This is a genomic window from Paenibacillus sp. 8b26 (assembly GCF_050626875.1).
In the GTDB taxonomy this organism is placed as follows: Bacteria; Bacillota; Bacilli; order Paenibacillales; family Paenibacillaceae; genus Paenibacillus.
This window is the reverse complement of record NZ_CP192445.1, coordinates 2,280,001-2,337,671: the sequence shown is the minus strand read 5'-3', so window position 1 is coordinate 2,337,671 and position 57,671 is coordinate 2,280,001. Positions and strand designations below refer to the sequence as shown.

The window sequence follows — 57,671 nt, the reverse complement described above, 5'->3', positions numbered from 1 at the left end:
TAATAATACAAAACATGGTCATTTCACTAGCTGTTCCTGCCGTGGTGTTAATGGCAATCAGTGGGAAGGAAGGCTTCGCGGATTTATCCACGCCTTCGTAGTCGCCGATCTGTCCGCCGTTGGAGGCCAAAAGCGCGATTCCCTTGGCACAGTCATGCGGTGACCCGCCTCCGAGCGAAATAATAAAATCACACCCGGATTGTTTCAGCAGCGCCAAGCCCTCGTTGACATTGGAAACCGTGGGATTCGGCTGCGTGCCGCTGTATACGACGGATTTTACGTTATGACTGTCCAACATGGTTGTTACTTTTTTCACAATCCCAATATCAACTAAAGGCTTATCGGTTACGATCAATGCATTTTTAAAGCCCAATTTTCTGATTTCTGTACCTGCATCCGCCAGTGCGCCTGAGCCCATAAGACTCATACCCGGCATCATGAATTTGGAAGTTCCCGTCATAAATATGCATCCACCTTTGTTATTATTTTGAGGTAAATCAAGGTATAATGATGGAATTAAAGGATCTTGCAACCATCCCTATATCCTTATCATACTGCCCTATATTGGCGGGAACTAACGCATTTTATTATAAAATATCGTGATTTTTAAAAGGGTGAAACGGATGGAACATTCCAAGACTTTAGGCGACTTTAATCGTTATAGCGAACTGCAATATGGATATGAAACCGATCTGATCAGAATTTTGTATTATGATCTTCCAGAAAATTATTACGAGAAATATGCTTCATATGAATGCCCGAAGCTGTGTACGATTTTGGAGGGGAGGAAAGAAGTCAAAATTAATGAAACGGAGCATTTTGAATACGATTCTCAGGAGATTATCCTGCTTCCTCCACAGTCCAGCGTTGAAATGAAAATCAAAGAACACACCAAGGCACTGGTCTTTGAATTAAGCGATCAGTTGATGGAACGGTTAAGGAACGTGGTAGAGGAGGAATTTCAGATCCCGGAGAGTTGCTCGACCCATTTGGTGGTTCGCTGCGAGCTGGACGAAAAGGCGGATTCACTTACCGCATCGATGGAGCGGATCAAGCAATATATGGCACATCCCGCCGAAAGAAAAAATTTCCTGATTGATCTGAGCGCTCAGGAAATGGCCTATCATCTGCTACAGATGCAGGTGCTTGAGCAGAATCTGCTTACGAACCATCGGCATCCTGTGTTTCGAGCGATCCGGGATATTCAGGAGCAGTTGCCTGGCATTAGGCATGTGAAGGATTTGGCGGATAACTATAATATGTCACATGCGAATTTCACGAATCAGTTTAAAAAAATAACAGGATTAACCCCGCTTGACTATATAACGAATCAAAAAATGCAGCTCGCCAAGCAATGGCTCCAGCACCGAAACGTGACGGAAGTCGCTTTTGATTTGAATTATGAGAGTGTTTCCTATTTTATTGGACTTTTTAAAAAGAAGTATGGCGTTACGCCTAAGCAGTATCAGATGAGTGTGCAGCGGCAAGCAGTTCTTACGTAATACGAAACATATCCAGAAAGTAAAAGAGGCCGTCCTCAGCAGTTAAAAACTACTGAGGACGGCCCTGTGTTCACATGGATATACGTTTAAGCCGTTAAAGCTAATCGACACCAAGATCACTCTCAATCAGCCCTTTGCCGATTACATTGGCCGAAACCGGAGACTTGCCGAGCTCCCGGGACCATATGGACAACTGCTCAATATGGTGGATTTGGTGAGCAATGACATGGCGCATCACCTCGCCCCAGGCATAAATCACAATCCTGCCGTCCGGGAGGTGATCTTCAAACCTTTTTCAGCTTCACTCTGGCGGCTCCAGTAGGGCTCAAATGGACAGAATCTTTTGTGCACCAATTTAAATTGAAAAGGGCTGTCTCACTCGTAGAAAAAATCTACTTTTGAGACAGCCCTTTATTATAGGATAGAGATGTTGTTACTGGCTTATTTCTTCGCAGCCGCGTAACGTTTGTTCACTTCATCCCAGTTGATAACATTGTAGAATGCTGCAATGTAATCCGGGCGTTTGTTTTGATATTTCAAGTAGTAAGCATGCTCCCAAACGTCCAGTCCGAGTACCGGAGTCAGACCTTCGGACAGCGGGCTATCCTGGTTTGGCGTGCTAGTGATTGCCAGTTTGCCGTCTTTGCCGACAACCAGCCAAGCCCAGCCGCTACCAAAGCGTGTTGTAGCTGCTTTAGTGAAGTCTTCTTTGAATTTGTCATAGCCGCCCAGCTCGTTGCTGATTGCTTCAGCAATGGCACCAGTTGGTTGTCCGCCGCCGTTCGGGCCGATAACTTCCCAGAACAGGCTGTGGTTGTGGTGTCCGCCACCGTTATTGCGAACCGCAGTGCGGATGCTTTCAGGAACGCTGTCCAGATTGGAGATGAGATCCTCCAGACTTTTACTTTGCAGTTCAGGAGCGTTTTCCAGAGCTGCGTTCAGGTTTGTTACGTATGTGTTATGGTGACGATCATGGTGAATTTCTACTGTGAGCGCGTCAATGTGCGGCTCCAGTGCGTCTTTCGCGTAAGGAAGTTCTGGTAATTGAAATGCCATAGTAAATCCCTCCTGATTATATGGTTGGGTAAGTTGTTCCTATGTAATAATACCCTCGTCAGTTATATTAAACCGCATTCAGCCTATTTTATCAACATTTTTGTTTGTAAAATAGCAAACTGGGCAATACGGCCTGGTAGCTAGCATGTCCAAAAACCCGATTGGAATACACAATACATAGGTAATAAGAGGTAAATTGTGAACTTTAAAATGTAAACGCTCCATATACAGCGCTTACATGAGAAAAAGGGATGTATTCCATCAAAAAGTATGGTTTAATGGTCAAGGAAGCAGAAATTTCGGTTTTTTTGTCGTCTGCTATAATCTGTCATGTCTATGACATGACGAACTTGAGGGCATACACCCTTTTCCTGTTCTTCATTTCATATATAGCAGATCGTATGCATTTTTATCATAATGCCTTGTGATTAACACCATGATAAGAAATTTAAGGATTTATGTAAAAATGACGGTGCTGTCTCAATTTTTTTATTATGCTTACGAAAAGGGAGATATTACTTATGCACGTTCGTTCCTTTCAATTAAGTGATGTGAACTCAGTAACGGAACTCATGCAAATTGCCTTGTCAGAGGAGTGCTACAAAGAGACGGTGAGTGCGTTTGCCCGTCAGCTTTCGTGGGATTCCGGTTTGATCATCGTTGCAGAAGAAGAGGGAGAGATCGTTGGTGCTTTGATTGGCACGATCGATCAGAATGATGGGTGTTACTATCGTATCGCTATTCACCCGGATCGTCGTCGGATGGGAATCGGCAAATCGCTTGTGGAATCCATGGAGCAGCGTTTTCAGCAACGTAAGGTTAGCCGTATTTGGGTAGCAGGGGACAAGCATAACAGTGCGGCCATGCCTTTGTACGAAGCGATGGGCTATGGAGCAAGCCAGATTCTACAGGCTTTTCAGAAGCTGAGTATTTTGGCGCCTCATTAATCGAGAATCGAAATAAAGAGAATTGAATAACATAAAGTATAATATTTACATTTAGAGCATATCTGAGTAACCGTTGCAATCGGGTACGGGATATGCTTTTCTATTTATAACAGGGTTGAGGAGGTTTATTATGGACACACTGGCTCCTTCGTCAGGCCCGCTTCCTTCGCCGGAAACGTCCAAACCTGTAGGTCGTTGGAGTTACATACGCGATTGGTTGGTGACTCTTCTGATCGCGATGACCGTCTTGCTGCTGCTGAACCTGTTCGTGTTTAATTTGTCTACGGTCAGGGGACATTCAATGCAGCCGACGCTGATGGAAAGCCAGCATTTGTTCGTTAACAAGCTGGTTTACAATTTTCATGATCCGGGCAGGGGTGATATCGTGATATTACAAGATCCCGACTCCAAGCCGTCCAGTCCGAGATTTTTAGTGAAAAGAGTCATAGGCACTCCGGGGGATGTAATCCGGGTTGGGCATAATCATCTATATGTGAACGGCAAGCTGCAAAACGAGCCTTACACCGACTCCGGGATTGAGGACGGTGATTACGGTCCTTTTACAGTGGAGCCGGGGCACTTTTTTGTCATGGGCGATAACCGACACGCCGCGGGCAGCAAGGACAGCCGATATTTTGGCAGCATTAAATCTCAGGATTTGCTGGGGCGTGCGGAGCTTGTATTTTGGCCGTTATCCGAGTGGAAGTGGCTGTAGAGCAGCCATAGTCTGTATGCTGAAAATTAATGGGGAACGTGTGCAAATCGTCAGGACCATGACGGGGCAGGCGGTGACCGATCAGGAAGGGAAGAGAAATATGAAAGAAGTGATGGTATATACCGACGGCGCTTGTTCGGGAAATCCCGGTCCTGGGGGCTGGGGCGTCGTTTTACTATATGGAGAGCATCGCAAGGAGTTGTCCGGGGCCGAAAAAATGACGACAAACAATCGCATGGAGATCAAGGCCGTGATCGAAGCGCTCAAGCTGCTCAAGGAGCCTTGCCATGTAAAGGTACACAGTGACTCGGCCTATGTTGTAAACTGCTTCAAACAGGGCTGGATTAAGAACTGGCTTCGTAACGGCTGGCGTAACAGTAAAAATCAGCCAGTTGAAAACAAGGAGTTATGGGAAGAACTGTGGGAACTGATGAGCAAGCATGAGGTTGAGTATGTGAAGGTCAAAGGTCACAGTGACAACGAGTTGAACAATCATTGTGATTTCTTGGCGACCAGCGCTGTTAAAAATTTACGGTAGCATCTGCTGCTATATTCTGTTGAAATTTGAGATATGGGGATTTTACAGAAATCCTCATATAAGTGATATGAAAGAGAGGTGAGTATCGGATGCAACGCGGACAGACACCAACGGCTGCTGGAACCGCTTTGACTTGGGCATCGCTCAAGCAGGAGATTATCGAAGCGGCTCCGGGGCTGGGCATCGACTCCATCGGGTTCGCATCCGCCGATCCCTTTCTGTCTCTGAAAGCAATATTGGAAGAGCATCGCGCCAAAGGCTATGAATCCGGTTTTGAGGAGCCGGACATTGATAAACGGATCTACCCGGAATTGTACGGTTCGCAGCCTGCATCCCTGATTGCCATTGCGGTGGCTTATCCTTCCAAAATGAAGGACCCGCCGAAGTCGGACAAAGGCAAGTACCGTGGCATTTTGGCGCGTTCCGCTTGGGGTAAGGACTACCACTTGGTGCTGCGCGAGGCGATGGAAAAGCTGGAGGCTTTTATAGGTGAACGGGTAACGGACGCGATTATGAAAAACATGGTGGATACCGGAGAGCTGTCGGACCGGGCCGTAGCGGAACGGGCGGGTATTGGCTTTAGCGGCAAAAACACGATGATGATTTCACCAACACTGGGATCATGGATTTATCTTGGTGAGCTGCTGACGAATATCCCTTTTCAGCCGGATGAGCCAGTGACGGACGGTTGCGGGGAGTGTACGAAATGCCTGGATTCGTGCCCTACGGGGGCGCTTGTCGGACCGGGGCAGCTTAATGCCCAGCGGTGTGTGTCTTTTTTGACGCAAACGAAAGGTTTTCTGGATGAGGAATTTATGCTGAAAATCGGGAATCGGTTGTACGGATGTGATACCTGCCAAATCGTATGCCCCAAAAATCGGGGCCTCAACTGGGATCATCATCCTGAGCTTACACCTGATCCCGAGATTGTGAAGCCATTGCTGCTGCCGTTACTGGATTTGAGCAATCGTGAATTCAAAGAGAGATTTGGTCAAAGTGCGGCAGCCTGGCGAGGAAAGAAGCCGATTCAGCGCAATGCGGTTATTGCGCTCGGCAATTTCAAGGATATTAGCGCCGTGCCCAAGCTGACGGAGGTTCTGTTGGATGATCCGCGTCCTGAGCTTCGGGGTACGGCAGCATGGGCTTTGAGCCGAATTGGAGGAAAACACGCAATGACAGCGATCAAGCAAGCATCTGAGAAGGAACAACATGAGCAAGTACGCGAAATGGTCGCGCAGGCGCATTCCAAACTTGAGGAACGAGAACAGGCTGAACAGCAAAAGGATTCTGAATTAATGATCGAGGACTCGCAGGGTCCAACTACGATTTATTTTAATGAAATGGAGACACCTGTGGGCACTTTGACGCTGTGTGCTACGGATCGGGGGCTGTGCCGAATAGACTATGGCGTTTTTCATGCGAGGGAAGCACTGCTTCAGCAATGGGCCCGGACATGGATAGGGGAATATGTCTATGTGCAGGAGCCGGAAAAACTGCGCGAAGCCGCAGATCAACTGCGTGAATATTTTGCGGGAGAACGACGGGAATTTAGTATAGCCTATGATTTGAGAGGGACTCCTTTTCAAGAACAGGTATGGCGTGCACTGCAAAATATTCCGTACGGGCAAAGTGTGTCTTACAAAGATATTGCAGAAGCGATCGGCCGAGCAAAGGCGGTACGTGCTGTCGGGGAAGCAAATAACAAAAATCCATTACCCATCCTGTTTCCATGTCATCGGGTATCGGGTGAAAACGGAAGCTTGGTTGGGTATGCCGGCGGCCTGCCGAACAAGATGAAGCTGCTGGATTTGGAGAAGCAATGAGGACATACGTTTGCAAATTGTGATTTGCTAGCTGTCCCATGTTTTGCTATGATAGGTTCGTGTATAATTCAAGAGGTTTCATATAAATATACAGAGGTGACGACTTCGTGGTGTGGAATATTGTCATTCCGATCATTACCCTGATTGTTGGTTTGGTCGGGGGATTTTTCATCGGTGCTTATTATCTTCGCAAACAGCTTGAAAAGATGCAAAACGATCCTGATACGCTGCAAAAAATGGCCAAACAGATGGGTTACAACCTGAATGGGAAGCAAATGCAGAAGGCCCAGCAGATGATGAAGAACCAGCAGTTCTCCAAAAATCAGCCAGGTCCGCGTAAAAATCAGGGCCGTCGGAAATAATGAGCAACATAAGCACGGATGCCGCATGAGGTTGCACAGAGGAGGATTACTGTGGCTGGCGTAAAAGATTATATTAACCGCAAAGCTGCGGATAACCGGGATAAAATCGAGTACCATGTGGAACAAATTCTACAACTGATCGGTGAGGACCCCAAGCGTGAAGGCTTGCTGGAAACACCGGCACGCGTAGCGCGCATGTATGAGGAGATATTCGCAGGTTATGAGGTTGATCCCCGGGATGCGCTGGGTGTAACCTTCGACGAAAATCACGAGGAGCTTGTGATCGTGAAGGACATCGTTTATTACAGCCAGTGTGAGCACCATATGGCTCCTTTCTTCGGAAAAGTGCATATCGGTTATGTACCCAGCGGCAAAATTGTAGGACTAAGCAAGCTTGCCCGTTTGGTTGAGGCTGTAACGCGCAGATTGCAGGTGCAGGAGCGCATTACGGCACAGATCGCAGATATTTTGAATGAAGCGGTCTCCGCTCACGGGGTTATGGTGGTCGTGGAAGGCGAGCACTTGTGCATGTGTTCAAGGGGCGTCAAAAAGCCTGGCAGCAAAACGGTAACTTCTGCGGTACGCGGAACGTTTCGTGATGATGCTGCGCAGCGTGCAGAGTTCCTCTCGCTGCTCAAGGATTAACCGAACAGGCGTGACGATGATGGGATGAATAAAAAAGGGTGGTTTACGCATAGGCGTAGCCACCCTTTTTTGCTAACATTAGAAATAGAGACGACGGGATAGCTGCTGTGAAGAAGGATGAAATGAAAAGATAGCAGCATAGTTGCCTTGAAAATTACGATTAGCCTATGGATAACAGTTATTTTTAAGATAGGGGATAACGTATGAAGAATGTACATATGTCAGCAGCCAAAACAACGGTTTTGCCTGATCTGCAATGGTTTGAAGCGCCACTCGCAACTACACAGACGAATGTTTTGTCTCCACTGGCGTGGGAGGAACTGGCCTGTCGGCAAGTAGGGCAAGGAGCTGCGCCTGTTTTGCATCTATGGCGGCACCCGGCTGCGCTGGTGATCGGCCACCGGGACCGCAGGCTTCCGTACGCGCCGCAGGCGATGGAGCGTGTGCGGAATGCGGGAACCTCGGTATGCGTGCGTCCCTCGGGCGGAGCGGCCGTCATGCTGGACAGGGGGGTATTGAACCTGTCCCTGATCCTGCCGAATCCGCAGCGGGCAATCAGCCTGCATGAAGATTTTCGGCTTATGGCGGGGCTGATTGCCGATGCGCTGGCCCCGTGGTCCGCCGAGGCGCAGACCGGGGAAATCGCCGGGTCCTTCTGTCCCGGCGATTACGATGTCAGCGTCCGAGGCCGCAAGTTTTGCGGCATTGCGCAGCGGCGGCAGGCCAAGGCCTATATCATCACGGCTTTTGTGATGATTGAGGGCAGTGGCGCGGAGCGCGCACAGGCGGTGCAGCGGTTCTATGCGGAGGCAGCCGGAGCTGCGCCGACGGGCGTGCCGAAGCCGGATTATCCGCAGGTGAATCCGGGAACGATGGGCAGCCTGAGGGAGCTGGCCGGGGTACCGTCTGTTGAGGCGTATACGGCATCGCTGCGCCGTGTAGTCGAAAGTCGGGCGGCGATTTTGCCTGCCGATGGCTCACTGATACAGCCGCAAGGACTGACGGAGCAAATGGCATCGCTCAGAGAGCGATACGATTCACAGGTGTAGTGGAAAGCATATTCTTGGTACAGATGAGTCTTGGTTTAGAACGGCTGCCATCTCAGCTTCGAGGCTTGGGTGTAGCGTTTTTCGACCTCAGGCCAGTTGACGACATGCCACCAGTCCTCAATGTATTTGTTGCGCTCGTTCTGATGCTTTAAGTAATAGGCATGCTCCCACACATCAATCGCCAGTAGCGGAATGGACTCCCATTGAGTCAGGTTCTGGTGCTTTTCGGCCTGCAAAATTTCAAGTCGTCCTGCACGTGGACTCCACGTCAGGATAGCCCAGCCGCCGCCCTCGACCTTCTCGGCTGCTGAGCTGAATTGCTTCTTGAATGCCTCATAGCTGCCAAAGTCTTTTTTGATCTGCTCCGCCAGCGGCCCGCTTGGTGTTCCACCGCCTTGCGGACTCATAATCGTCCAAAAAAGAGTGTGCAGATAATGGCCTGCACCGTTAAACGCCAGCTCGCGTTCCCAATGCTTCACAAGGTCAAAATCACCCGTTTTCCGGGCCTCTTCCAGCTTTTTCTCCGCTTTGTTTAGATCATTCACATAGCTTAGATGATGCTTGTCATGGTGGATACGCATCGTTTTCTCATCAATGTACGGTTCAAGCGCATTATAGGGATATGGGAGCGGTGGCAAACGATGTCCCCCTATGGGAACAGGTTGGCCGGGTGAGTTTTTTTCCATAGCCGAAGGCTCTGTCTGGCTTGACTGGACGCCTTTGGCTTTGTTCGCCCATGGTCCTTCCCACCTCGTGCCGCCTGTCTGCCCTGTCTGCCGCTCTCGCAGCGCATCCTCGGGGTAATCCTCACCCTCTGCCGCCATATGATACAACGCAGTGGCCCGTGCAATGGAGCCAGGCTCCTGAAAGGGGGTGGTCGAGATTAGGAAATACTGGCTCTCATGTGCCGCATGCAGCACAATTCCGGTGGATTTAGGCTGCTGTCGTAACGCATGGCTGTGCTCGGTCAGCAGACTGAGCTGCCGTACATACTCCTGTGACTGGCGGTTTGCGGTTTGCAGCAATTCGTCCAGACGACGATTCAGCTCTTGTGAGACAGGCTGTGAATCTGATGTCACTCCTGCCGTTGCCTCAGTCGATTGTAGCTCTTCTGGTGCCGATCCTGACCCCAATTCCCTAGACTGCCCCGATTGCCCTGCTTGTGCTTGTGCAGCAGCCGACGTCCGCTCCCATTGACGATACCACGCCTGATCTGCCGGATCGAGGGCACTGCGCTGCTCTTCAAGCAGCTCTACAGCGGTGCGTTCCGTCTGTTCGAATACCGTCCTCCAGTCATCCAGCAGCCGCACGTAAGCAGGCTCCAGACCCTCTGTAGCGGACTTAATCACTTCCACATGCCAGCTTTCCTGCTGCTTCCAATGCCGGATTTCCTCCAGCACACGTAAGGGCAGGAAAGACCCGTAAGTACTCAGCATCGTTTTTACCTCCCGTAACCCGCTATGGCTATCCGGGCTGGTCCAGAAATCCGACCCGGATGCATACGTACCCAGTATATTCGCCGTGTCATCGGGAATATGTCTACAAACTCCCCGGCTCCGGCGCGATATGTAATGTGGGGCAATGGATACATAGTTGGATGCAAAAAAGAAGCCACGCTGCGGCACGGGTTAAGTGTCCACAGACGGGCTTCTCCAGGTTGAAAGGAATATGGCTACTAAAATAGAACCATTACTGCGTAGTCGTTTGTTTACTGGCATTAGCGATCGTTTTCTTGTCCTCCAACTCTTGTACACCGCTTAAAAACGTCGATACCCGCCGCAAATACTCACGTGGATGCTCTCTGAAAATAAGCTCATGCAGACCGTTTTTGACAATCCACACACTGGAAAGCGGGTTGGTTTGATTGGCAGCGAGCTTTTCCGCAATCGGGTAAGGAGCCTTTTCATCCTGCGTCCCATGTACGAACATGATCGGGAACGGATAGTTTTCCGCTTTGACCTCCTGATATGGAATCTGATGCAAGCTGGTTCCGTTCAAGACTGGAAACAGCAGCTCCAGAATTTCCAGAGACGGATGGCGCGGCAAATCAATTTGATTATGAATGTTATGGTACAGCGTATCCGGCTCCAGCAGGAAGGTGCTGTCCAAAATCATGGCGTCCACATCCTTGGTTTGCAAGCCCGCCTGAAGAGCGGTTCCTGCCCCCATCGAGAAGCCCCATACGATAATCTCCGAGGAGCCGCGTTGCTTTGCAAGCTGGATGGCCCCGAGAAGTTGCTGGGATTCCGCTTTGCCTCCGGTTGCGACGGCTTTGCTATTTTGTGATGCGAATCCGTAATCGAACATGACAACGTTAAAATTCAAACGGTGGGCATAATGCGCCAGATCATACATCGGAATCCAGCTTTCTTCGCGGTTGGCCCCATAACCGTGGCTGAAAATAATCGTTTTCTTCGATTGATCTGCCGGGATATACCAGCCCTGCACCATCCGGCTACCGTCCTTGGCGGGGAAGCTGACTTCCTCGTAGGGCATGCCTTTGGCCTGCATCGGGTTCGAGTATAGTGGCGCGACGGTTGGATTCGTCAGTACCCATGCGATATAGGCGTGCAGGGCAATAAAGCAAAACAACAGAAAAAATACGACCGACAGCAGCAAGGCAATGACAACATGCTTGAACCGCAGCAGCCGGGGATTGATCAGTGGGGTGGACGGCTCCTGGACAGCATGCTGTAGCTGAGAGCTGCGCTGGGATGTCGAAATCATGTAAGAGCCTCCTTTATATAAAAATGAACTTCGTTTCATAGAATTCTAGGTACAATTCCACTTGAAAATGATAGTTTATGTCCGTATGGATACCTATTATCGTATGATGCGTATTATCCAAAGTCAACGTCTGAACCGGAAAAGTAAAAATGATGCAAAGAATTGTCGATGTTTGTTCTCGTTCTGTAATATGGCTGTCACAAAAACATTGGTTTACAGTAGCCGCGACTATTCTATATAATTTATGTAACCATGTTTCATGGTGTGAAACGAATATGGAGCAAAGAGGAGCGGTTCACAATGGAAGACCGTAAATTAACCGTTCGCGCCGTGGAGCGTGCGCTTGATATATTGATGTGTTTTACCGGAGATTCCGATCTGGGCCTGACAGAGATTGCTTCCAAAATTGGTTTACATAAAAGTACCGTCCATCGCCTGCTGACCACGTTGGAGGATCGGGGTTTTGTCGTTCGGAATGCGGCAACGGAAAAATATCGGCTCGGCATCCGGATATGGGAGCTGTCCACCCATCTGTCGCAAAGCGACGAGCCGGCGATACTGTTACAGCCAGCGATGGAAGGATTGCGTGACCGTCTGGGCGAAACGGTCAGCTTATACCTGCGCGATGGTGGCATGCGTATCCGCATTCAGGCCGTGCAGAGCAATCAGGCGATCCGTCGCGTTGCGCCAGTGGGTGCGCGCATGCCGCTGGCTGTAGGAGCCTCCAGCAAGGTATTGGCGGCCTTTATGCCGCCGCAGGAGCTGGAAGCACTTCTAACCGGGGATGAATGGCCGCCCTCGGTAGACCCGGAGGTCTATAAGGCTCAATTGCAGGATATTCGTGAGAAGGGCTACGCGACCAGCTATGAGGAGCGGGAGCCGGGTGCTGCTGCTGTGGCTACGCCTATCGTGAATCGGAAGGGACAGGTCGCTGCGGCCTTGTCTGTATCCGGCCCGGTCAGCCGATTAGCGCCCGAGACGCTGCATGATTTTGCACCGATTTTGATCGAGGCGGCAAAGGAAATGGGGCTTATGCTTCCGTAGCAAGGATTGAGAGGAACGGGGCAATCTAAGTGAATGATGCAGGAGATCTTGGGAAAAGGGACCAGAGAAGGGTTGCCAAAGCCGTAAATTTGAAGTAATCTGATGGGGATGGCGGTTGTCAATTATAGCCGCCTCATGCGAATAGAATTATCACAGTTACTGGGGGAGCCTGTAATACCGGGCTGAGATGGAATTGCATTAGATTCCGGACCCTTTGCACCTGATCTGGATCATACCAGCGTAGGGAAGTAATCGGCCATTGAAATGTATACGTAGCCGCTGTCTATGGCAATGCATCGGAGTATGATTCCGCGTGCGTAGCCGTCTGCATAGCTGTTTCGTTAGATTAGCCGGTTCCCTGGGGAACCGGCTTTTTTGCATAGATAGCCAGCCTGGGGATGGTTCCGGATCGGTGTGTCATTTCATCGAAACGGGAGGAATGGACAATGAAACCGACAGAAACAGAAGGAACAGCAGGGAACGCAGTGGATGAACAGACAGGAGGAGTGAAGCCCTTTCCGGGGAGCCGCAAGGTATATATTCAAGGCTCGCGGCCGGACATTGCCGTACCAGAGCGTGAAATCGCCCTGCATCCCACACATACGCCGCAGGGCACGGAGCATCATGAGCCGTTGCGTGTGTATGATACGAGCGGTCCCATGACCGATGAAGCCTATCAGGTTGATATCCGTAAGGGCTTGCCTCCATTACGGCGAGCCTGGGCACTGGAACGGGGTGATGTGGAGGTTTACGAGGGGCGCGCCGTCAAGCCGGAGGATAACGGGTTGAAGCCCGGCTCCAAACGGGAGACGGCTGAATTTCCCGGCGTCACCAGCCTTCCGCTCCGTGCGCGGCAAGGGCGTAGTGTAACGCAAATGCATTATGCGCGGCAAGGGATCATTACGCCCGAAATGGAATTTGCGGCCATCCGCGAAGGGGTGGAGCCTGAGTTTGTGCGGCAGGAGTTGGCGGCAGGACGAGCTATTTTGCCTTCAAATATCAATCACCCGGAAAGTGAGCCGATGGTGATTGGTCGTCATTTTCACGTGAAGATTAATGCGAACATTGGTAATTCTGCGGTTACGTCCTCCATCGAGGAGGAAGTGGAGAAAATGACCTGGGCTGTACGCTGGGGCTCGGATACGGTCATGGACCTGTCCACAGGCCGTAACATCCATACGACGCGTGAATGGATCATCCGTAACTCCCCTGTGCCGATTGGGACTGTACCGCTGTATCAGGCGCTTGAAAAGGTGAACGGCGAAGCAGAGGCGCTAACATGGGAGATGTATCGTGATACGCTGATTGAGCAGGCGGAGCAGGGCGTGGACTATTTCACCATTCATGCGGGCGTGCTGCTGCGGTATATTCCGATGACGGCAAGCAGAATGACGGGAATTGTGTCCCGTGGAGGGTCGATCATGGCGGCTTGGTGTCTTGCGCACCATCGGGAGAACTTTTTGTACACGCATTTTGAAGAAATATGCGAAATTATGAAAGCCTACGATGTGGCCTTTTCCCTCGGAGACGGTCTGCGTCCAGGCAGTATCTATGATGCGAATGATGAAGCACAGTTTGCTGAGCTGGATACGTTGGGCGAGTTAACGCAAATTGCCTGGAAGCATGATGTTCAGGTTATGATTGAAGGGCCGGGACATGTCCCGATGCACAAAATTAAGGAGAATGTGGACCTACAAATGGAGATTTGCAAGGAAGCTCCCTTTTATACACTGGGACCGCTCACGACGGATATTGCACCTGGCTATGATCATATTACCTCGGCGATCGGGGCAGCGATGATTGGTTGGTTCGGGACGTCCATGCTGTGCTATGTTACGCCGAAGGAGCATTTGGGTCTGCCAAACAAGGATGACGTTCGTGAAGGTGTTATTACGTACAAAATTGCGGCACATGCTGCCGATCTGGCGAAAGGCCATCCACGGGCGCAGCAGCGGGACGATGCTTTGTCCAAGGCACGCTTTGAATTCCGCTGGCGTGACCAGTTCAATCTTTCGCTCGACCCTGAGCGGGCCTTGTCCTACCATGATGAGACGCTGCCAGCAGAGGGAGCCAAGGAAGCACACTTTTGCTCGATGTGCGGTCCCAAGTTTTGCAGTATGCGTATCACGCAGGACATACGCGCCTATGCGGCGGATAAGGGGCTGAATACCGAAGAAGCGGTAGCCGCCGGGATGCGTGAGAAGGCAGAGCAGTATCGGGATGCCGGGCAGTAAATCCTTAAACTTATGAACGTATGAATAACAAAAGCCGTGGTTCTCTACAGATGATGTAGGAAGCCACGGCTTTTTAGCTTATGTAAAGCGAGATCATGCAGCCGGATAAACGGCGGCTTTATTTTTTACCCATTTTCTCATTCAAAATGTCCTGAAAGCTGAGCTTCTTCTCCGAGCTGTCTTCTTTCTTCTGCATACTCACCGCGTTGGCACGTTGGTATTGGTGATGGAAAGGCATCAAGGTGTGTACAGTTAAATTCATTGTATTCATGTGGGTTGTTCCTCCAATTCCATTTTATCAAATTCAGATTGAGTTGCTTAGGACGTCTGTATAGGACTATTCGTATGTACTTGATGTCGTAATACCGGGTAGACTGCTTGGTAATGTTTCAATCATTATAAACGCATTTTTTCAAATTAAAACTTTTTTGACATAAAACAGGAAAATGGTCATGCGTGTCCAAAATTTGGATTAGGCGGATGGTCATTTTGAGGGAAAATGTGCCTAGGTCCAAAACAAGGGCCAGAGGCCCGTTTTCTTAGTTTAGTAGTCGGGATTGTGTTTTTCTGTCGAATACCCTTATATAAGTCAATATGAAGTCAGTCTGGTGGCGAATTAAAGTGTCAAAGTTGTATTGACTTTATGTTTGGGAGTGGATACCATGAACTGGTTGTAAGCGTGTTTTAGCTACTAGAATCAGCCAATCCATCTGGCGATTCATCCGTTGAAATGTTTGAGAAAGGACCAGAACATATATGAAAAAAAGTATTGCAGACATCGCATTTATTATTCTGGGTGCGTTTTTTTTCGCGCTGGCTGTTAATCTGTTTGTTATCCCGAATGAGTTTGGCGAGGGGGGCGTTACAGGGGTCACGATTATTTTGTACTACCTGTTTCAGTGGTCCCCTTCGATCGTCAATCTGGTGATCAATGGCTTGCTGCTGATTGTCGGATATAAATTTTTGGACAAGAGAACGACCCTGTACACCGTAATTGCGGTCGCCTTTAACTCGTTGTTTTTACATTTAACGGCCAACTGGCGGATTGATTCGCATGAGCCGACGATTAACGCCGTATTTGCCGGGGTTTTGGTGGGTATCGGGATTGGTTTGATCGTGCGGGTAGGCGGAACAACGGCGGGAACGGTCATTTTGGCCCGGATCGCCAACAAATATCTGGATTGGAACATCAGCTATGGCTTGCTGTTTTTTGATCTGATTGTTGCGTTTTCGTCCTATTTTATTATTGGCCCGGAAAAGCTTATGCTGACTATCGTTATTTTGTATGTCGGTACGAAGGTTATGGATTTTATGATCGAGGGTCTGAACCCGAAAAAAGCGGTCATGATCATTTCGGAGCATCAAAACAAAATTGCCGAGATGGTCATTACCCAAATGGATCGGGGAGTTACAGTCCTGTCAGGCCACGGGTACTACACGAAAAATCCGAAGGAAGTTCTGTATATCGTCATAAGCAAGCAAGAGGTGTCTGCGCTTAAAAAGATTGTGAAGGCTATCGACACAGCGGCGTTTATCACCATTCATGACGTGCGGGACGTGTTCGGGGAAGGCTTTTTGGATATTTCGAAGTAATTGGCGAGTACGAAGGTTATAGGGTAACATGGTTGGAAGTCGGTCCTGAGGGATCGGCTTTTTTGTTTTATATAGATAAAAAATACCCCCGATTCGCAGATAGAGCTGCAATCGGGGGTTCTTCACATTTGACGTTCAAAAACTTAGTCTGCGATCATTTGACGCAATACGGTTTGCAGAATACCACCGTTGTGGTAGTAGTCGATATCGACGGTGCTGTCCAGACGGGCAGTTACCGGGAACTCGAACTTCGTGCCATCCTCGCGTTTGGCTACAACGGTAAGCTCTTGACCCGGCTTCACGTCATTGTCGATGCCAAGAATGTCAAACGTTTCACGACCGTTCAGACCCAGGCTGGACCAGCCGTAGCCTTCCTGGAATTGCAGTGGAAGCACGCCCATGCCGACCAGGTTACTGCGGTGAATCCGCTCGAAGCTTTCTGCAATGACGGCTTTGACACCCAGCAGAAGCGTACCCTTCGCTGCCCAGTCACGGGAGCTGCCTGTGCCGTATTCCTTGCCGGCAATAACGATCAGGTTTTGATCGGCTGCCTGATATTTCATAGATGCATCGTAGATGGACATTTCCTCATCCGTCGGCAAGTATTTGGTCACGCCGCCCTCAGTGCCGGGAGCTACGTTGTTGCGGATACGAATGTTGGCGAATGTACCGCGCATCATGACCTCGTGGTTACCGCGACGGGAGCCGTAGGAGTTGAAGTCCTTGCGTTCCACGCCATGCTCCTTCAAGTACAGTCCTGCCGGGCTGGAAGGGGCGATGTTGCCTGCTGGTGAGATATGGTCCGTAGTGACCGAATCATTCAACAGGGCAAGCACACGGGCATTACGGATTTCCTTGATATCCTGCACGCCATCCTGAAGTTTTTCAAAGAATGGTGGATTTTGAATATAAGTTGATTTTTCATCCCATTCATACAGTTCGCCTTCAGGAACCGGAATGGAGTTCCATTTTTCATTGGCAGTAAATACATTCTCATATTTACGACGGAACATATCCGGGCTGAGAGACAGGCTGATCGCTTCCTTAATTTCCTCGGAAGTTGGCCAGATGTCTTTCAGGTAGACTGGCTGATTGTCCTGATCGTAACCGAGCGGATCATTCACCAAATCAATGTTCACCGTACCTGCCAGCGCATAAGCAACAACCAGTGGCGGTGAGCCGAGATAGTTGGCTTTGACTTGCGCATGCACGCGGCCCTCAAAGTTCCGGTTACCGGAAATGACCGCACCAACCGTCAGATCATTGTCTGTGATGGCCTGACTAACTTCGTCAGGAAGCGGACCGGAGTTACCGATGCAGGTCGCGCAGCCATAGCCAGCCACATGGAAGCCGAGTGCTTCCAGCGGACCGATCAGCCCTGCTTTTTGCAGGTATTCCGTCACGACAAGGGAGCCCGGCGTCAAGCTGGTTTTCACATAGCCCGGCTTTTTGAGCCCGCGTTGTACTGCCTTTTTGGCGAGCAAGCCTGCGCCCAGCATAACGCTAGGGTTGGAAGTGTTTGTGCAGCTTGTGATAGCCGCAATCACGACTGCGCCAGTGCCCAGCTCGCTGGTGGAGCCGTCCGGGTGGGTCAGCGGAATCTTCTGCGCGATCTTTTCATCACTCAGTCCGTAGCCGCCTTTGTCCACAGGGGTACGGATAATGCCTTCAAAGGTTTCCTTCATGCGGCTAAGTTCAACACGGTCTTGCGGACGTTTGGGACCCGCGAGACTTGGTACAACCGAAGCCAGATCCAGCTCAATCGTATCACTGAACACAGGGTCCGGCGTATCGGATGTGCGGAACATGCCTTGCGCTTTGTAATATTCCTCTACAAGACCCACTTGCTCATCAGAACGTCCGGTGCTGCGCAGGTAGGCCAGCGTTTCCGCATCGACCGGGAAGAAGCCAACCGTTGCGCCGTATTCCGGTGCCATATTGGCAACCGTTGCACGGTCAGCCAAGCTGATGTTAGCCAGGCCGGGTCCGTAAAATTCCACGAATTTGCCGACTACGCCTTTTTTACGCAGCATTTGGGTTACAGTGAGTGCCAGATCGGTGGCGGTAGAGCCTTCCGTCAGACTGCCTGTCAGCTTGAAGCCGATAACATCGGGAGTGACAAAATACAGCGGTTGCCCCAGCATACCCGCCTCTGCTTCAATCCCGCCGACGCCCCAGCCTACAACACCCAGGCCGTTAATCATCGTCGTATGGGAATCCGTTCCGACGAGGGAATCCGGGAAGACGACGGTTTCGCCGTCAATGGTTTTGGTGGCGGCCACGGATGCGAGATACTCCAGATTGACCTGATGGACGATACCGGTGGACGGTGGCACTGCACGGAAGTTGTTGAACGCCGTTTGCGCCCAGCGCAGAAAACGGTAACGTTCCTCGTTACGCTCAAATTCTACATTAATATTATAGTCCAGCGCTTCACTGGTACCGAAGGCATCGACCATAACCGAGTGGTCGATAACGAGATCGACGGGTACGAGCGGGTTGATTTGTTTCGGATCGCCGCCCGCTTTTTTCACAGTATCGCGCATGGCTGCCAAATCGACAACCACCGGAACACCGGTGAAATCCTGAAGTACGATGCGTGCAGGGATGAACGGAATTTCCTTGTTGGTGTCACGATCCTCAGCCCAGCCTGTAAGCTGTTGCACATGCTCCTCAGTTATTGCGCGTCCATCGAATTGGCGCACAGCGGCTTCCAGCAACACTTTAATGGAGAAAGGCAGCTTGGCGATACCGCTTTTTCCTTGTTCCTCCAGTGCCTTGAGACTGTAATAACGGTAAGGCTTGCCGTTAACTTCGAGACTGCGGGCAATGGAGAATTGATCTTTTCCTGGCATAAGTATTACCTCCTTGAAGTGGATGCTTGGGAAAAATAGGGATGTCGTTTTTTCGACGTCTTGCACAGTTGGTTTAATTTGGTTGCGCTCTCATGAAAGCAGCATGGCTGATTTGAAGAATAACCGATTAACCTATGGATAACCGTTATTTTCATAATAGAGGAGAAGATGATTTTAATTAGTTTCATTAGATGAAACCTAATTTCAAAATATTGTTTCTGTATTAAGTATACCGTTTTCAATCGATTACGTAAAGTTTTTTTGGCCTAATTTGTACACCGAAGCCTGGAAAATAAAACGTTCCTCTTTCTTGTGTTTCCGTGTTCATACCAAGCTTTAGAGATTCATACTTATAGATAGAGAGCCATATCAGGCTATAGAGGGAAGTAAGAAAGTTATTCAGTATCCCGGCTATTCCCAAACAGGGATGGCGGGACGGAAATGGAGGGACAGGGATGGGGGAGCGGGAATGGAAGCAGGCCCTTTTTGCTTATGTGAACCAATATAACCGGAGTGAGGTGAACAGCGCTCCACAGCCGGATGAATATCTGGAGGTAGGTCAGCGGATGGAGCGTGCAGCCCGTACGGCCAGATTGGAACAGTGGTATAACGAGCGGAACGCCGTTCCATTACGTAGCGAAACACGCGCCAAGCCGCTGCGAATTGTGCAGGATACGCCGGAAGAGGCTGTAGTGGATGTACAACTGCATGTCCGGCTCTTTTATGAAAAAGGCGGAATGACCCACCGGGAGGATCGTATTGAACGGGAACGTCTGACGTTCACGCGCGAGGGTGAAGCCTGGCAGGTGGCAAGAATCGAGCGTGATCCTGCAGAACGAAAGCCAGCGGGGGGAGAGGTTCCTTTTGAACAGGCTTCGTTTAATCAGGGAGGGAATCTGCCGCTGCTGAATCAAGGTGTACTGGGCTTTGGCTCATCAGCACGCCCCAGCCGATATCGCCGGGAAGAGGCGGCAGCCTATGCGGATCAGTGGTGGGATAGCTTCAACCCGGAGTTTGAAGGTTTTGATGTGGATTGCACCAATTATATCTCGCAATGCCTCTTTGCAGGGGGAGCACCGATCCACTATACTGGTAAAAGAGAATCGGGCTGGTGGTACAAAGGACGGGTCGCCGGACGTGAGCTGTGGAGCTACAGTTGGGCAGTTTCCAACAGTCTGGAGCGGTATTTGGGCTCCAGCTCGTGGGGGTTGACCGCCGAGCAGGTGAGTCGTCCGGAGCAGCTAATGCTGGGAGACGTCATTTTTTATGATTGGGATGGTGACGGCATCTTTCAGCACAGCACGGTGGTAACGGCCTTTGATGCGGGCGGAATGCCGCTTGTCAATGCGCATACGGTAAGCTCCAGGCACCGTTATTGGGACTACAAAAATTCGTATGCGTGGACGGACAACACGGTGTATCGCTTTTATCATATCGCCGACTATTTTTAAATGAAATGTTTATAACAGGTACAGTGACGCAAATCAGGCACAATGACGAAAGCAGGAAAGCGGAGGATAGGCATGGCAAAACAAAAATTGACCGTAGGGCTGGTGTACGGCGGCAAATCGGGCGAACATGAGGTTTCGCTGCAAACGGCGTATGCGGTACTGAACGCTTTTGATTATGAGAAATACGAGATTATTCCTTTTTATATTACGAAGGCTGGCGATTGGCGCAGAGGGTCGCTGCTTGACGCACCTTTGGCTTCCGTAGATCAATTGAAGCTGGAGCGCGCAGAGAGCGGTACGAAGGCGGCATTAGATACGTTGTTTGGTAAGCTGTACGGAGAGCAGACGCTGGATGTGCTGTTCCCGCTGCTGCACGGCACCTTTGGTGAGGACGGAACGATTCAGGGCTTGTTCGAAATGGCAGATATGCCTTATGTCGGTGCAGGTGTGCTGGCTTCTGCCGCAGGGATGGACAAAGGCGTCATGAAGAAGCTGTTTGAGCATGCAGGATTGCCGCAAGTGAAATACTGTTATTTTAACAGTACACAGTGGTCACAAACGAGTCATGATTTGGTGCGCCACATGGAAACCGAGTTAGGGTACCCGTGCTTCGTCAAACCGGCGAATCTGGGATCAAGTGTCGGCATTTCCAAAGCCAATAACCGGGAAGAGCTGGAAAAAGCAGTCGAGCTGGCTCTGCAATTTGATCTGAAGGTCATTGTGGAGGAGTATGTCGATGCCCGCGAGGTCGAGGTCAGCGTACTTGGCAACGACGAGCCGATTGCTTCCGTACCGGGGGAAATTGTATCGTCCAGTGACTATTACGACTATGCTGCCAAATACACGGACGGCCAATCAGAAATGCTCATTCCGGCACCGCTCGACGAGGAAGTGGCGGATCGTATCCGTGAAGCTGCATTGCAGGCATTCCGCGCTCTGGAGGGCTGCGGGATTTCCCGAGCCGATTTCTTCGTCAGACGTTCGGACGGACATATTCTTATTAATGAAATAAACACGATGCCGGGCTTTACGCCGTTCAGTATGTATCCATTGCTGTGGAGAGAAACGGGCGTATCCTATCAAAGCTTGCTGGACCGCATGATTGCGCTCGCACTGGAGCGTTATGAACGCAGGTCTGCGTTGCACTATGAGAACTCATAAAACGAACCAGGGGGAGCTGATCACTCCCCTTTTTGTTCATATACACGGTTTACAATCAGGATTTGCAAATCCTTAATCACGAAAGGTGGCGGCTAAACATGGGCTTTCAAACGGAATTTAACTCGGTGTGCAAATTCAAGAGCGAACAGGAATTGTACGAACTGCTGGAATACGGACGCGGTAAAATGGTTAAATCCGGACTGCGTGTGTTCCCGACAGGCCAGAAGGTCATCGCTTACAGTGCGGACAATGTGGCAGTTGCCATCGTGCAGATTGTCGGCTGTATTGCCGAAATCAATTTTCAGGGCGACGAAGTGACCGAGGTTGAAATGATCCTCATTCGCAAGCTGAATGAAGAGGAAGCAAGAATTCAGACCGCCTTGGCGGATGAAATGTTTTTTGGAGCGCAATAGACAGGTGAAGGACAGATTAACGCCGAATCAGAGGGGGCTTTTCCGGGTATGATTCAGTAGAAAAGGGTTTGAGGTCACAGAACGAAAGTGGCCTCGCCATCTACTGCGATCTGTTGAAAGGAAGGACACCCTATGATAGTAAGGTTCGGCTATGTAGCCATGTCAGTCACCGTACAAAATGCGTCGCCCTCCAAAACGATGACGCTCGCCAGCTTTAACAAAATTGGAGATCGAGAGGCCGCGATTCGCAAGCTGGAGCGGATTGCAGCCGAAAATCTGCATAATACACTGCGGCTGCTGCGTCATAATCGGGCGAGCGATATCAAGGTGTACCGTTTTTCATCCAAGCTGATTCCGCTGGCGACTCATCAGGATTTGCGTGACTGGGACCCTTTTCAGGCGCTTGCCGCTGATTTTGCAGAGGTCGGGAATGTTGTCAAAGCGAACGGGATGAGGGTATCGTTTCACCCGGATCATTTTACAGTGCTGAGCACTCCCCGCCCGGAAGTGCTGCAAAGCTCCATTAACGATCTCAAGCATCATAAAGCGATGCTGGAGGCGATGGGACTTGGTGCGGATGCCAAGAACAACATTCATATCGGCGGCGCGTATGGAGACAAGGTGACGTCGAGTCAGCGTTTTGTAGAGCAAGTGGGTGCGCTGGAGCTTTCGTTAAGGGAACGAATGACGCTGGAAAATGATGATAAAACGTTTAATGCGATGGAAACGCTGGAAGCGTGCAAGCGGACGGGGCTGCCGATGGTTCTCGACATTCATCATCAATGGGTAAATAACGAGGGCGAGAAGTCGTGGGAGCTGTGGCCCGGCATTTTGGATACATGGAAAGGGGAATTGGCTCAAACGGGTTCTTCTCCCGATGATCCACTACCCCCAAAAATCCATGCATCCAGTCCCAAAAGTGAAAAGGACCCCCGCGGTCATGCGGACGGTGTCCAGGTGGAGCCACTGCTTACTTTTTTGCGCAACATTGCCAGATATACGAATCAGATTGATGTCATGCTTGAAGCCAAACGCAAGGATGAAGCGTTGTTCAGACTGATGGACGAACTGCGTGCACGTGAAGGTGACGGAGTGAAGGTGCTGGATGGGGCTTCGGTAGAAATTACGCCTTAAAGAATAGTGTTCCGCGGATAATGCTCCCATTTAGAGAAACTTTATGAAGCTTATTGTGTATACTAGAATGTGTAAACTAGCATGTGTACCTTTAATAGAGATGGTTAAGAAACTGTACTGTAATGCAGCTTCGTAAACCACGTAACAATGATATAGAAAGTAGAGTGAACACGTTGAATGAACATGAAAACGAAAAGGTTCCCTATATCGTATCAGGAAAAAGCTATACCGCTGTGGCCATTAACGCAGCATCCAAAGCCGGGGAATGGATCAAAAGCAGACTGGGTACCGTTGAGCAGTTAAGCACCAAGCAGTCTTCGACGGACCTTGTGACCGAAGTGGATAAAGGTGCGGAGCAAATGATCCGCAGACTGATTCTTACCCATTTTCCCGACCATGCCATTCTGGGCGAAGAGAGTGTAGAGCCGGGGGCTGAGGCTTCTGCCCGTGCGTTGGAGGCTGCTCGTGAAGAGGAATATTTGTGGATTATTGATCCGGTAGACGGCACTACCAATTTTGTACACAGCCTGCCGTACTACAGTGTATCTATCGCCTTGGCCCACCGTGGAGAGGTGATTGTCGGTGTCATTTATGATCCGTCCCGCGACGAAATGTTTGTGGCTGAAAAAGGTAAGGGCGCGTATGTGCATGGCAATCCGATGAGAGCATCCAGAGAAGAAACACTGGGAGATAGTCTGGTGTGCATCGGCTTCCCGCCGGACCGCACTTTTGCACAGCCGCTAAATATGAAGATTACACAGGCACTTACACCTCAGGTGAGAGGTATCCGGGCGCTTGGCTCGGCAGCATTGCATTTGGCCTACGTGGCTTCAGGACGGCTTACAGCTTACTGTGAAATCGGTCTGAATGCTTGGGATGTGGCAGCGGGCGCTTTGCTGGTGCAGGAATCGGGCGGAACGGTCACAGATACGCTCGGTAGACCTTATGACCTGAGTGTGCGACATATTGCAGCGACCAATACGGCTATTCATTCTCAACTCATTCAAGTGCTGAAAGAAGCAGACGCAACCGGGTTATAATACACCTATATCGCTTATCGCTGAAGGAGGAAGGATGATGGGCCAATCCGAGGATTTGGAGCGCGAGCTCAGTGAATTGCTGACGGAAGGCGAAATTCGTGAGAATGAGGCCAAAAAACGCGAACGGCTCACTCCTAAATATGAGGTGCGGATTCAAACTCATATCGACCCTATTGTGGAGGAGACGCGTAAATACCGCAGCATGGCACGGGAACTGGATGATCGATACGATGAATATATGAGCAAGGCGGACAAATCGAAACCAACCGACAAACGCTGAGCGAACACAAATACCTCTTGCCGAATGACCAAGGCATGGGGTATTTTGTATGATGTACAGCTTTATCGTGCAATCTCCATTCCAGGCTGGACTAGGCAGACGAGCGAAGGAGGCGACATCCACTGATCACTTATTTTAAAAACGCTTTCAAAAATGCCGGAATCCATCATAAAATGGTACTGCTGATTACGGTGCTCATGCTGGTTAATTTTGCGGTTGTTGCAGTCATACTTAAATACGTATTTCATATTTATGATAATCAAATGTATAAAAAGACATCCGAAGTACTCAACATTTCTTCAATCGGCATTGAAAATGAGCTGAAGGATGTTGAAAAAGTTACTTTCAAGGTGACAACAGATGAGCAGCTTCAGCGGTATTTGCTACAATTGGAAAAGGAAACCTCACCTTATGCCAAAATGGTGCTGCGTAAAAAAATAACCAACAGGCTTATCGCCTTCGCAGGCTCTGAAACCTATATCTACTCCATGATGGTGATCGACAAAGAGGGGCAAGTCATGAGTGCGGGCAACCGCGAGGGCATTCCCCAGGAGCTTCGCTCCACCCTGTCTATGCTGGCAGACGAATATGACGGCTCCAATGCATGGTATGTGGCGGGTCACTCCTCCCTGCTGGCTGCGAGGCAGTTCAAATCCTTTACGGATTCCAACTTTACCCTGAACGGACTCGGAACGCTGGCGATTCGTGTACGGATTGACCGGATTGTAGCCGACCGTGTGCAGACTTCTGGTGGTGACGGACAGCTAATGATCACCGATGGAAGACGTATGATCTATCCCGAAACACCGCTGTTGAGTGACAGCGATATTCAGGCCGAGCTTGGGCGAAAGCAGCCTTATGGTATTGCAACCTACACAGGCGGAACCTTTTTCGCAGCTCAAACCAAATCCTCCTATACGGGCTGGACGTATTTGCATATGACCCCCTTCGACGACATGTTTCGCAGTATTACGATCATCAAAGAAATTGTAAGCGCAATTTTTGTCATTATGCTTCTGATCGCGCTGGCACTGGGGGCCCGACTATCTGGCAGTATTACGAAGCCGATCGTTCAATTAATCCAGAACATGCGTAAAATTGAAAAAGGTGATCTGGATCGTCTGGAGGAGGAAGCTCTCGGCGCGGTTCCGCTTTCCACACAGGATGAGGTGGGCTTGCTGCACCGTACCTATAAGAAGATGATCCGCCGTATCCGTGAGCTGATTAATGAGAATGTGGCAAAGCAGCTATTGCTGCGGGAAACGGAGCTTAAAGCGCTTCAGGCGCAGATTAATCCGCATTTTTTGTATAACACGCTGGAGTCCGTGAACTGGCTCGCCAAGGCGAATAAGCAGGATCGGATTTCGGAAATGGTGGAGGCGCTGGCCTTTCTGCTACGCAGTGCCGTCAGTTTTGAAGAACAGCTCATTCCACTTCGAAAAGAGCTGGATATTGTGCGAAGTTATGTAACGATCCAAAAAACACGCTTCGACGAGCGACTCGTTTTCCATCTGGATGTACCGGAAGAACTGATGGACGCGCAAATTCCGAAGTTAACGCTCCAGCCTTTGGTAGAGAATGCGATTCATTACGCGCTGGAGCCGCGAATTGAGCCATGTCGGATTGCTATCATTGCCCGGGAGCAAGAAGGTGCGTTGTTGCTGCGGGTCGAGGATGACGGGCCGGGCATGACTCAGGATTTTTTGGAGCAGCTGCGGAGCGGGCAGGTCGCTACACGGGGGCAGGGTATTGGGCTTGCCAACATTCAGGAGCGGATTGACCTGACGTTTGGTACACCGTGGGGCATAGAGCTGCATAGCGAGTCAGGAACAGGAACGTCGATTCATGTCTGTATTCCATATGTGAAAGGGGATCAGGATCATGTACAAGGTGCTGCTGGTTGATGATGAGCGTATGATTTTGGAAGGTATATCACAGGTGGTAGATTGGGGCAAAGCAGGTACGAGGCTGGTCGGTACGGCACGTAATGGGATTGAGGCGTATGATCAGATTCAGGCCAGCCCGCCTGATTTTGTCATTAGCGATATCTCTATGCCCGGACTGGACGGAATCGGACTGGTGGCGAGAACGACGGAGCATTTTCCGGACGTTCGTTTCATTCTGTTGTCTGGTTATAAGGATTTTGATTATGCCTGTCGGGCCATGCAATACGGGGTAAAGCACTATTTGTTGAAGCCCTGCAACGAGCGGCAAATCCATGAGGCGCTGACCGAGCTGGGGCAGGAGCGGGAGGAACAGGATGAACGCAAGCAGTTCGTGAACCGGATGAAGCTTGATTTTCAGCGTATGCTGCCTCATGTGAAGGAGCATTTTTTGAAAGAGTTTATTTCCTATAAAACTTACGGCAGTCGGGATATCGCTTTTTATGAGCGGTTATTCAGTCTGGAACTGCAAGATAAGCAGGTTCGGATGCTCCTACTGCGGGTCGAGGAATCCCATGAGCCGGAGCATCTGTTTGCGCTGCAAAATATTGCGGCAGATTTAATGGACGATGTATTGCTAGGGACGACCATGCAAGGACAACTGCTCATCGTGCTGGAGAGCGGGGATGACACGTCACGGCTGATGAAGCAGATTGAGGCGGTGCGTGCGACGTTTCGTCGCTTTTACAAGCTGGAGGTAACGGTCGCGGTTAGTGAGTCGGATAGTATGCAGCATTCACGCGGGATGTATCGGGAGACGCTTCATTGTATGAATCACCGTTTTTACACCGGGGAGGGCAGTCTGATCACCAAGGAGGATCTGGCAGCCGAAGAACCCCGGGAGATGGCAGACTTGGAGCTGGACGAAGAGAAGTTCGGCCTGCTGATTAAGGCGGGGAATACGGGGGAGGTAGCGCAGGAGATAGATCGGCTATTCGGCATCCTGTCCCGTATGAAGCTGGAAATTTCCGTGACCCGCTCCTATGTGCTGCAACTGTATGCAGCCATGATTCGCATATGTCCCGAGGAGGAACGCGCGGCATTCACCAGCCGAATGGTCGTGCTGGCTGAGCAAAAAACACTCGCTTGCCTCAAATCTTTCGTACAGGAAGCCGCCGGACGAATGACAGCGATCTACTATAAAAGCAACTTGTCCCGGCAGTCCTCCACCGTTGATAAAATGATCACTATCATCGAGCAAAACTACAGAAAATCCGATTTGTCACTGAACGGAGTGGCGGGTCAAATGCTGTACATGAATTCCGATTACTTAGGGAAAATTTTCAAAAAGGTGACGGGTGAAAACTTTTCGCATTACGTCAATCGCTACCGCATCGAGCGTGCAGCAGAGCATATTCGGGAGACGGGAGACGTGAAGGTGTTCGAGCTGGCCGAATGGTTCGGTTTCGGCGGAAACGCCCAATATTTCAGCCAAGTGTTCAAAAAATGGGCCGGCATGACCCCATCGGAGTATATTAGATCACAGGAACGGGGATGAGCTGATGGAGTCCCTCTGTTTTTTAAACCCAGAAAACCTGATTTGTGTATTCCAATGTTTCGCTGCTTTTGGGAAAATAACAACAGGAGCAAATGTAAACGCTATCAAATTAGCGTAAATACGTTGTCACTTGTATTACGGCTCCTTTCAAGAACAGCGAAAAGGGGAGAGATAGGTGGGCAAAAAAGGATGGTTTCTGATCATAGCTATGCTGCTCGTTTTGACGACGGCATGCAGCGGAGCAAATGGCGGCGGCAATTCGGGCACAAGTGCAGACGGGAAGGTAAAGTTGCGGATCGCTTGGTGGGGATCGGATACGCGTCATGAATATACGCAGAAGGTCGTCGACCTGTATAAGCAGAAAAATCCGAATGTGACGATTGATGTGGAATACGCCTCTTTTGATGACTATTGGAAAAAGCTCGCCCCGCAGGCTGCGGCAAACCAACTGCCGGATATTGTACAAATGGACATTTCGTACATTAGTCAATATGCGAAGAATGGCCAACTGGAGGATCTAGCGCCTTACTTGAATCAAAAAATTCAGGTTGCTGATGTGACCGAAAATGTACTCAAAACCGGCGTAATTGCCGGAAAGCAATATGGTATTCCAACAGGTGTTAATGTTCTGGGTTTCCAGTATGACCCGGCGTTGCTCAAAAAAGCGGGCATAGATAAAATTCCTGACAACTGGACATGGGATCAATACAAAGAACTGGCCTTGAAGGCAGGCTCCAATAAAGTATACTTTGACAGCACCATGGCTGCCGATATTTTCTTCCATTACTATTTGCGTACTCAAGGAAAGTCCCTCTACAATGCGGAAGGAACAGGATTGGGGTATGACAATGACAAGCTGTTTGTCGATTTCTTCGGCGGATTGGCTGATCTGATCAAGAAGGGGGCGACCCCGTCTCCTGAAATTATGAACCAAACGAAGGGTATTCTTGAGGAATCCGATATTGTAAAAGGAACGGGCATCGGCATTTGGCAGTGGTCCAATCAGTATGTGGGCTTACAGCAAGTCGTTAACCGCCCAATGGCGCTGGCTCCGATGTTTGGGCCGAATATGGAAAAAGGTATCTACATGCAGCCTACGATGTATTGGACGGTCGCTGCCCGTTCGCAGGTGAAGGATGAAGCGGCCAAGTTTATTGATTTCTGGATGAACGATGTGGAAGCCAATAAATTGATTAAAGGCGAACGGGGCGTACCGATTTCCGCCAAAATAAAGGAAGCTGTAGCTCCTGAGTTGAGCGAGGCTACGAAGCAAGTGTTTGATTTTGTGGCTTCCATGGAGCCGAAAGCTTCCCCAATGAGCCCACCGCCGCCAGTTGGATCACCGGAAGTGATTGCAACGCTGACCGATTATATTGAGCAGGTCAATTTCGGACAGATGAAACCTGAGGATGCAGCGGTCAAATTCCGCGCAGATGCGAATGCCATTCTTGCGAATAATAAGCAGTAGGCAGTGCAATGGAAGCTTATCTTTGAGTGCCTGAACCAACTTTGGCATTTGGGCGAATGCAAGTTTCGTTAAGTTAACCGTGCGTAGTGCATAGCTTGATTGCGTACGGTTAACCCGACGAGCAAATTGCATAAGCTACCTTTGTATTATCATAATAAAATACACATAACAACGATTATGTAATATTTTTAATCCAATCTATTTAGGAAATTGTAACAGAAGGGAGGCTTGATGAGCTTGCGAAATCATCAGAGCTTGAAAGCCAATATGACCGGATATGCGTTTATCAGCCCGTTTATTGTGGGCTTTCTCGCGTTTACGTTAATTCCGATGTTTATTTCACTGTATCTGTCCTTTACAAGCTACAATCTGTTCACCCCGCCCAAATGGATTGGTCTCGGGAACTTCGAGAAAATGTTCACAGGCGACCCGAAATACTGGAATTCAATCCGAGTCACGTTTACGTATGTACTGGTTGGCGTACCGCTGCGACTGATTTTTGCGCTGTTCGTGGCTATGATTTTGAATACCAAATCGCGCATGGTCGGCACGTATCGGACGATGTATTATCTGCCGTCCATTATCGGGGGCAGTGTTGCGGTGTCCATTATGTGGCGGAACATTTTCAGTAATAACGGCATTGTGAACAGCCTGCTTTCGACCCTGGGGGCGACTCCGGTGAAATGGTTTGGTGATCCGGATGCTTCACTGACGATGCTGATCACCTTGTCTGTATGGCAATTTGGTTCGTCCATGCTCATTTTTCTGGCAGGATTGAAGAATATTCCTGTTGAATTGTACGAGGCGTCCGGCGTAGATGGTGCTTCGCCAGTGCGAAAATTTTTCAGTATTACGCTGCCGCTGCTTAGTCCAATTATTCTATTTAACCTGATTATGCAGACGATCAGTGCCTTTATGACCTTCGTTCCGGCGTATGTTATTTCCAAGGGCGAGGGCGGTCCAATGGATGGAACGATGCTGCATTCGTTGTATTTGTTCCGGCAGGCGTTTATGTTCAGCAATATGGGATATGCGGCGGCCATGGCTTGGGTCATGCTCATTATGATTGCGATCCTGACAGCGATATTATTTATATCCTCCAAATACTGGGTATTCTATGAAACGGAAAAGGGGCGCTGATACCGATGGCATGGAAAACGTTCAAATGGCCAATTTATCACATTCTGGTCGCTGCCCTGGCGCTCCTGATGCTGTATCCCGTGTTTTGGATGCTGTTCAGCTCGTTTAAAGAAAGTCGGACGATATTCGTCACGGCATCCTCGCTTTTCCCTACAGAATGGATTTGGCAAAACTATGTGACAGGCTGGAAAGGCACGACTGGCTACAACTTTGGCACGTACATTATGAACTCGCTCACGATTGTAGTGGTTTCGACGATTGGAGCTGTGCTTTCCTCCTCATTGATCGCATTTGGCTTTGCACGTTTGAAATTCAGAGGGCGTAACTTGTGGTTTGCCCTGATGATGGTGACGCTCATGCTGCCAGGGGATGTGGTACTGGTACCGCAATATATTATTTTCACCAAGCTCGGGTGGATCAATACGATCTTGCCGCTGGTAGTACCGTCGTTTTTCGGAATGCCGTTCTTTATCTTCCTGATGGTTCAGTTTATACGGACGATACCGGCAGAGTTGGATGAAGCGGCGACGATAGATGGATGCGGCAAATTCCGGCTGTATTTTCGAATTATTTTGCCCTTGCTTAAATCGTCACTGGCTACGGCGGCAATCTTCTCTTTCTACTGGAAATGGGAGGATTTGCTCGGTCCGGTACTGTATCTGAACTCGCCGGAGAAATATACCGTTTCTATTGCACTCAAAATGTTCCTCGACAGCGAGTCTGCCTCCAACTGGGGTGGGATGTTCGCTATGTCCATCTTAAGCTTGCTACCGGTTATTGCTGTATTCTTCGCATTCCAGAAGCAGATTGTTGAAGGAATGAGTACGAGTGGATTGAAGGGATAGGGTAGGGCTAAGGGCTAAGGACTATTGCGGAGAGGTGAGTGGAATGTGGAAGTTCGATTTTGGTCCGGGTGAGCCTGCGGATAGCTACACGGGAGTACCCCCGAATTGCCTGTATAATGCCGAGCAGGGCTACGGGTTTGAAGACGTAGACCATGTGTATGGTCGGGAAAGGCGGATGTCCGACGTAACCGCACCCAAGGATACGCTCGCACGGCTGCGAAGCAGCTTTTGCATCCCTCTGGGGGCTGCGTTTGTCGTCGATGTACCGGAGGACGGGACGTATCTCGTCATTGCGCTGCTCGGCGATCCGCTCGCAGAGACGCTCACACGCCTCAAAGCGGGCGAGGGCAAGCATGTGCTGCCCCCGTTACACACGCTGCCGGGCCAGTTCACAGAGGCCCGGTTTGCGGTGCCCGTCAGGGGCGGCAAGCTGCACCTCGCCGTATCGGGCCCCGCCCCGCGGCTCAATGCGCTGGAGATTACGCCAGCGCCACAGACCGTCCGGCTGTTCCTGGCCGGAGATTCCACGGTTACGGATCAGGATGCGTCCGGCTATCCGTATACAGGCTGGGGCCAGGCTTTGCCCGCCCTGTTCAAGCATGATGTCTGCGTGGATAATCATGCCGTATCGGGAAGAAGCTCTAAAAGCTTCGTGGACGAAGGACGGCTGGACGTTATTTTGACTGAAATGAAAGCAGGAGACTTCCTGTTCATCCAGTTCGGCCATAATGATCAGAAGTCGGACCCGGAACGGGCTACAGAGCCTTTTACGACCTACAAGGAGCATCTGCGCCTCTACATTGACGGAGCCAGAAGTCACGAGGCTACTCCAGTGCTGGTCACACCTGTACACCGCCGTTATTTTAACGGGGACGGTACGCTATCCGACACACATGGTGACTATGTAACAGCGGTTCGTGAACTGGCGGAAGAGGCGAACGTGCCGCTGATTGACTTGGCTGCCCGCACGCAGGAGTTATATGAGCGGCTGGGTCCCGAGGCAAGCAAAGAGCTTTTTATGTGGCTGCTGCCCGGTGAATACTTGAACTTTTCCAGTGGCTTGGAGGATAATACACATTTTCATGAGAACGGTGCGGTCTGTATTGCAGACATGGTGGTGGATGCTGTGAAGGAGCTGGATTTGCAACCCTTACGCATGTATTTACGATAGACGGACGGATTGTTCTCGAACAGGTGTCAAGGAGGCAGTTAACGTGAAACTTACTAAAGGGGGAGACGAGGAAATGCCTGCATTGATTTTTGATGAGGAACAAATTAAACAGGTGATCGACCGGGTGGTGGAGCGTACGTTTCAAATGCACTATAGCTGGGATTGGCCTGGTGGTGTGGCCTTTTACGGGGTGTGTGAAGCCTATGAAGCAACCGGGAACGAGGAGTATTTGACCAAATTAAAGGAATGGGTCGATGAAAATATTGCGGATGGACTTCCGCCGCTCTCGGTGAACGGTGTGTCTGTGGGACACTGCTTGCTGACGCTGTATCAGGCTACAGGCGAGCAAAAATACCTTGATATCGCCATCGAGATGGCAGAATTTTTGGCCAAAAACGCTGAGCGGTTTGCCGACGGCATTTTCCAGCATACCGTGAATTCACTTCATGACGTATTTCCGCAGCAGGCGTGGGTGGATACGATGTTTATGGCGGGCTACTATTTGCTGCGCATCGGCCATCTGCTGGGCAACCGGGAGTATTGGGAGGACGGTATCCGTCAATATCACGGGCATGAGGAATTTTTGCAGGACCCGGATACGAATCTGTATTATCACGGCTGGGATCATGCGAACCAAAGCCGGATGTCGGGGATATACTGGGCGCGGGGAAATTCATGGGCAGCACTCACAATGGCAAAGGCGCTGAAATTCGTGGAGGTGCAGCATCCATCCTATATGATCATCGACGGTTCGCTGCGTGATCAGCTCAGTGCGCTGGTGCAGCTACAATCCCCGGAAGGGCTGTGGCATACGGTGCTGAATGATGAAACCTCCTATCTGGAAACCTCGGGCTCCGCAGGCATTGCGACAGCTTTGCTTATGCAGGGACGACTGTTTAACAAATACACGCAAAAGGCAATCGACGGTATTCTTTCCCGAATCAAAGAGGACGGCACCGTGACGGGTGTATCCGCTGGAACCGCCGTGATGAACGATATTGACGGCTACCGCAACGTGCCGTACAAACGCATTCAGGGCTGGGGTCAGGGATTGGCTCTTGCGTTTCTGGCACAATTGCTGCGTACCAAGGAGAATCCATTTGGGTAGAGGAGTCGGATAGCATGGGAAATACTGAGCTTCCTCAGGAAAAAGTAAACCAGCCGCGGGGCAGCTTATTCTGGGTCATCCCCGATGGATATATTCCGCCCGAAAGCCGGGGAGAGCTGCTTAGTCATGAGAGTATATGTGTGCTGAACTGCGGAACCCGTGCGGCCAAGCTGAGTATAGACATCTATTTTGAGGACCGCGAGCCGCTGGAGGGATTGATCGAGGTGGTGGAAGGAAGGCGAACCCGCCATATCCGCACGGCCTCTTTGGAGAGGGATGGTGAACGGATTCCGGCAGGCATTCCCTATGCGATTACGGTCACCAGCGACGTACCGGTGATTGTGCAATATAGCAGACTAGACACGACACAGCCCGAACTGGCGCTCATGAGCGTCATGGCGTACCCGGTTGAAGGCTGAGATATTGGCTTGAACGGGATATTTAATCTCAAGTGAACCATTCTAAGTAAAATAGATGAACTGAAAAAGATACCCTCGGGCTGTCATTTATTCCGGCTCGGGGATATCTTTTTTGTGTCAAAACCGTGAGCATTTATGTTACTTCAGTCCACTTTTAGTGATTTTGCAGCAGATGCTTTTCGCGGCTTGGAGCTTCTCTGACCTCCAAAATTGGTGCCCAACACCCCGATAATAATAATAACGGCCCCGACAATGTGATAGTATGCGAGCTGCTCCTTCAAAATGTAAGCACCCGCAATCATGGATATGAGAGTGGACAAATTACCGATGACACTCATTTTGGACGCCTCAATTCGCTTCAATGCATAGCTCGATAGCAGCGAGGTTATAAGCGTTGACAGAATGCCCAGATAGGCCAGCGCCAGCCAGTAATCAGGCTTCACCAGTGGGGCGGTATAAGCGCTCAAGGAACCATCTATCGTATGATATCCCAGTGCCACCAAGTTAAAAACGACACATCCAAGAATGGAGGTAACGTAGGTTAGTTCCAGCGGATTGTATTTTTGCGTTAATGGACGTGCCAATACATTATAGCCGGAGAGGCATATCGCAGATAGCACGAGCAGAAGAATACCTCCGAAGCTGTTCGAAGCCAGCGGCGCTCCGCTTTTCATCACGAATATAAAAATAACGCCTGCTACAGAGAGCAGCAAGGAAAGCTTTTGGACAACCGTAGTCCGCTCTTTAATAAAATAGGACGCCAGCAGCAGCGTGAAGATGGGAACGGTTGCTTGAATAATGCCGCCTTCCGATGAAGAGGTGCTCATCAGCCCGAAGGCTTGCAATGGAAAATACACTAAAGGCGAGAGCAGGGCCAGCGGTAAAATACGCAGGATATCGCGCCGCGTGATGTTAATCTTGATCCAGCCCAACACTACCGGAACCGTCAAAGCGATAAAAGACAAAGCAAAGCGGTGGGCGATTACATCCAGCGGGCTGGCTTCCGTGACCGTCAGCTTCACAAACAAAAATGAAAAACCGAGTATAGCGGCATAGCTGAGAGCAGCCAAATAGGCGGCTCCAGTTTTGGAACGACTGTGCATGATAAACCTCCGTAATGAATGGCTCAGGCGTTTTTTTTTAATTAGCCTGCGCTGAATGATTTCAACATGTTGCTCCTCCCAATATACCCGGATGGTGTCATTTGATACAATCCATAAAATGTACAACTGTACGGGTACAGTTGGCAAATTAAAAAAGCCGGAAGGCAGTCTCAAAGGTGGGATATCCCAGTCCTTAAAGCTGCTTCCGGCCCTTATCCTATCAAGATTCCATCATGTCGTACCGATCTGCTTACTTGCCCTGTGCCATCGCACGGAAAGAATCGTCCGCCGCTTCCAGCGTAGCATCCACGTCTTCATCTGTGTGCGCCGTTGTGAGGAACCATGCTTCGTACTTCGATGGGGCCAGATGAATGCCGCGATCCAGCATATGACGGAAGAAGGAAGCGAACGCTTCGCCGTCTGTATCCTGCGCCTCATCGTAGTTCGTGATCGGATGATCGCAAAAATGGGTGGAGAATGCTCCACGGATGCGGTTAATCGTTAATGGCACGCCATGGCGCTTGGCTGAGGAAGCGATACCATCCGTCAGTCTCACAGCGAGACGTTCCATCTCTTCATACACTCCTTCGCCTTGAAGTACTTCAAGACATGCAATGCCTGATGAGATGGAAGCCGGGTTGCCCGCCATAGTGCCCGCCTGATAAGCCGGGCCGAGTGGAGCAACCTGCTCCATCACATGCTTGCTGCCGCCGTAGGCACCGATCGGCAGGCCACCGCCCATGATTTTACCCAGCGCGGTCAAATCCGGCTGAATCGCATCATGATTGTCCAATCCGGCGTATGTTTGGGTGGAGCCATAGTGGAAGCGGAACGCGGTAATGACCTCGTCATAGATGACGAGCGAACCGTTTGCCCGTGCCATCGAGCATAGCCCTTCCAGAAAACCGGGCTGCGGCATCACCATGCCGAAATTACCGACAATCGGTTCGACCATGACCGCTGCCACATCGTCGCTCCAACGCTCCAAGGCTTGGCGCAGCGCGTCCAGATCATTGAAAGGCACGGTAATAACCTCGCTCGCAATGTTGGTCGTAATTCCTGCACTGTCAGGTATGCCCAGCGTGGATGGGCCGGAGCCTGCGGCTACGAGCACCAGATCCGAGTGACCGTGGTAGCAGCCTGCAAATTTGATGATCTTATTTCGCTTCGTATAGGCCCGTGCAACACGGATCGTCGTCATGACCGCTTCTGTGCCGGAATTCACAAACCGGACCTTGTCCATGGAAGGAATGGCTTCCTTTAGCATCTTGGCGAGCTTGATTTCCAATACCGTTGAGGTTCCGTACAATACTCCGTTCGCCGCCGCCTCACTAATGGCCTTGGTAATATGAGGGTGGGCATGTCCGGTAATAATAGGGCCGTAAGCCGCTAAATAATCAATGTACCGATTATCATCCACGTCCCAAAAATGAGCGCCTTTGGCGCGTTTCATAAATACCGGAGCGCCGCCGCCCACAGCCTTGAAAGAGCGTGAAGGACTGTTTACGCCCCCGACAATATGCTCCAGTGCTTCTTTATATAATGCTTCGGAGGTTTCCCGTTTCATCATCCAAAACTTCCTTTCCGTTCATTAAAATAGGATATACACACACCAAAGGGCAGCGTTCACGGCTGCCCCCTGCATACATCATTATAGCTCTTTTTGTCCTGTCTTTGTTGTCGATTGTGTGGCAGCAGCATCACTACTGGTATTGCTGCCACCCGTGAAAGAAGCCTTATCCGTCTTGGACGATGATGCACTGTCCGGTTGCTTCGTTTTGTTTTGATCCTTATTTTGTTCCTGTGTCTGTACAGGAGGATTGTTGAATATATCCTGCACGTACTTTTTCAATTCTTCCGGATCGCGGACGGTAAGAACCTGCGCGCCGCCTACATTTTCTTCCCCAAGCAGCTTCATCGGCGGAACCTGCTCGCTGCCAGCAAAGTTGCTTTGGTAGCCGACGTTTGCCAGTCTCCACATATCGTTGACACTAAGATTCGTATCAATAAACGGGTTTACCTGCTGCAAAATGCTCGGCAAATTGGCAATGGAGGTCGTGCTCTGCATTTTCTGTGCTATAGCCTCCAAAAATGCACGCTGACGTCCCGACCGGGAGAAGTCCGACATGGCGTCATGACGGAAGCGCACATATTGAAGCGCCTCTTTGCCGCCCAGATGCTGCATGCCCTTTTTCAAGTCAATATCGTATTCATGCTTATCCGCATTGCTTGTATAGTGCATATCCTTCTCCACTTCAAGATCAATGCCGCCCACGGCGTCCACCAGCTTAATAAATCCTTGAAAATCGGTATACACATAATATTGCACCGGAATCCCCAGCAGGTCGCCAGCCGCCTTCATGGCCGTGTTGGGACCGTGAGTAATGGCGGTGTTAATCCGATTTTTATCGTAGCCGGGAATATCCACGTACGTATCACGCAAAATAGAGAAGAGGTGAATCTTTTTCTTGACGGGATCAAGCGATACGACCATCATACTGTCCGACCGGGGGACTTCCCCTTTTTGGATACCACGACCATCGACACCCATCAGCAAAATGTTGACCGGATCCGTACCTTCCCACTTGGGCGGGTCTGGTGTGCGCACCTGATCGACCTGCTTTACATTTTTGAATGGGGAGTTTGCACCCTCTTTATGCAGATTGTCCAGTTGATTATAAATGGATGAAAAATAATACACGGCAAATCCGACAATCGCGACGATAATCACGGCTAGAACCGACCATATCGTCCTTTTGGTTCTGCTTGTCATGGATGTTCTCCCTTTCGCTTTTCAATTCATTACATTATAATTTCTTTTTGGAGCACAATCAATTTAACTATGGATTTTTCAAAATCCTGAATGTGAGGTATGACATGCTGGCAATTGATGTGCAGGATCTGCGCAAAACATTTAAAGTGCAAAAAAACCGCGAAGGCCTGAAAGGAGCCTTCCTTGATTTATTCGCCCGCGAATACAACGAGGTGGCCGCGGTCAAAGATATTTCCTTTGGTATTCCTCAGGGAGAAATATGTGGCTATATTGGTGAAAACGGAGCTGGAAAGTCTACTACGATCAAGATGCTGACCGGCATTCTCGTGCCGACCTCGGGGCATCTCAAAGTGGGCGGCTATGTTCCTTACGAGGAACGCGAGAAATTCGTAAGTAATATCGGCGTTGTTTTCGGACAGCGCAGCCAGCTATGGTGGGACATCGGCGTGATTGAGTCCTTTCAACTGCTGCGCAAAGTATATCAGGTTCCGGCTACAGACTTCAAACGCAGGCTGGATGAGCTGGTAGAGCGGCTCCAATTACAGGACCTGTTAAGCCGTCCGGTGCGCAAGCTTAGTCTTGGGCAGCGGATGCGCTGTGAATTGGTGGCTGCGTTGCTTCACAATCCGTCCATCGTTTTTCTGGACGAACCGACCATTGGACTCGATATTATGGTGAAGTCTGAAATCCGTGAGTTCCTAAAGGACATGAACCGGGATTACGGGACGACGATTTTGCTGACGACCCATGATTTGCAGGATATTGAAGCGCTGTGCTCGCGCGTCATTATGCTGGATGACGGGAACATCATCTATGACGGTGGTCTGGAGGATTTGAAAGCACGTTGGGGTACAGGACGGGAAGTACAGTTTCAGTTCGGCGTGCCCACCCAGCTTGAGCAATTACAAGCGTGGACAGCGGACATGCCGCTGGCTTGGACGGCGGATAATGATTTGGCTGCCAAGGTGTGGATTCCGCTTCATATTAACGTGTCGGATGTCTTGGCCAGCGTAGTCGGGCGTACGGACATTACGGATATCAAAATCATTGAAACGAACACCGATGATATCGTGCGTAGCATCTACCAATCTGGCTCGGCGGAACGCAAGGGCAATCCCGTGCTTCCGGCAGTGGAGGCCAAAGTCCATGCTTAGCGTATATACCGATTTTATTCGTATTCGGTTTCTCACCATGCTCGCTTATCGTGTGAACTATTATACAGGTATCTTAATTTATTCCATGAATATTGGTGTATATTATTTCACGTATAAAGCGATTTATGGTGATGCGGGCAGCATCGGTGGCTTTTCCGCAGCCCAAATGACGACCTATGTAGCGGTATCGTGGATGGCGAGGGCCTTTTATTTCAACAATCTGGATCGTGAAATTTCGACAGAGATTCGTGATGGCAGCATTGCCATCCAGATGATCCGGCCGTATAACTATGTGCTGGTCAAAGTCATGCAGGGGCTTGGCGAGGGGATGTTCCGTTTCCTGCTGTTTATGATCCCGGGCATGGCGATTGCGATGTTGCTGTTTCCAGTGACGTTGCCGACGGACCCTGTAGCATGGATCAGTTTCCTCGTGATGCTGTTTTTCAGCTTTCTGATTAATACCCAAATCAATATTATCACTGGCTTGACGGCCTTTTTCGTTGAAAATAACGAGGGTATGATGCGCATGAAGCGGGTGGTAGTGGATCTGTTCTCCGGCTTGATTCTGCCCATCAGCCTGTTTCCGGGCTGGCTGGGGACCTTCGCCCAGTGGCTGCCGTTTCAGGCGATCACGTATTTGCCCGGCTCCGTATTTACCGGACGAGTAAAAGGCGTTGGTATTTGGAATGTGCTGGGTATCCAAATCATTTGGCTGGTCGTTCTGCTCGTGCCGATGATCATCATTTGGCGACTGGCGCGCAGACGTCTGTTCGTGCAAGGAGGGTAGGCCGATGATGTACTATTTGGGACTCATTAGCGAATATTTGAAAAATTACATGAAATCGCGGCTAACCTACCGCGCTGATTTTTGGGTGGAGGTCGTTTCGGACCTGCTATTTCAGGCCACCAATCTCATTTTTATTTTGGTCATTTTTATGCACACCGACAGTTTGGGCGGCTGGAGCGAAAATGAAGTCGTATTCGTCTATGGCTTTTTCATGGTGCCTTATGGACTATTCAGCTGTTTCGTCAATCTGTGGAACTTTAGCGAGCGCTATATTGTAAAAGGGGAGCTGGATCGGGTCATGACCCGTCCTGCGCATAATCTGTTCCAGATTTTCCTTGAAAATGTAGACCCGCCCGCGTTGGTCGGATCGGCGATTGGTCTGGTTATTATGGGAATCAGCGGGGCGCAAATGGACTTGCATATGGCGTGGTGGTTCATCCCGGCTCTAATCATCATGAGCCTAAGTGCCGTAGCGATTTATACGGGAATCTATACCATATTGACTTCTATTTCGTTCTTTTCGGACGCGCCAACAGGAATTATTCCACTCATGTACAATATGCAGAGCTATGGACGTTATCCGGTGACGATTTATAACCGTGCGATTCAAGTTGTGCTGACCTGGATTCTGCCGTTTGCTTTTGTTGGCGTATATCCGGCATCCCTTTTCCTTCATCGGGAGGATATGCAGCATATGGCGCTTTTGACTCCGGTCATGGGAGCTGTATTTTTAACCTTGGGCTTACTGGCATGGAATTTTGGTATTCGGCGTTACAGAGGTGCGGGTTCCTAGGTCAGATCGCATGAGAACCCCACAAGATAGGAGATGATGAGATGTCCACGACATCTACCGCTATTGGACAACCCGCGCCGGACTTTGAATTGCCGGGAAATGAAGGGAAAAACGTCAAGCTGTCTGATTTTAGAGGCAGCAGGGTTTTACTGTATTTCTATCCGAAGGATTTGACGTCCAGTTGCTCGACACAGGCTTGTGATTTTCGGGATAAACACGGGGAGTTCGAGGGTTTGAACACCGTCATTCTGGGGGTAAGTCCTGATCCACTCAAGCAGCATGACAAGTTTATTACCAAGTACGGATTACCTTTTCAACTGTTATCCGATGAAGAGCATCAGGTGGCTGAAACGTACGGGGTGTGGCAGCAGAAACAGATGTATGGCAAGCAGTACATGGGCATCGTTCGCTCCACCTTCCTCATTGACGAGAATGGTATTTTGATTCATGAATGGCGTAGTTTGAGAGTCAAAGGACATATTGATAACGCGCTGGAATACATTCGGGGACTGGCAAAATAATAAACATCGACACACCCTTTGGGACACTGGCTATTCTTCAGTCTCAGAGGGTGTTTTTGATATGTATTCTCTGAATTTTTCTTATTTTAGAATTTTTTAAGATTGTTTTCTTTTCTGCTTGATCGCGTAAATGCCCCACAAGCACAAGGGAATGATAACTGAGTTGGTCAAATCCCAATCCACCCAGAAGGGAACAAGGGTATCAAAATAATAGATGATATTGGGTGCAACCATGATACTCAAGCCGTAGACGAGCATTCCCGCAGGCAAGATGAAAGGACGGTAATCTTTTAGACGAAATGTCTGTGCTGTCCCCAGGGTAAACGCGTATAAAAAAAGGAAGCTCTTGAAAAAGAGTGACAATCCCCATATAGCTGCTATAAAAGCCTCCATGCGTTGGAAAAAATTGAACACATTTATTTTGGAGGTAAGCAGATACGAAGGATACACACTAGATTCAGTCAGAAAAGGGCCAAGAACAAGCAGAGCTATGATTACGAACAGACTGAGCAGCACACCGCCAATAAGGGTTCCTGTAAGGACACTCTTTTTAAAATGTGCTGAATGCTTTACATAGGGAAAAAGCATGAGAAATACGACCAATTCCCCGAATGGATAGCTAACCCCAAGCAGTGTACCGTGAAGAACAGGGAGAACTCCGTCTTCCATAATTGGCTTTACTTTAGAAAAATCAATCTCGGGAATAAGGCAAGCCACTACAGTAATCGTCACGATGACAAAGAAAGGCAAGCATATCTCGCTGGCACGGGCAAGAGCTTCAATTCCGGTGAAAAAAGCATAGACCAGCATAATTGCCGCCAGCAGTAATATGATCCTTAACGGTGTCAGCACATAGGTTTGTGTAGAATAAAAGTCACCAAGTTCCCTGATATATATGGCGTCGGACATCAGGAAATAAAAAAGGTACCATATGGAGACGACAGGAGCCAGCCATTTCCCTAGTATTTTCCTTATCGTTTCAATGAGAGTGAGGCTGGGATATAGCTCATGTACACGCAGCAAAAGCCATACAAGCGCCATACCTGCCGGTACACTCAGCAGGGTACTGATCCATGCATCCTGTTTGGCGATATGGGTAAAGATGCTGGGAATGATCAGTATCATATCGCCCATGGTGCAAAAAATAACCAGAATGGTTACTTGTACAACACTAATCCGGCCCTTTTCCAACGCTGGCGGCCCCCTTTATTTATAAATGAAATAGATGTGTAAACAGGCTGTTTACCGGCTTATATATCATTTCAATCAAGATTAGCGGACTCGGCGTTGCCTTTCCCTGGGCCGTGAACGTGCTGAACCACGTCCCGAATGCGAGCATGACAATGTATACAACCATGTCCTTAAAGCGATGCTTGCGGTATAAGCCGGGCAAGTCCTTGATTGCAAAAATTAGGGCAATGACCACTACTGCGATGACGGCCTTCATAAGGGGTGCTCCTCCCGTAAGCGTACTCGTTTATTGGCTACTCCTTCATTTTCTTTTGATAGGAGTTCATAATAGCTCCGATTTTCTTGATTTCCGTATTCGCTTTATATTCAACCTGTACATTCATAAATGTGTGATCCCAATCTTTTTTTAGTACTTTCCAGGCCTTGGGATTGGTTTGGTGAATTAATTGCCCAAATCCAAAAATGTCTACTTTGAACTTGCGACGTACAGTCTCTACGGAATGCTTCATAACCTCGATTATTTTGGCATTGCTCTCCCTTTCGATTTCGTGAACATCCTCCACACTTTTTAACTCCATTTTTTTGCAATTATTCTCTCTAATCGTACTTTTGTTTTCTACGGATATCTGGATGATAGGCTCACCGTTGTGCATGAACACTTTAGTCTTCGTTTGGCTCCTCAAAGCCAGCAGAGCGATTTTACCGCCTTCCGGGCAGTCCACATGTCCTGTCGTTGTGTCCACATGATCCCGGATATAGTTGTATCCTTTGCTATCGATTTCATCCAGCCAGCCGATCAATCGGTCTTTTTTAAACACGGCTAAGCTGGTAATAGCCAGAACCGTTGTTGGTTCAATTGTTTTGACATTGTCTGTACCTTCCACTATCCCCTTGGGTAAATCTCCTTTGGCTTCGAGGGCGGGGAGAGTGGCATGTATTTCGGAACTGACAAGCACATCCATCAGCTGATCTATAGTCACTTTGCTGACAGGTGCCCAGGTTTTGGATAATACCTCCATAGAAGAAAACATTTTGTTTGCCGGGATTTTCTCCAATGTCGTAGCTACCTGAAGCATGTTGGAGGCAGAGGTTCCTTTCGCAACACAGATATAAAAATCAGTTCTTGCAAAAGGTTCTCTCATCAGGGATTCCACGATATCGGCGATTCCCTGTCTCGCGAATTCCTCGCCAAATATGAGCATACGGATATGGGATAGATAGATGAGTCGTGGGCTGATTTCCGTTATTTTCTGGATAGCTTCATACAGCGTAGGAGCTGTTACCTCAAATGTAGTTACCGCAGGAGCTCCTTTGCTTGGTCTTGATTTGGAGGCCACCTCCGAAGGTACAACCACCTGTGCCGACACACGAATTTGGTCGCCGTCCTTATCCACACCCAGTCCTACGGTAATACCGATCTCGTTAAGCTCTTTACGGTCCCAGCAGCCGGTCAGAAGCGAAGCGAGCAGACTGAATATAAGAATCGTGCAGGTCACACTTTTCATGTACGGTCACTTCCCAGTTGTTTTTTTCTTATACCCCCGCTTTTTCTGGTTTTTTTGCCGGAGTGTATTCTGAACTTGATTCGAATATGGACGAGTAGTCATCCACGGCCAAGGCAGGCGAAAGAGGGTATCCTTCATATCACTTTGCACATAAGGGCCAAACGGGCTCATGTAAGACACTCCAAAAGATCTTAGACTGGTCAGATGAAGCAACAGGGCCATCAAGCCCATTAAAATGCCCAGAAATCCGAAGGCGGCGGCCAGCATCATGAGGACGAACCGGATAATCCGTACCGCAATGGACAGCCCATTTTCAGGGATGACATAGCTGGAGATTGCGGTGATGGATACGATAATAACCATGGCGGCCGACACGACGCCTGCATCCACAGCAGCTTGTCCAATGACCAGCGTACCTACAATGGATACCGCTTGTCCGACCGTTTTGGGAATACGCACCCCGGCTTCGCGCAATATTTCATAGGTCACTTCCATCAGCATGGCTTCAATAAATGCGGGAAAAGGCACACCCTCCCGTTGAGCTGCCAAACTGATCAGCAGGTTCGTCGGAAGCATCTCCTGATGAAAGGTGGAAATGGCGATGTATAAGGCTGGAGCGAGCAGAGCGATGAAACAGGCCAAATATCGTAGCATCCGCAACAAAGTACTGATATCCGCGCGTTGATAATAATCCTCGGCCGACTGGAAAAATTGGATAAACAACGCAGGAATAAGAAGTACAAACGGAGTCCCGTCCACTAATATGGCCACTTTTCCTTCCAGCAAACTGGCTGCTACCGAATCCGGGCGTTCACTGTTGTATATCGTAGGAAAAAGGGTGAAGGTCACATCCTGAATTTCCTCTTCGATGTAACCTCCTTCCATAATCCCGTCAATATCAATTCGGTCCAGACGTTCTCTTAGCTCCTGAATAACGCCTTCGTCAGCAATTCCCTTGATATACATCACGGCCACGTTGGTATGAGTGACCTTTCCGATCTGCCTTGTTTCCATCCAAAGACGCGGGTCGCGAATTCGCTTGCGGACCAGAGCTGTATTGGTACGCAGATTCTCAGTGAAACCCTCCATCGGTCCGCGTACAACCGTTTGGGATTGGGGCTCACTGACGTTGCGATCCTCCCAACCGACGGCATCAATCCAAATACCTTTCGTGTAACCCTCCAGCAAAATGATAATTCCGCCGGATAGCATCCGGTTGAATAATGCATCCATTTCATCCAAGCAGCCTGAATGCCCAGCGATCAACACCTGATCCTTTAAATAATCGAACGGTTCAGCACCTTCCGGTACATGATGAATATCCATCTGCATAAATGAGCGCAGTATAGAATCATGCAGCAATTGAGTATTGATCAGACCGTCAATATACAAAACGGCTGCCGGCCATTTCTGCATCCATAGCAGCTCTTTGATAATCAAATCTCCGCTGTTTCCAATCGAGCTTTGGATATGATTCACATTATCCCGTAAGCAAGAGGATACGTGGGTGAGCGGACAGCTTTTATTCTCATTTTGCATACGTAAAATCCTCCGATATTGGAGTTAGTTGGCTTAGTATGCTCTGAATATATGAATTTATGCTTGACGTATGTATAATAACCCCTTTAAATTAGCTATATAACTAATTAGATTAATGTATAATCAATGGATCGTTTCGACTTGGAGCTGAAGTACATGTTAAACAAGCAATACAGAAAGTTATTCGCAGCTGGCATTATTAATGGTATTGGAGACCGTTTCTGCCAGATCGCCTTGTTGGCCTTGATGTATCGACTTACCAGCTCGGGACTCAGCGTGGGGATTATGCTCGGACTACGGGTGATTCCTTTTTTAATTCTGTCGCCCGTGTCAGGTGTGCTCATCACCCGTATATCCAGACGCACACTTATGATGACCACGGATCTGTTCAGAGGCGGAGCAGCCCTTGCCTTTTTAAGTGTTCACAGCAATGAGGATATGTGGATCGTTTATGGAGTCAGTACCCTGTTAACCTGTGGGGAAGCGCTGTACGCTCCAGCCCGTAAGTCGTCCATCCCGCTGCTGGTTCGACCGTTAGATTTGATGCGGGTGAACAGTCTGGAGCAGGTGATGGGCGGACTGGTATTGGTGATTGGAGCTGCTACTGGAGGCATCGTATCCGCGTTTTTTGGACCACAGGCCGCATTTATGCTCAACTCCGCCAGCTTTTTCGCTGCAGGTCTGATCGTCCGCAATATTGCATTCCCACCCGTCACCAAGAAGGAAGTAACTAGGGAGGATGCTCATACTGAATCACGTGGAAGTCAGACATCATTCGATAATCGAATCCTGGGTAGGTCACAAATACTGCAATGCATCCGCATTTCGCTTCCGCTCCAAGTCGTAATTGCATTTGAACTACTGGTTCCATTCCTCAATGGAATTGATAATGTGCTGATCAGTGTATATGCCGTGCAGGAGTTTAAGCTGGGGGATGCCGGGATTGGACTGTTTTACGCCGCTTTGGGTGCGGGTCTGGTTGCCAGCTATGCACTGGGGCGTCTATTCAGCCGTTCTTTATTGAGCGGAGGACTGGTATGTCTGCTATTGGAGGGAATTTTGCTCATGGGGTTAAGTGGAATTGAACATGCATGGGCGGCGGTCGCCATTTACTTTTTCATTTCGTTGGCAGGCGGGGTGGGAGCAATCTGTTTGGATACACTATTCATGCGAGAGACTCCGCTGCATGTACAGGGGCCATTATTGGGCATGCTGACAGCGTGGAGCCAAGGAATTATCGGCTTATCCATGTTTGGAGCCGGGGTTGCAGTGGAAATCATAGAGCCGCGTATGTTAGGTTTGATTGGCGGCGCTGGATTTATCTTGATATCTATCATGATATTAATTTACTATATAAGGGCTCGCAGCCCTAAGGCAGCGGGAATCTAATTATTCCGTATCGTTTTTGCTACTGGTTTTCACTGATTTGTTGGACTTGCGGAAAGTACCAAACAGGAAGGATCTCCAGCGATAAACGATATATAGCAGAAGGATAATGCCGATGATGGCGACGATTCGCAGCGCATACAGCTCTACCAAATGGAACATGGCATCCCATTGCGGACCGAACACCTTACCGATGCCTAGAAACAGGATGACCCAGAACAGAGCGCCGCTGTACGCATACAAGGCAAATTTACGCAGGGGAAGAGCGATAATTCCCGCAAAATAACCCGTAAAATGCCGGACACCAGGAATGAAATATCCGAGAAAAATAAGCCAGTACCCGTAACGTTGAAACCATTTTTGCGTTTTTTGAAGCTTGTCCGGCGATAACAAAACCCATTTACCGTATTTCTGGATAAAGGGGAGTCCGGCCCATTTTCCGATAAAGTAGGTAATGGTCATTCCGATGGTTGTGCCTAAAAAGGCCAGCAGCACCAGCTTTCCAAAATCCAGCGTACCCGAATAGGAGAGATATCCCGCATAAGCCATCGTGGTTTCCCCGGGAAAAGGTAAAGCAATAAATTCCAGCAGCAAGCCGAAAAAAAGGACGCTGTATCCGTATTCTTCGAACAATTGCACGATCCATTTCAGCACATCCATCGTTTACACTCCTACGAACAGATTCATAATTTAGAATTAATTCATTTTAACAATCTTTTCATGTCCACTCAACTCCGGTTGATTTCTTGACGTCTTGTTTTATCGTTGCGTATAATGAAACGAACAATTGAGGGAGGCACGGTAATGAATAAGCCTAATGAAATCGTTGTAGTTCTCGACTTTGGAGGACAATACAACCAGTTAATCGCAAGAAGAATACGGGACCTCGGCGTGTACAGCGAGCTCCTTCCATACAATACGCCTGCGGAGAAGCTGAGAGAGCTGGCACCGAAAGGGATTGTTTTCTCAGGTGGACCTTCCAGCGTATATACAGATAATGCTCCTCAGGTGGACCGGGCTATTTATGATCTTGGAATTCCTATTTTCGGTATTTGCTATGGTATGCAGTTGATGGCTCACCAACTGGACGGTAAGGTAGAACGTGCAGGCAAGCGTGAGTACGGCAAAGCAGACGTGCAATTCAATGAGGATACGAGATTGGCCAAAGGGCTGGAATCTCGTCAGACCGTATGGATGAGCCACGGAGACCATGTTACGGATCTGCCATCCGGTTTTAAACTGGATGCAGGAACGGAAAGTGCGCCGATTGCAGCAATGAGCCATCCAGAGCGGAATCTGTACGCGGTACAATTCCATCCAGAGGTGCGTCATTCCATCCATGGTAATGAGATAATTAGCAACTTCCTGTATGAAGTGTGCGGTTGTGAAGGCAAATGGACGATGGAGTCGTTCATTGAAGATCAGATCCGTGAAATCCGCCAGCAAGTAGGCGACAAAAAAGTATTGTGCGCTTTAAGTGGCGGTGTGGATTCTTCCGTTGTAGCGATGCTCATTCATAAAGCGATTGGTGATCAATTGACATGTATGTTTATTGACCATGGACTGCTGCGCAAGGGTGAGGCCGAAAGCGTAATGGAAACATTCGTTGGCAAATTTGATATGAAGGTTGTCAAAATTGACGCACGTGAGCGTTTCTTGTCCAAGCTGGCAGGAGTCGATGATCCGGAACAAAAACGTAAAATCATCGGTAACGAGTTCATCTATGTTTTTGAGGAAGAATCAAAACAATTCGACGATTTTACATTCCTGGCACAAGGCACACTGTATACGGATATTGTAGAGAGTGGAACAGCCACTGCACAGACGATCAAATCGCACCATAACGTAGGTGGCTTGCCGGAAGACATGAAGTTCAAGCTGATCGAGCCGCTGAATGCACTGTTCAAAGATGAAGTGCGTAAAGTTGGGGAAGAATGCGGACTGCCACCTGAGATTGTATGGCGTCAGCCATTCCCGGGTCCGGGTCTTGCCATTCGCGTGCTGGGTGAAGTCACAGAGGACAAGCTTACGATTGTTCGTGAATCAGATTATATTTTGCGCGAGGAGATTGCCAAAGCCGGTCTGGACCGGGAAATCTGGCAATACTTCACCGCTTTGCCAAATATGAAGAGTGTTGGCGTTATGGGCGATGCCCGTACGTATTCTTACACTGTGGGTATTCGTGCGGTAACCTCTATCGACGGTATGACCGCCGATTGGGCACGTATCCCTTGGGATGTGCTGGAGAAAATTTCTGTACGAATCGTTAACGAAGTGGATAACGTCAACCGAATTGTCTACGATATCACTTCCAAACCACCAGCAACGATTGAGTGGGAATAGGTCATCTGGCTACGACTGCATATTGTTAAATCGAAAAAGCTTCCTTTGATCTCTGCATATCGCACATCAAAGGGAGCTTTTTGATTATCTTAAAATGTACAGGGTTTTAGTAATGTCTAACTAAAATAAATACTCAATAGACAAGGTTTTGTTTTTATTGTCCCAAAGCGTTTTCGCGCCTGGAAGTAGCATTGGAATTTCACGGATCTTGACGTAAGAAGTCGCTGCGAAGATTTTGGATTGTGTTATGGCTTTACCGTCCAGAGTAGGGAGTTTTCTGGATGCATCGTAGCCCATAGGGAGTACGAGCAGATTCCCAAGCGAGCGGAGAGGCACATACACACTACCATCGACCAAAAGTCCCTGCTCAGCGGCTTTCCCATTAACGGTGACCTGAACTTTTGGAGCACTATGGGAAATGTCGGAGGAAGGCACATGCGTAACCGTGACTTGAAAACCGGGCTGGGCATTCCTTTCCTTCTCGGTCATGGAGCGAACGATCGCCTCATGCGTGCCAGCAAGAGATCCAACCGTTACAGTAAGGGATGTCGTTCCATAGCTTATGCCTCTGAGGCTGCCTTTCCCTGTGACGGTCACAACGTCCGGGTTGGCGGATTCCCATTTCGCCATTTCGGTGACATATGTGGTGTCCCCGTTGGCGAAACGGGCCAGCGCGTTCAGCTCCATGCCGTAGTTGAGATCCATGGAGATAGGTTGGCTGCTTGGCGGCTGTGTGCCACGAACGATCTCAATTTTTTTGGGAAGGCCCACATGGATTTTGGCGCTTGTGCTAGCATATTCGTTATTCGTTGTGCCGCTCTGATCTTGCAGCCGCGTATCCTCTGCACGGACAGTTACGTTTGTGTTGACATCGGTGACATTGGTTTTGGCAATCAGGGAAAGGGATACGAATGGAGCGCCTGAATCCGAGGACAGCCATTTGCCATCATTTCCGGATACGTAGAAAATTATTTCCTGCTTTCCGTCACCCGGAACGACATCGGTCGGGTAAGGATTATCGATCCGGTAATCCCTGTCATTAAAAGCTCTGGTAAGGGAAAAGCAATCGTCGCGCCAGATGTACTTGCCCAGATCATCGTCAAAGCGCAAAAGACTATCGGTCGTAAACACGTTCTCGTCATAACTAAGCGTAATTTTTGCCGCCTGAATGCCCTTTGTATCCGCGAGTGCATTAGAGGAAATTCCGACTTCGATAAAGACGGTCTGGCCCGGCAGTACGCTGGCATCGCTGCTGGTAACGTCCACGTATACCTTTTTTGATTCTGCTGCGTCTGTCATGTCCGCTGCGTACGCCGTACTCACCATGAGCACAAGGAGTGCTACAATTGTTTTCTTGAATTTCAACATCGTTTGGCCTCCAGTATGTAAAATAACAAATCTTCGAGCATCATGGATCAATTTTGATGCTGATGCTATATATCGGCAAAACGGTTCGGCGATTTAACGATCAGGCCTCACCATAACGACAGATCAGCGGTCTGCCGAAAGCTTCTTAGGGGGTTAGCCGTTCCTGGAACCTGCCATTTGTGTACCGGTGAAATGATGGAAGATAAAATCGGTAGAAGATAAGCTAAAGATTGTGCGTGTTTTATTCATTATCCTGCGCGAAAATGGCAAAGCCCGTCCAGAAAGCGAAATCTGGCAATACTTCACCGCCCTGCCGAATATGAAGAGTGTTGGTGTTAAAAGCAAAAAGCCTTAGAAATCCTTTACTATAAGGGTTTCTAAGGCTTTTAGCTCATAATCAGCAATTCCATTTACGTAGAACGATCTTGCTTTATAATTTCCAATGCTTCATCTGTTGAATCACTTAAAATAATGATAACTCCTCCAATACGATTTTTTATTCTACCAGAAGCCAAATTTTTTTTGTAAATAATAGTCTTCCAAAAAAGAGATGTGTTCAGATAGAGATACGCATATAATATCTAGAAGTGGTGTGCTTTTTACCATACAATCTTTCTTCCGGTTGCAGCCGATTCCTCAATGCGGTCCAGTAGCTGATGCAGTTTTAAGGCATGATTAAAATCAGGAGCGAGACGGGTGTCCGTCAAAATATCCTCGCCAAATACATGGTGAGCCTTGGCTACATTCAGGGTTACCCCTTCTTTTGGGAAATCCGGTACACCATCAGGCTCGGCAGTTATACTTATTTGTTCAAAAGCGTCATTAGGCGCATAACCCTGCTTACTGTTTGGATCATACACAAGTTTTTCGAGCGTCAGATTCCCAAATTGAACATGCCCAAGCGAAGGATTCTGAGTCAAACGCAAAACGCCCTTTTTTCCCTGAATCTCCAGCTCGAATTTTGGATTCACTCCCCCCTGAATGTGGACGGATACGTTTGCCCCCTTCTCCAATGACCCCTGAATCAGAATCTGATCCGCAGTATCCTTGGGAATGACTTCACCCGTTTCCTGAATAGTGGCTTCGTTATAGCGAGATGATGTGATGGCTGATAGCTCACGGAATTCGCCAACGATGTATTGCAGCGCGTCCAGAGAATGTCCCCCGTTAATCGTCAGCAGATTGGCGCCATTGGCTCTATTCAGCAGATAAGCCGTATCCTGATCTGTTCGTCCTCCTTTACCTCGAGTAGCTACTTGCATATGACAGGACACAATTTCACCAATCGTTCCGTCTTCCACCAGCTTTTTCATCGTTTGCACTTCAAGATCCTGCCGTGCCTGCAAGCCGACGGTATGATGAATGCCCGCCTGTTCTGCTGCCGTAGCCATTTCAGCGGCTTCCGCAGTGTTTGCCCCCAAGGGCCATTCACAAAAAATATGCTTTCCCTCTTGAATAGTCGCCATCACCGCTCCGTAATGATGGGGAACTTTTACGCTCACCACGACCATGTCCACATCCTCGGAAGCTGCGAGTTTTTTGGCATCATCAAAAGCCAGTGCAGCCCCTACTTCTTCTGCGCTTTGTCGCGCGCTCTCCATACGGGAGGTGCCGACGGCAGTGATATCCAGGTTCGAGTGCTTGAGCAAAGCAGGAATATGCGTTTGACTGGCCCATTTATTATTCATCGAACCTCCTACGATACCTGCACGAATCTTCTTTTTGACCATGTTGCGGAACCCTCCTGAATTTTAAATGTGGCTGGAAAATAGTGCCCAAGGCCAATATAATACACTTAACTCATAAATAATAATGTTTGTTTATAATGTAGGTATCATTTTATTTGATGGGAGGTGAAGGAATGGATATTGAGAACATGCGAGCATTTGTTTCAGTAGCAGAACTGAGGAGCCTGACGGAAGCTGCCCAAAAGCTGAATCACCTGCAATCGAACATGACGGCCAAAATAAAAAAACTGGAGGCCCATTACGGCACAGCATTATTTTATCGAAAGCCCCGTGGCATGGAGCTGACACCCGCAGGAGAAACCTTGTACGCTCAGTTCAAACAAATTTTGTTGCTATGGCAAGACACAGAGATGAAAATGAGACCGCAGGAGGAAAAGCTGCGCATCGGCACGATGCAGTCCATCGTAGCGGGGGAAACAACAAGGGCGCTTACGAAGGTATATGAGCTGTACCCGCAGGCTTCTGTTACCTTAAAAACCGGAACCACTACGGAAATGGAGCAATTAATCCGCGATGGGGAACTCGATATCGCTTTTGTTACAGGGTATTCTACTAATCCTTACATTCATTATCAAAAAATATGCCGTGAAGAGCTGGTGCTGGTGGGGGAAGGCATTCATGAAGGCTCAGACCTCAAACAGGTGCTGCAAGGAGCCTCTATTATCGTGCTATCGGATGCCTGCCTGTATCTTACGCACTTGGAGAAGATGTATCAGGACATGCAATTGACTCATGGCGAGGTTGTGGAGGTAGGGGTGTTTGATACGATGGTTCAGTTTGTTTTGATGGGAATGGGAATCACCTTGATGTCCAAAAAGCTGGCACGGCAATTTAATGTAAAATCCTATTTGTCGGTTCCCCCAACCTTCGGCTACATGGATACATATTTAATAACCCGTCCCAACCACAAGATGACATCAATTGAACATAAATTTATCGAAATCAATAATACGATCTAAGGGATAGGGGAGGATCAAATGACTACTGATCAGGACAAGTACCAGGGAAGCCATGCAGTATTTTTGGGGGATAGCATTACTTTTGGATATGAATTGCGTGATGGAGAAAAGCCTTACTCACACATCGTCAGCGACGCCTTGGGCTTTCAAAGCTTTGAGAATCACGGCATATCCGGTAGCAGTGTAGCCAGCGGGGGCTTTGAGCCGATGTGTGAGCGATATGAAAAAATGAATGCTCACGCGGATGTGATCTTTTTTATGGGTGGAAGAAATGATTTTTCCATGGGAAAAACGCCGTTCGGTCATTTAGGCACAACATCGACGGAAACGCGAACATTTTATGGTGCGCTCAAGCATATTGCCGAGGGATTAATTAACCGTTACCCGGACAAGCTGATCATCTTTTTGACGCCGCCCCATGGATCAAGTGATGCGGTTCCTGAACATTTGCCCAATGCAGTCACGGGACAAGTGTATAGCGCCTATGCGCAGGCTGTGAGAGATGTGGCTTCGCTGTATTCTTTTCCGTGCTGCGACCTGTGGAACATCGCTGGAATTCAACCGCTGCTGCCTGTTCACAAACAGATGTATTTTACCGGGGAAAACGGTATTCCTGACGGGCTACATCCAAATCAGTTAGGTCATGAGCGGCTGGCAGCTCGTATTATTGGATTTATGAACACGCTATAACCTATAGAGATCATTGCCAGTTGTGAACAGATACACCACGACTCTTTTTCATTGTATTACTCCGAACTATAGCGGGACACCGAAGTGAAAATACTCAGGCGGGTCGTTTAGCTTGAGTATTTTCTATTATTGTCTGAGTGTTTACTATAAACCACCTGTCACAGAAAACCACCCATCACAAAGCTTGAATATTTTCAATAGAGGTGTATAATAATTGACATATCAATTGATAAGTCAAGTAATTGCGAGGAGGAGCTACCATCGAACATTGCTCTGAAAAAAGCCAATTGTTTTACCGCATGCATCTTTTGTGTAAAGAAATGAATACAGCTTTTGAAGCGCAGTTAAAAACGAGCTTTACCAAGGTCGAAATTTTGTATCACATTGATCAACGGCAGGAATTGAGTCAGTTGGAGCTTCAGCATTTGCTGGTTCTGGACGGAGCGGCGGTAACCCGGCATCTGAAAAGGCTGGAGGAGGAAGGTCTGATTATCCGCAGCAAAAAAGAACAGGATAAGCGTGTGACCTATATTTGTCTAACAGAATCAGGGGTTCGAGAGTTGCAAGTTTTGTCAGAGGAAAGACAAGCCTTTCAGGACAAGCTGCTACGTGAGTTTGCGGATGAGGAAATTGTTTCTTTGACAAATGTATTACAGCGCATGTCTACCAATGTGAAGAATATGTAAAATACGCGAGGAGGAACTGAATATGAAAGCTATCGTCATTGAACGCTACGGAAGCAAGGATGAACTGAAGGAAAGAGATGTACCCAATCCTAAGCCACAGGCCCATCAGGTCGTTGTGAAAGTAGCAGCTACCTCCATTAACCCGATTGACTGGAAGCTGCGTGAAGGTTATTTGAAGCAAATGATGGATTGGGAGTTTCCGATTATCCTGGGCTGGGATGTTGCTGGGACCATCTCGGAAGTAGGCAGCCAGGTAACTGATTGGAAAGTAGGAGACGAAGTATTTGCTCGTCCGGACACGACACGCTTTGGTACTTATGCGGAGTATACCTTAGTGGATGACCATTTGCTGGCGCGTAAACCTGTCTCGATCTCATGGGAGGAAGCCGCATCTGTTCCGTTAGCGGGACTGACAGCCTGGCAGGCACTCTTTACACATGGTCAACTGGCCAAAGGTGAAAAGGTATTGATCCACGCAGGCGCAGGCGGTGTCGGCATGTTCGCTATCCAGTTTGCCAAACAAGCTGGTGCCTATGTCATTACGACAGCCAGCGAGCGCAATCATGAGCTGCTTGCTTCATTAGGAGCCGATCAAATTATTGACTACCGTACGACCCGTTTCGAGGATGTATTGTCCGATGTGGACGTTGTATTTGATACGATGGGTGGAGATGTTCAGAAAAACAGCTTTAAAGTTCTGAAAAAACACACCGGACGGATCATATCCATCGTAAGCAATTTTGACGAAGAGTTGATCAAGGAGCACGACGTAACGGCCAAAAATATATGGCTGGAGCCCAACGGACAGCAGCTACAGGAAATTGCCGACCTGTTAGAGCAGAAAAAAGTAAGGTCGGTGGTAGGAGCTACGTTTCCATTTTCGGAAAAAGGTCTGTATGACGCACATGCTCTAAGCGAAACCCATCATGCTGTTGGTAAGATTGCCATTACCTTTTCATAAGAACACATATAACGAGGCCGCAACACGAAAGGAATTATATAGCACGATGAAGATCCTGGAAGATTATTTTCACTATTATGATTTGGCAAGAGATGATGAGAAAAGCAAAGCGCAATTAATCAGCCTTTTCTCCAACGAAATTGAGTTCGTGCTGAACGGTGACCGGAAACAAGGTATGGATAGCTGGAAAAGCTTCTTGGACATGTTCTTTGAAGGAACACTCGACATCAAGCATATGTATGAGGGCTGGAAGCCGGTTCCCGGAGAATCGGGTGCCTATGAAACCAAATGGGCGGTATGCGGCAAAAGAGCAACAGGCGAAGTGTATACACTTACAGGAGTGGACAAAGCTCGGCTGGATGCAGAAGGGAAGATCGTTTATCTGGAAAATATACCGGACACCGCGAATGCCTTTGATAAGTACAAAAATATCTGATTCGCCTAATTGATAACCCGTCAGCTATATAACAGCTCGGCGGGCTTTCTATTTTCCGAACAATACATATGTGATTAAATTACAACATTCGCTTTTTGTGTTGACAAGCAGTAGGGGACGGCCTAAAATAACGGATGTAATATAGTGCTTATGAATGCGAATATTACAGTAAATGAACGATAACAATACGAGTATGCTTTGCGTAGGAGGAATTACGACTCATGGAGCGTTTCTTTAAATTAAAGGAACATGGAACGAACGTCCGCACAGAAATTATTGCGGGGATTACTACTTTTATGACCATGGCTTACATTTTGGTGGTCAACAATACCTTTTTGGGGCCGACTGGAGCAGGGATGCCCAGCGAAGCCGTCTTCTTTGCCACTGCGGTAGGTGCAGGACTGATCACTATTCTGATGGGATTGTTCGTTAATGTGCCCATCGGCATGGCTCCGGGTATGGGCTTGAATGCTTATTTTATGACCGTAGTCTTGAGTTCCAACGGTATGATTACTTGGCAAGCGGCACTTGGCGCTGTATTTATATCCGGTATCGTCTTTCTGATTTTAACTGTGACACGAGTGAGACAGATGTTGCTTGTTGCGGTTCCTGAAAATCTAAAGACAGCTATTACAGTAGGTATCGGCTTGTTTATTACCATTGTTGGTTTTAAGCTGTGTAATCTGGTTATGGTAAGTATCGTTCCAGGGACGGATGTAGGTCAGCCGGTTCCGGGTCATGCTTTTAATCTGATTCTGGGTAGTCTGGTTCATCAAAAGGATGCGCTGCTGGCGCTGATTGGTTTGCTCATTATCGCAGCGCTGATGGTTGTTCGGGTCAAAGGTGCTTTGCTGATTGGTATCGTAGCTACTACATTGATTGGTATTCCGATGGGCGTAACGAATTTGAGCAGTTTGACAACAGGTCACTGGATTCCTGATTTTAGTAATCTGGCAGTGGGCCAGTTGGATTTGAAGGCTGCTTTGCATATCGGTCTGTTTGATATCATTTTCATTTTCACATTTGTAGAGCTGTTTGATACGTTTGGTACACTGGTGGGTACGGCTACCCGCGCAGGTATAATGAAGGATAAGAAAAAAGGCGAGAAAATCATCGGTAAAGCTATGCTGGTGGATGCTGTTGGTGTAAGTACCGGTGCAGTATTGGGTACAAGTACTATTACAGCATTCGTGGAAAGCTCCGCAGGGGTAGAAGAAGGCGGGCGTACGGGTCTGACTGCTGTAACGACAGGTATTTTATTCCTGCTCGCTCTCTTTATCGCACCGCTGGCACTGGTTGTGCCTTCCGCTGCTACTGCTCCAGCGTTGATTATCGTTGGTGTGCTGATGATGAGCCAGGTTCGTAACATCGATTGGGATAATTTCCTGCTGGCGTTCCCGGCGTTCCTGACCATCGTTCTGATGCCTTTTACAGGCGGAATCGCTAATGGTATTTCTGCCGGCATTTTGTCTTACGTGGTTCTGGCTGTATTCAGTAACCTGTTTACCAGCAACAAAGTTAAAGTTCACTGGCTCATGTGGGTGCTTGCTGTTATTGTTGTGATCCG

Annotated in this window: 53 protein-coding genes, 1 pseudogene and 1 riboswitch (2 of these 55 only partly in view); of the genes and pseudogenes, 37 read left to right on the top strand and 17 right to left on the bottom strand. The window is 48.9% G+C overall.

Annotated features, from left to right (window positions below):
• Positions 1 to 460, bottom strand: the 5' end (the start) of a protein-coding gene (yiaY, locus tag ACQ4MX_RS10565) for an L-threonine dehydrogenase (RefSeq protein WP_431090485.1). It extends 695 nt beyond the left edge of the window; only the first 460 of its 1,155 coding nucleotides appear in the window; its start codon is at positions 458 to 460; its stop codon lies beyond the left edge, outside the window.
• A gap of 163 nt (positions 461 to 623) precedes the next feature.
• On the opposite strand from yiaY, the gene ACQ4MX_RS10560 reads away from it, so the two are divergent.
• On the top strand, positions 624 to 1,502 hold the full coding sequence (locus tag ACQ4MX_RS10560; protein WP_431090484.1) for a helix-turn-helix transcriptional regulator: 879 nt from the start codon (positions 624 to 626) through the stop codon (positions 1,500 to 1,502).
• Between the two features lie 100 nt (positions 1,503 to 1,602).
• On the opposite strand, the pseudogene ACQ4MX_RS10555 reads toward ACQ4MX_RS10560, so the two are convergent.
• Both ACQ4MX_RS10555 and ACQ4MX_RS10550 read right to left on the bottom strand, forming a co-directional pair.
• Positions 1,603 to 1,797, bottom strand: a pseudogene (locus ACQ4MX_RS10555) (DinB family protein); the annotation flags it as partial.
• A 146-nt stretch (positions 1,798 to 1,943) separates the two neighbouring features.
• The gene (locus tag ACQ4MX_RS10550) at positions 1,944 to 2,558 is read right to left on the bottom strand and encodes a superoxide dismutase (protein ID WP_025681915.1); all 615 of its coding nucleotides are present in this window, start codon (positions 2,556 to 2,558) and stop codon (positions 1,944 to 1,946) included.
• Positions 2,559 to 3,079: 521 nt separating this feature from the next.
• Here ACQ4MX_RS10550 and ACQ4MX_RS10545 point away from each other — a divergent pair.
• From ACQ4MX_RS10545 to ACQ4MX_RS10515, 7 genes are all read left to right on the top strand, one after another.
• On the top strand, positions 3,080 to 3,505 hold the full coding sequence (locus ACQ4MX_RS10545) for a GNAT family N-acetyltransferase (RefSeq protein WP_023986994.1): 426 nt from the start codon (positions 3,080 to 3,082) through the stop codon (positions 3,503 to 3,505).
• 130 nt (positions 3,506 to 3,635) lie between these two features.
• Positions 3,636 to 4,220, top strand: coding sequence for a signal peptidase I (gene lepB / locus ACQ4MX_RS10540; RefSeq protein WP_431090483.1), 585 nt, complete (start codon positions 3,636 to 3,638; stop codon positions 4,218 to 4,220).
• Between the two features lie 100 nt (positions 4,221 to 4,320).
• Complete coding sequence (rnhA, locus tag ACQ4MX_RS10535) at positions 4,321 to 4,758, top strand: ribonuclease HI (RefSeq protein ID WP_025681918.1); 438 nt, start codon at positions 4,321 to 4,323, stop codon at positions 4,756 to 4,758.
• An 89-nt stretch (positions 4,759 to 4,847) separates the two neighbouring features.
• Entirely contained in the window at positions 4,848 to 6,581 is a 1,734-nt protein-coding gene (queG, locus tag ACQ4MX_RS10530; protein ID WP_431090482.1) for a tRNA epoxyqueuosine(34) reductase QueG, read from the top strand.
• Between the two features lie 107 nt (positions 6,582 to 6,688).
• Positions 6,689 to 6,943: a YneF family protein gene (locus tag ACQ4MX_RS10525; protein WP_025681920.1), complete on the top strand. Its 255-nt coding sequence runs from the start codon at positions 6,689 to 6,691 to the stop codon at positions 6,941 to 6,943.
• 51 nt (positions 6,944 to 6,994) lie between these two features.
• Positions 6,995 to 7,588 carry a GTP cyclohydrolase I FolE gene (gene folE, locus ACQ4MX_RS10520; protein ID WP_014279779.1) on the top strand — a complete coding sequence of 198 codons (594 nt, stop codon included), beginning with the start codon at positions 6,995 to 6,997 and terminating at the stop codon, positions 7,586 to 7,588.
• A gap of 203 nt (positions 7,589 to 7,791) precedes the next feature.
• Complete coding sequence (locus ACQ4MX_RS10515) at positions 7,792 to 8,637, top strand: lipoate--protein ligase family protein (RefSeq protein WP_431090481.1); 846 nt, start codon at positions 7,792 to 7,794, stop codon at positions 8,635 to 8,637.
• 35 nt (positions 8,638 to 8,672) lie between these two features.
• Here ACQ4MX_RS10515 and ACQ4MX_RS10510 read toward each other — a convergent pair whose 3' ends face one another.
• Both ACQ4MX_RS10510 and ACQ4MX_RS10505 read right to left on the bottom strand, forming a co-directional pair.
• A complete protein-coding gene (locus ACQ4MX_RS10510; protein ID WP_431090480.1) occupies positions 8,673 to 10,073 on the bottom strand; it encodes a Fe-Mn family superoxide dismutase in 1,401 nt (466 codons plus the stop codon).
• A gap of 253 nt (positions 10,074 to 10,326) precedes the next feature.
• The gene (locus tag ACQ4MX_RS10505) at positions 10,327 to 11,364 is read right to left on the bottom strand and encodes an alpha/beta hydrolase (protein ID WP_431090479.1); all 1,038 of its coding nucleotides are present in this window, start codon (positions 11,362 to 11,364) and stop codon (positions 10,327 to 10,329) included.
• A 300-nt stretch (positions 11,365 to 11,664) separates the two neighbouring features.
• Here ACQ4MX_RS10505 and ACQ4MX_RS10500 point away from each other — a divergent pair, with 300 nt between their 5' ends.
• Together ACQ4MX_RS10500 and thiC are read left to right on the top strand one after the other, a co-directional pair.
• Positions 11,665 to 12,408, top strand: coding sequence for an IclR family transcriptional regulator (locus ACQ4MX_RS10500; RefSeq protein ID WP_431090478.1), 744 nt, complete (start codon positions 11,665 to 11,667; stop codon positions 12,406 to 12,408).
• Between the two features lie 151 nt (positions 12,409 to 12,559).
• Positions 12,560 to 12,672: riboswitch (TPP riboswitch) on the top strand.
• Between the two features lie 182 nt (positions 12,673 to 12,854).
• Positions 12,855 to 14,642, top strand: coding sequence for a phosphomethylpyrimidine synthase ThiC (gene thiC, locus ACQ4MX_RS10495; protein ID WP_431090477.1), 1,788 nt, complete (start codon positions 12,855 to 12,857; stop codon positions 14,640 to 14,642).
• A gap of 118 nt (positions 14,643 to 14,760) precedes the next feature.
• Here thiC and ACQ4MX_RS10490 read toward each other — a convergent pair whose 3' ends face one another.
• On the bottom strand, positions 14,761 to 14,913 hold the full coding sequence (locus ACQ4MX_RS10490) for a hypothetical protein (RefSeq protein WP_010348453.1): 153 nt from the start codon (positions 14,911 to 14,913) through the stop codon (positions 14,761 to 14,763).
• Positions 14,914 to 15,398: 485 nt separating this feature from the next.
• On the opposite strand from ACQ4MX_RS10490, the gene ACQ4MX_RS10485 reads away from it, so the two are divergent.
• Complete coding sequence (locus ACQ4MX_RS10485) at positions 15,399 to 16,235, top strand: YitT family protein (protein ID WP_192512655.1); 837 nt, start codon at positions 15,399 to 15,401, stop codon at positions 16,233 to 16,235.
• 143 nt (positions 16,236 to 16,378) lie between these two features.
• Here the strand turns inward: ACQ4MX_RS10485 and acnA are convergent, their stop codons facing one another.
• Complete coding sequence (gene acnA / locus ACQ4MX_RS10480; protein ID WP_431090476.1) at positions 16,379 to 19,090, bottom strand: aconitate hydratase AcnA; 2,712 nt, start codon at positions 19,088 to 19,090, stop codon at positions 16,379 to 16,381.
• Between the two features lie 455 nt (positions 19,091 to 19,545).
• Here acnA and ACQ4MX_RS10475 point away from each other — a divergent pair, with 455 nt between their 5' ends.
• The 14 genes from ACQ4MX_RS10475 to ACQ4MX_RS10410 all read left to right on the top strand — a co-directional run bounded on the left by ACQ4MX_RS10475 (position 19,546) and on the right by ACQ4MX_RS10410 (position 34,161).
• Positions 19,546 to 20,541, top strand: a complete 996-nt coding sequence (locus ACQ4MX_RS10475; protein ID WP_431090475.1) for an amidase domain-containing protein — start codon at positions 19,546 to 19,548, stop codon at positions 20,539 to 20,541.
• Between the two features lie 72 nt (positions 20,542 to 20,613).
• The gene (locus ACQ4MX_RS10470) at positions 20,614 to 21,702 is read left to right on the top strand and encodes a D-alanine--D-alanine ligase (protein ID WP_431090473.1); all 1,089 of its coding nucleotides are present in this window, start codon (positions 20,614 to 20,616) and stop codon (positions 21,700 to 21,702) included.
• 98 nt (positions 21,703 to 21,800) lie between these two features.
• Positions 21,801 to 22,115, top strand: coding sequence for a hypothetical protein (locus tag ACQ4MX_RS10465; RefSeq protein WP_025685344.1), 315 nt, complete (start codon positions 21,801 to 21,803; stop codon positions 22,113 to 22,115).
• A gap of 132 nt (positions 22,116 to 22,247) precedes the next feature.
• Positions 22,248 to 23,249 carry a UV DNA damage repair endonuclease UvsE gene (uvsE, locus tag ACQ4MX_RS10460; protein WP_431090471.1) on the top strand — a complete coding sequence of 334 codons (1,002 nt, stop codon included), beginning with the start codon at positions 22,248 to 22,250 and terminating at the stop codon, positions 23,247 to 23,249.
• Between the two features lie 173 nt (positions 23,250 to 23,422).
• Positions 23,423 to 24,289, top strand: a complete 867-nt coding sequence (locus ACQ4MX_RS10455; RefSeq protein WP_431090469.1) for an inositol monophosphatase family protein — start codon at positions 23,423 to 23,425, stop codon at positions 24,287 to 24,289.
• A 37-nt stretch (positions 24,290 to 24,326) separates the two neighbouring features.
• Positions 24,327 to 24,569 carry a hypothetical protein gene (locus ACQ4MX_RS10450; RefSeq protein WP_014279802.1) on the top strand — a complete coding sequence of 81 codons (243 nt, stop codon included), beginning with the start codon at positions 24,327 to 24,329 and terminating at the stop codon, positions 24,567 to 24,569.
• Positions 24,570 to 24,742: 173 nt separating this feature from the next.
• Positions 24,743 to 26,473: a sensor histidine kinase gene (locus ACQ4MX_RS10445; protein ID WP_431090468.1), complete on the top strand. Its 1,731-nt coding sequence runs from the start codon at positions 24,743 to 24,745 to the stop codon at positions 26,471 to 26,473.
• Positions 26,451 to 28,010: a response regulator transcription factor gene (locus ACQ4MX_RS10440; protein WP_431090467.1), complete on the top strand. Its 1,560-nt coding sequence runs from the start codon at positions 26,451 to 26,453 to the stop codon at positions 28,008 to 28,010. The genes ACQ4MX_RS10445 and ACQ4MX_RS10440 overlap by 23 nt, the downstream gene beginning before the upstream one ends.
• 175 nt (positions 28,011 to 28,185) lie before the next feature.
• The gene (locus ACQ4MX_RS10435; RefSeq protein WP_431090466.1) at positions 28,186 to 29,478 is read left to right on the top strand and encodes an ABC transporter substrate-binding protein; all 1,293 of its coding nucleotides are present in this window, start codon (positions 28,186 to 28,188) and stop codon (positions 29,476 to 29,478) included.
• A 231-nt stretch (positions 29,479 to 29,709) separates the two neighbouring features.
• Positions 29,710 to 30,618, top strand: a complete 909-nt coding sequence (locus tag ACQ4MX_RS10430; RefSeq protein WP_431090465.1) for a carbohydrate ABC transporter permease — start codon at positions 29,710 to 29,712, stop codon at positions 30,616 to 30,618.
• 5 nt (positions 30,619 to 30,623) lie between these two features.
• Complete coding sequence (locus tag ACQ4MX_RS10425; RefSeq protein WP_431090464.1) at positions 30,624 to 31,463, top strand: carbohydrate ABC transporter permease; 840 nt, start codon at positions 30,624 to 30,626, stop codon at positions 31,461 to 31,463.
• 43 nt (positions 31,464 to 31,506) lie between these two features.
• Positions 31,507 to 32,634 carry a rhamnogalacturonan acetylesterase gene (locus ACQ4MX_RS10420; protein WP_431090463.1) on the top strand — a complete coding sequence of 376 codons (1,128 nt, stop codon included), beginning with the start codon at positions 31,507 to 31,509 and terminating at the stop codon, positions 32,632 to 32,634.
• A gap of 73 nt (positions 32,635 to 32,707) precedes the next feature.
• Positions 32,708 to 33,742, top strand: a complete 1,035-nt coding sequence (locus ACQ4MX_RS10415; RefSeq protein WP_431091299.1) for a glycoside hydrolase family 88/105 protein — start codon at positions 32,708 to 32,710, stop codon at positions 33,740 to 33,742.
• A gap of 14 nt (positions 33,743 to 33,756) precedes the next feature.
• Positions 33,757 to 34,161: a sensory rhodopsin transducer gene (locus ACQ4MX_RS10410; protein WP_431090462.1), complete on the top strand. Its 405-nt coding sequence runs from the start codon at positions 33,757 to 33,759 to the stop codon at positions 34,159 to 34,161.
• Between the two features lie 143 nt (positions 34,162 to 34,304).
• Here ACQ4MX_RS10410 and ACQ4MX_RS10405 read toward each other — a convergent pair whose 3' ends face one another.
• From ACQ4MX_RS10405 to ACQ4MX_RS10395, 3 genes are all read right to left on the bottom strand, one after another.
• A complete protein-coding gene (locus ACQ4MX_RS10405; RefSeq protein ID WP_431090461.1) occupies positions 34,305 to 35,264 on the bottom strand; it encodes a DMT family transporter in 960 nt (319 codons plus the stop codon).
• Positions 35,265 to 35,514: 250 nt separating this feature from the next.
• Entirely contained in the window at positions 35,515 to 36,831 is a 1,317-nt protein-coding gene (locus ACQ4MX_RS10400) for a glutamate-1-semialdehyde 2,1-aminomutase (protein WP_431091298.1), read from the bottom strand.
• An 84-nt stretch (positions 36,832 to 36,915) separates the two neighbouring features.
• On the bottom strand, positions 36,916 to 38,037 hold the full coding sequence (locus ACQ4MX_RS10395) for an LCP family protein (protein ID WP_431090460.1): 1,122 nt from the start codon (positions 38,035 to 38,037) through the stop codon (positions 36,916 to 36,918).
• Between the two features lie 104 nt (positions 38,038 to 38,141).
• Between ACQ4MX_RS10395 and ACQ4MX_RS10390 the strand changes: the two genes are divergently transcribed.
• Genes ACQ4MX_RS10390 through bcp form a run of 4 tightly spaced genes read left to right on the top strand, consistent with a single transcriptional unit; the run spans position 38,142 to position 41,292 of the window.
• On the top strand, positions 38,142 to 39,191 hold the full coding sequence (locus ACQ4MX_RS10390) for an ABC transporter ATP-binding protein (RefSeq protein WP_044646091.1): 1,050 nt from the start codon (positions 38,142 to 38,144) through the stop codon (positions 39,189 to 39,191).
• On the top strand, positions 39,184 to 39,978 hold the full coding sequence (locus ACQ4MX_RS10385) for an ABC transporter permease (RefSeq protein ID WP_431090459.1): 795 nt from the start codon (positions 39,184 to 39,186) through the stop codon (positions 39,976 to 39,978). The genes ACQ4MX_RS10390 and ACQ4MX_RS10385 overlap by 8 nt, the downstream gene beginning before the upstream one ends.
• A 4-nt stretch (positions 39,979 to 39,982) precedes the next feature.
• Positions 39,983 to 40,771, top strand: coding sequence for an ABC transporter permease (locus tag ACQ4MX_RS10380; protein ID WP_014279816.1), 789 nt, complete (start codon positions 39,983 to 39,985; stop codon positions 40,769 to 40,771).
• Between the two features lie 41 nt (positions 40,772 to 40,812).
• On the top strand, positions 40,813 to 41,292 hold the full coding sequence (bcp, locus tag ACQ4MX_RS10375) for a thioredoxin-dependent thiol peroxidase (protein WP_431090458.1): 480 nt from the start codon (positions 40,813 to 40,815) through the stop codon (positions 41,290 to 41,292).
• Between the two features lie 96 nt (positions 41,293 to 41,388).
• Here bcp and ACQ4MX_RS10370 read toward each other — a convergent pair whose 3' ends face one another.
• Genes ACQ4MX_RS10370 through ACQ4MX_RS10355 form a run of 4 tightly spaced genes read right to left on the bottom strand, consistent with a single transcriptional unit; the run spans position 41,389 to position 45,527 of the window.
• The gene (locus tag ACQ4MX_RS10370) at positions 41,389 to 42,483 is read right to left on the bottom strand and encodes a GerAB/ArcD/ProY family transporter (protein ID WP_431090457.1); all 1,095 of its coding nucleotides are present in this window, start codon (positions 42,481 to 42,483) and stop codon (positions 41,389 to 41,391) included.
• Between the two features lie 19 nt (positions 42,484 to 42,502).
• Positions 42,503 to 42,739 carry a hypothetical protein gene (locus ACQ4MX_RS10365; RefSeq protein ID WP_431090455.1) on the bottom strand — a complete coding sequence of 79 codons (237 nt, stop codon included), beginning with the start codon at positions 42,737 to 42,739 and terminating at the stop codon, positions 42,503 to 42,505.
• Between the two features lie 37 nt (positions 42,740 to 42,776).
• The gene (locus tag ACQ4MX_RS10360) at positions 42,777 to 43,988 is read right to left on the bottom strand and encodes a Ger(x)C family spore germination protein (RefSeq protein WP_431090454.1); all 1,212 of its coding nucleotides are present in this window, start codon (positions 43,986 to 43,988) and stop codon (positions 42,777 to 42,779) included.
• Positions 43,989 to 43,994: 6 nt separating this feature from the next.
• The gene (locus ACQ4MX_RS10355) at positions 43,995 to 45,527 is read right to left on the bottom strand and encodes a spore germination protein (protein ID WP_431090453.1); all 1,533 of its coding nucleotides are present in this window, start codon (positions 45,525 to 45,527) and stop codon (positions 43,995 to 43,997) included.
• Positions 45,528 to 45,683: 156 nt separating this feature from the next.
• Here ACQ4MX_RS10355 and ACQ4MX_RS10350 point away from each other — a divergent pair, with 156 nt between their 5' ends.
• The gene (locus ACQ4MX_RS10350; RefSeq protein WP_431090452.1) at positions 45,684 to 46,916 is read left to right on the top strand and encodes an MFS transporter; all 1,233 of its coding nucleotides are present in this window, start codon (positions 45,684 to 45,686) and stop codon (positions 46,914 to 46,916) included.
• On the opposite strand, the gene ACQ4MX_RS10345 is transcribed toward ACQ4MX_RS10350, so the two are convergent.
• Entirely contained in the window at positions 46,917 to 47,573 is a 657-nt protein-coding gene (locus ACQ4MX_RS10345; RefSeq protein WP_431090451.1) for a DedA family protein, read from the bottom strand. It lies immediately after the preceding gene.
• 144 nt (positions 47,574 to 47,717) lie between these two features.
• On the opposite strand from ACQ4MX_RS10345, the gene guaA reads away from it, so the two are divergent.
• Complete coding sequence (gene guaA / locus ACQ4MX_RS10340) at positions 47,718 to 49,256, top strand: glutamine-hydrolyzing GMP synthase (protein WP_431090450.1); 1,539 nt, start codon at positions 47,718 to 47,720, stop codon at positions 49,254 to 49,256.
• A gap of 120 nt (positions 49,257 to 49,376) precedes the next feature.
• On the opposite strand, the gene ACQ4MX_RS10335 is transcribed toward guaA, so the two are convergent.
• Together ACQ4MX_RS10335 and ACQ4MX_RS10330 are read right to left on the bottom strand one after the other, a co-directional pair.
• A complete protein-coding gene (locus ACQ4MX_RS10335) occupies positions 49,377 to 50,624 on the bottom strand; it encodes an Ig-like domain-containing protein (RefSeq protein WP_431090449.1) in 1,248 nt (415 codons plus the stop codon).
• Positions 50,625 to 51,223: 599 nt separating this feature from the next.
• On the bottom strand, positions 51,224 to 52,354 hold the full coding sequence (locus ACQ4MX_RS10330) for a Gfo/Idh/MocA family protein (RefSeq protein WP_431090448.1): 1,131 nt from the start codon (positions 52,352 to 52,354) through the stop codon (positions 51,224 to 51,226).
• Between the two features lie 131 nt (positions 52,355 to 52,485).
• Here ACQ4MX_RS10330 and ACQ4MX_RS10325 point away from each other — a divergent pair, with 131 nt between their 5' ends.
• From ACQ4MX_RS10325 to ACQ4MX_RS10300, 6 genes are all read left to right on the top strand, one after another.
• Positions 52,486 to 53,331 (top strand): LysR family transcriptional regulator, encoded by an 846-nt coding sequence (locus ACQ4MX_RS10325; protein ID WP_431090447.1) that lies wholly within the window; start codon positions 52,486 to 52,488, stop codon positions 53,329 to 53,331.
• Between the two features lie 18 nt (positions 53,332 to 53,349).
• Complete coding sequence (locus tag ACQ4MX_RS10320; RefSeq protein ID WP_431090446.1) at positions 53,350 to 54,021, top strand: SGNH/GDSL hydrolase family protein; 672 nt, start codon at positions 53,350 to 53,352, stop codon at positions 54,019 to 54,021.
• Positions 54,022 to 54,341: 320 nt separating this feature from the next.
• Positions 54,342 to 54,707, top strand: a complete 366-nt coding sequence (locus ACQ4MX_RS10315) for a MarR family winged helix-turn-helix transcriptional regulator (RefSeq protein WP_223264251.1) — start codon at positions 54,342 to 54,344, stop codon at positions 54,705 to 54,707.
• Between the two features lie 22 nt (positions 54,708 to 54,729).
• Positions 54,730 to 55,668 (top strand): NADP-dependent oxidoreductase, encoded by a 939-nt coding sequence (locus tag ACQ4MX_RS10310; protein WP_431090445.1) that lies wholly within the window; start codon positions 54,730 to 54,732, stop codon positions 55,666 to 55,668.
• A gap of 46 nt (positions 55,669 to 55,714) precedes the next feature.
• The gene (locus ACQ4MX_RS10305; protein ID WP_431090444.1) at positions 55,715 to 56,104 is read left to right on the top strand and encodes a hypothetical protein; all 390 of its coding nucleotides are present in this window, start codon (positions 55,715 to 55,717) and stop codon (positions 56,102 to 56,104) included.
• 221 nt (positions 56,105 to 56,325) lie between these two features.
• Positions 56,326 to 57,671, top strand: partial view of an NCS2 family permease gene (locus ACQ4MX_RS10300; protein WP_431090443.1) — the 5' portion only. It continues 25 nt past the right edge of the window; only the first 1,346 of its 1,371 coding nucleotides appear in the window; its start codon is at positions 56,326 to 56,328; the stop codon falls past the right edge of the window.

Bases quoted from the DNA above. Each gene is read 5' to 3' on its own strand.
- ACQ4MX_RS10305 (WP_431090444.1), top strand. From the start codon at position 55,715: ATGAAGATCCTGGAAGATTATTTTCACTATTATGATTTGGCAAGAGAT.
- lepB (WP_431090483.1), top strand. From the start codon at position 3,636: ATGGACACACTGGCTCCTTCGTCAGGCCCGCTTCCTTCGCCGGAAACG.
- ACQ4MX_RS10450 (WP_014279802.1), top strand. From the start codon at position 24,327: ATGGGCCAATCCGAGGATTTGGAGCGCGAGCTCAGTGAATTGCTGACG.
- ACQ4MX_RS10335 (WP_431090449.1), bottom strand. From the start codon at position 50,624: ATGTTGAAATTCAAGAAAACAATTGTAGCACTCCTTGTGCTCATGGTG.
- ACQ4MX_RS10310 (WP_431090445.1), top strand. From the start codon at position 54,730: ATGAAAGCTATCGTCATTGAACGCTACGGAAGCAAGGATGAACTGAAG.
- ACQ4MX_RS10500 (WP_431090478.1), top strand. From the start codon at position 11,665: ATGGAAGACCGTAAATTAACCGTTCGCGCCGTGGAGCGTGCGCTTGAT.
- ACQ4MX_RS10365 (WP_431090455.1), bottom strand. From the start codon at position 42,739: ATGAAGGCCGTCATCGCAGTAGTGGTCATTGCCCTAATTTTTGCAATC.
- ACQ4MX_RS10445 (WP_431090468.1), top strand. From the start codon at position 24,743: ATGGTACTGCTGATTACGGTGCTCATGCTGGTTAATTTTGCGGTTGTT.
- ACQ4MX_RS10420 (WP_431090463.1), top strand. From the start codon at position 31,507: ATGTGGAAGTTCGATTTTGGTCCGGGTGAGCCTGCGGATAGCTACACG.
- ACQ4MX_RS10515 (WP_431090481.1), top strand. From the start codon at position 7,792: ATGAAGAATGTACATATGTCAGCAGCCAAAACAACGGTTTTGCCTGAT.
- ACQ4MX_RS10390 (WP_044646091.1), top strand. From the start codon at position 38,142: ATGCTGGCAATTGATGTGCAGGATCTGCGCAAAACATTTAAAGTGCAA.
- acnA (WP_431090476.1), bottom strand. From the start codon at position 19,090: ATGCCAGGAAAAGATCAATTCTCCATTGCCCGCAGTCTCGAAGTTAAC.
- ACQ4MX_RS10505 (WP_431090479.1), bottom strand. From the start codon at position 11,364: ATGATTTCGACATCCCAGCGCAGCTCTCAGCTACAGCATGCTGTCCAG.
- ACQ4MX_RS10315 (WP_223264251.1), top strand. From the start codon at position 54,342: ATGAATACAGCTTTTGAAGCGCAGTTAAAAACGAGCTTTACCAAGGTC.
- ACQ4MX_RS10380 (WP_014279816.1), top strand. From the start codon at position 39,983: ATGATGTACTATTTGGGACTCATTAGCGAATATTTGAAAAATTACATG.
- ACQ4MX_RS10490 (WP_010348453.1), bottom strand. From the start codon at position 14,913: ATGAATACAATGAATTTAACTGTACACACCTTGATGCCTTTCCATCAC.
- ACQ4MX_RS10560 (WP_431090484.1), top strand. From the start codon at position 624: ATGGAACATTCCAAGACTTTAGGCGACTTTAATCGTTATAGCGAACTG.
- ACQ4MX_RS10350 (WP_431090452.1), top strand. From the start codon at position 45,684: ATGTTAAACAAGCAATACAGAAAGTTATTCGCAGCTGGCATTATTAAT.
- rnhA (WP_025681918.1), top strand. From the start codon at position 4,321: ATGAAAGAAGTGATGGTATATACCGACGGCGCTTGTTCGGGAAATCCC.
- queG (WP_431090482.1), top strand. From the start codon at position 4,848: ATGCAACGCGGACAGACACCAACGGCTGCTGGAACCGCTTTGACTTGG.
- ACQ4MX_RS10400 (WP_431091298.1), bottom strand. From the start codon at position 36,831: ATGAAACGGGAAACCTCCGAAGCATTATATAAAGAAGCACTGGAGCAT.
- ACQ4MX_RS10395 (WP_431090460.1), bottom strand. From the start codon at position 38,037: ATGACAAGCAGAACCAAAAGGACGATATGGTCGGTTCTAGCCGTGATT.
- bcp (WP_431090458.1), top strand. From the start codon at position 40,813: ATGTCCACGACATCTACCGCTATTGGACAACCCGCGCCGGACTTTGAA.
- ACQ4MX_RS10360 (WP_431090454.1), bottom strand. From the start codon at position 43,988: ATGAAAAGTGTGACCTGCACGATTCTTATATTCAGTCTGCTCGCTTCG.
- ACQ4MX_RS10510 (WP_431090480.1), bottom strand. From the start codon at position 10,073: ATGCTGAGTACTTACGGGTCTTTCCTGCCCTTACGTGTGCTGGAGGAA.
- ACQ4MX_RS10440 (WP_431090467.1), top strand. From the start codon at position 26,451: ATGTACAAGGTGCTGCTGGTTGATGATGAGCGTATGATTTTGGAAGGT.
- ACQ4MX_RS10430 (WP_431090465.1), top strand. From the start codon at position 29,710: ATGAGCTTGCGAAATCATCAGAGCTTGAAAGCCAATATGACCGGATAT.
- ACQ4MX_RS10345 (WP_431090451.1), bottom strand. From the start codon at position 47,573: ATGGATGTGCTGAAATGGATCGTGCAATTGTTCGAAGAATACGGATAC.
- ACQ4MX_RS10550 (WP_025681915.1), bottom strand. From the start codon at position 2,558: ATGGCATTTCAATTACCAGAACTTCCTTACGCGAAAGACGCACTGGAG.
- ACQ4MX_RS10485 (WP_192512655.1), top strand. From the start codon at position 15,399: ATGAAAAAAAGTATTGCAGACATCGCATTTATTATTCTGGGTGCGTTT.
- ACQ4MX_RS10410 (WP_431090462.1), top strand. From the start codon at position 33,757: ATGGGAAATACTGAGCTTCCTCAGGAAAAAGTAAACCAGCCGCGGGGC.
- ACQ4MX_RS10470 (WP_431090473.1), top strand. From the start codon at position 20,614: ATGGCAAAACAAAAATTGACCGTAGGGCTGGTGTACGGCGGCAAATCG.
- ACQ4MX_RS10465 (WP_025685344.1), top strand. From the start codon at position 21,801: ATGGGCTTTCAAACGGAATTTAACTCGGTGTGCAAATTCAAGAGCGAA.
- ACQ4MX_RS10320 (WP_431090446.1), top strand. From the start codon at position 53,350: ATGACTACTGATCAGGACAAGTACCAGGGAAGCCATGCAGTATTTTTG.
- uvsE (WP_431090471.1), top strand. From the start codon at position 22,248: ATGATAGTAAGGTTCGGCTATGTAGCCATGTCAGTCACCGTACAAAAT.
- ACQ4MX_RS10355 (WP_431090453.1), bottom strand. From the start codon at position 45,527: ATGCAAAATGAGAATAAAAGCTGTCCGCTCACCCACGTATCCTCTTGC.
- ACQ4MX_RS10385 (WP_431090459.1), top strand. From the start codon at position 39,184: ATGCTTAGCGTATATACCGATTTTATTCGTATTCGGTTTCTCACCATG.
- ACQ4MX_RS10330 (WP_431090448.1), bottom strand. From the start codon at position 52,354: ATGGTCAAAAAGAAGATTCGTGCAGGTATCGTAGGAGGTTCGATGAAT.
- ACQ4MX_RS10545 (WP_023986994.1), top strand. From the start codon at position 3,080: ATGCACGTTCGTTCCTTTCAATTAAGTGATGTGAACTCAGTAACGGAA.
- ACQ4MX_RS10425 (WP_431090464.1), top strand. From the start codon at position 30,624: ATGGCATGGAAAACGTTCAAATGGCCAATTTATCACATTCTGGTCGCT.
- guaA (WP_431090450.1), top strand. From the start codon at position 47,718: ATGAATAAGCCTAATGAAATCGTTGTAGTTCTCGACTTTGGAGGACAA.
- thiC (WP_431090477.1), top strand. From the start codon at position 12,855: ATGAAACCGACAGAAACAGAAGGAACAGCAGGGAACGCAGTGGATGAA.
- ACQ4MX_RS10475 (WP_431090475.1), top strand. From the start codon at position 19,546: ATGGGGGAGCGGGAATGGAAGCAGGCCCTTTTTGCTTATGTGAACCAA.
- ACQ4MX_RS10415 (WP_431091299.1), top strand. From the start codon at position 32,708: ATGCCTGCATTGATTTTTGATGAGGAACAAATTAAACAGGTGATCGAC.
- ACQ4MX_RS10405 (WP_431090461.1), bottom strand. From the start codon at position 35,264: ATGCACAGTCGTTCCAAAACTGGAGCCGCCTATTTGGCTGCTCTCAGC.
- ACQ4MX_RS10325 (WP_431090447.1), top strand. From the start codon at position 52,486: ATGGATATTGAGAACATGCGAGCATTTGTTTCAGTAGCAGAACTGAGG.